The sequence below is a fragment of the Coprococcus sp. AF19-8AC genome, from assembly GCF_003603115.1.
Lineage (GTDB): Bacteria > Bacillota > Clostridia > Lachnospirales > Lachnospiraceae > Coprococcus > Coprococcus aceti.
The window spans coordinates 288,358-346,028 of record NZ_QTMI01000001.1; the positions used below are offsets into that span (position 1 = coordinate 288,358).

The following is a 57,671-nucleotide window of genomic DNA, read 5'->3' on the forward strand; positions in this document are numbered from 1 at the left end:
TCCGAGCTTGGATATATCAACATACCGGACAACACACTCATAGATATAAGCGAGATGAAGAACTACCCGGATGAGAAGGTTGTTCTCATCACCACGGGAAGTCAGGGAGAGAACATGGCTGCGCTGTCACGTATAGCTGCATCCATACACAATAAAGTAGCCATAAAGCCTGGTGATGTGGTCATTTTCAGCTCACATCCTATACCGGGAAATGAAAAGGCGGTATTCAAGGTTATAAATGAGCTCGAGGCGAAGGGTGCACACGTTATATTTGAGGATACACACGTATCCGGCCATGCCTGCCGTGAGGAGCTCAAGCTTATATATGCGCTCACAAGACCGAAATATGCAATACCTGTCCACGGTGAGTATAGACACCTCAAGAGACATGCAGAGCTTGCAGTTGAGATGGGAATCCCTAAGGAGAATGTCAAGATCATGACCACAGGCGATGTTCTTGAGATCGGTGAGGAGAAGTTCGACGTTGTCGGCAAGGTTCCTGCACAGGGAGTGTTTGTGGATGGACTTGGAGTTGGAGATGTTGGAAATATCGTCCTCAGAGACAGACAGCTTCTGTCACAGAATGGCCTCATAATCATAGTTGTGACCCTGGACAGATACAGCAACCAGCTTGTTGCAGGGCCGGATATAGTGTCAAGAGGCTTCGTGTACGTCAGGGAGTCTGAGACACTTATGGAAGACTGCAGGATCACATGTCAGGAGGCTCTCGACAGATGCCTGAGCCGCGGCGTGACAGACTGGGGTAAGATCAAATCCGTGATAAAGGATGACATGGGAGAGTTCCTCTGGAAGAGGACAAAGAGAAGCCCTATGATCCTTCCTATAATCACAGAGGTGTAGAAGGGTGAGAAAATGACAGATACATTGGAACTTAGCAGACAATTAAATGCGTGCATCAAGGATTCTGATGTCTACAAGAATTATCAGTATTGCAAGGATAAACTTAGACAGAAACCAGAAAAACTTCAGCAGCTCATGGAATTTCGTAAGAAAAATTATGAAATACAGAATAACGAAATGCTTGACAATCCATATGATGAAGTTAATAATCTATTCATGGAATATGACTCCATAGTCCATGATACTATAGTCAATGACTTTATCAGGGCGGAGCAGAAGCTGGTGAGAATGATGAAGCTTGTATATGAACAGATAGCGGACGATCTTGATTTCGATATCATAGATGAGGACGCCCGGTGATTCGCGCTGGCTGGGATGTATTTGTGAACAAGGAGAATAACGATTATGGCTTTAGATAGTGCTAGAAGTATGAAGAAGATTCTGAGGTTCCTTTTTGGACTATTCATCAATGTATGTATTTTATTTATATTGGTAAAGGCTTTCTCATACTCGTATGATTTTGCGTATCAGGTGTTTGCCACAAGGGCCGCGGATCCGGGCAGCAACCGTAAGGCAACTATACAGATAACTCAGGACGAGCCGCTTCTTGATGTGGCGGATTCCCTTAAGACGGCGGAGGTCATCAAGGACAAATACGCTTTTATACTGAAGGTCAGAATAGGCGGATATGCAGATGACATCCAGCCTGGTACATATCAGATAGCACCGAGCGATACAAATCAGGAGATAATAGAGATCATAACGGGAAATGGCAAGAGTTCCTCGGGGGATAGCAGCGGAGACAGCAGTGATGATTCCTCCGGTGAGGACAGTGCCGAGGAATAGACAGAGAGGATAATTATGGTATGTGATGAAAGACTTGCGTCATTTATCAATTCCTTCAATACAGACTACGATGAGGTTGTGACCTCAATCAGAAGAGAGGCAGAAGAGAACAGGGTACCTATCATAAGACGAGAGGCTGGAGAGTTCATCAAGATGTTGATTCTTATGAACAGGCCGAAGAAGATTCTTGAGATAGGTTCAGCCGTTGGCTTTTCTGCCATTTTTATGAGTAGATTTCTGGATGATGACGCACATATAACAACTATAGAGAATTATCAGCCGAGAATAGAAGAGGCGAAGAAGAATATAGTCAGAGCCGGGGCTTCAGACAAGATTACTCTGCTTGAGGGCGATGCACTGGAGATATTACCAGAGATGACAGAAAGCTATGACATGGTGTTCATGGATGCAGCTAAGGGTCAGTATGGCAATTTTTTCACGGAGGCTATACGGCTGCTTGCCCCAAAGGGGGTATTGCTCTGCGACAACGTGCTTCAGGACGGAGATGTCCTTGAGAGCAGATTTGCAGTTACCAGAAGAAACAGAACGATACATTCAAGGATGAGAGAATACCTGTACGAGCTCACCCACAATGAACATTTGGAGACGGCCATACTCAATATAGGGGATGGAATGAGCCTCAGTATCCGGAAATAAACGAAAAATGGTTGGAGGAAACGATATGAGAGATAAGAAACCAGAGCTTCTTGTCCCGGCGGGCGGACTGGACACGCTCAAGGTGGCCGTGGACTATGGAGCTGACGCAGTGTATATAGGCGGACAGGCATTTGGCCTCAGAGCGAAAGCAGACAACTTTTCCATAGAAGAGATGAAACAGGGCGTGGAATATGCCCATGCACATAATGCCAAGGTGTATGTGACAGCCAATATATTTGCACACAACTATGATCTGGATGGAATAAGAGCTTATTTTGGCGAGCTGAAAGATACAGGTGTGGACGCTGTTCTTGTATCCGATCCGGGCGTGTTTACCATAGCTCGGGAGACTATGCCGGATATGGAATTACACATAAGCACACAGGCCAACAACACGAACTACATGACATACAAGTTCTGGTATGACCACGGCATAAAGCGGGTTGTGTCTGCCAGAGAACTGTCCCTTGCGGAGATATCACAGATAAGAGCAAACATACCGGACGATATGGAGATAGAGTCATTTATCCATGGCGCTATGTGCATATCATATTCAGGAAGATGCCTTCTCAGCAACTACTTCACAGGCAGGGATGCGAATCATGGTGCGTGCACCCATCCGTGCAGATGGAAGTATTCCATCGTCGAGGAGACCAGACCGGGAGAGTATATGACTGTCAACGAGGACGACAGAGGAACATATATATTTAACTCCAAGGATCTGTGCATGATAGAGTACATCCCGGAGATGATGGAAGCCGGAATAGACAGTTTCAAGATAGAGGGGCGTATGAAGACTGCTCTGTATGTGGCGACCGTTGCCAGAACCTACAGAAAAGCCATAGATGATTATATGGAGTCAGAAGAGAAGTACAGAGCAGACATGGAATACTACAAGAGAGAGATAGCCAAATGCACATACAGGCAGTTCACAACGGGATTTTATTTCGGGAAGACAGACTCAGAATCACAGATATATGATAGCAACACATATGTAAAAAACTATACGTATATTGGAACTGTGAGAGAGGTTACCCCGGATGGCTGTGTATGCTTTGAGCAGAAGAATAAGTTTCTGGTGGGAGAGAAGCTTGAAGCCATGGGCTTTGATGGAACAAATATAGAGTGCGAGGTTCAGGCGATATACGACGAGGAAGGAAACAGTATGGACTCTGCGCCACATCCAAAGCAGAAATTGAGGGTGAAGCTTGATAAGGAGCTTGAGACCGGTATTATACTGAGAAGAAAAGAGTGATCATAAGGATGTCTGGATGTCAATCCAGGCATCCTCTTAATTTCCCGAGAGCCTTTTTCTCTATGCGCGATACATAAGATCTGGAGATTCCGAGCGTACAGGCGACCTCCTTTTGGGTGAGAGGTGACTGCCCGTCAAGACCGTAGCGCATATATATGATCTCTCTTTCTCTGGAGGAGAGGAGCGATGATATGCAGGAGGGGAGCAGGCACAGGTGGTCATCCTGTATCATTTTGTCCAGAACGTTGACGTTCTCCGAACCTATGATGTCAAGGATGACGATCTCGTTACCCTCTTTATCAGTGCCGATGGGATCGTAGATCGAGACCTCACGCGCCTTCTTCTTCTCGTGGCGGAGAGTCATGAGAAGCTCGTTTTCGATACATTTGGCGGCGTATCCTGACAGTTTGCAGCCTTTGTCGGGTCTGTAGCTGTCTATGGCTTTGATGAGACCTATCGTGCCTATGGACAGAAGATCCTCGGGATCCCTCACGGCGGAATTGTACTTTCTGGATATGTGGGCGACCAGACGGAGATTGTACTCTATCAGAATGCTGCGGGCAGCCTTGTCACCGGACAGGCACAGCGCAATATATTTTTTTTCTTCTTCGGGAGTTAGTGGGTTTTTAAACGCTTCCATATATTAACTGCTCCCGTAAATTGATTGTACCGGCTGCACATTTGTTGGACGGGCTATTTTACAATTAGTACAGTCAGCTTGCTTATATAATATGTTTATTGTGCAGAAATAGTGCTTATCCACCCTGTAAAATTGCCGAAATCTGATAAATGTGCAAAAAAATATATCAAAATATGTACAAAATGTTTAAAATGTGAAAATACTGTGATATAATACGCTTTAGGTATTTGGATAATTCTGCCTGTGCGCAGGATTGCGAGAGACGTGAGGAGGGTATTTAGAGAATGCGATTAAGCGTGGGACGTAAGAAGATCAGAATTGGAGATGTCCTTGTAGCAGCGGGGGCTATCACGGAGGAGCAGCTTCAGGAAGGACTTGCAAAGCAGAAGGAGACCGGCAGAAAGCTCGGTAACGCCCTGGTTGATCTGGGATTTATAAGTAACGACATGCTGATTACGGTACTTACAACCCAGTTGGGAATTGACTACATAGAGCTCAAGGGAGCTAAGATCGAGGAGAAGGTTATACACATGGTGCCTGAGAACATGGTCACCAAGTATCAGGCCATACCTATAGAGATAGATCCTGATAACCCGAACATCCTCAAGGTAGCCATGGCGGATCCTATGGATATCATGGCCATGGACGATATAGGACTTGTCACCAACCTTCAGGTTGAGCCGATGCTCGCCTCGGAGGAGGGTATAAAGAACGCTATAGATAAGTACTACGGAAGCGCTCAGGCTATGGAGGCTGCTGAGGCCTACAGACAGGAGCAGCAGAATGTGCTCGGCGGAGGCGACGAGGAAGAGGGCAACGAAGAAATCGATAATTCCCCTATCGTACTTCTGGTTAAGCAGATCATCGAAGGCGGAGTAAGACAGAGAGCGTCAGATATACATATAGAGGCTCTGGAGAACAGCGTCAGAGTCAGATACAGAATAGATGGTGCACTTAAGCAGGTTATGTCATACGACCTCAGCATACTGGCAGGTATCACAGCCCGTATCAAGATCATAGGCGGTATGGATATAGCAGAGAAGAGAAAACCACAGGATGGTCGTATCACCATCATGGTTGACAGAAGAGAGTTTGATGTCCGTGTTTCTATCCTTCCAACAGTTTTCGGAGAGAAGACGGTTATGAGACTTACATCCAAGGACGGTCTGACAAAACCGAAGAGTGCCCTTGGTTTCGATGCAGAGCAGGAGAAGGTTTTCGATAATATCCTCAGCAACCCACATGGTATCATCCTTGTAACGGGACCTACAGGATCAGGAAAATCAACTACACTGTACACATCACTCAGTGAGCTTAACACAGAGGATGTTAACATCATCACCGTTGAGGACCCTGTCGAGGCGAACATCAACGGTATCAATCAGGTGCAGGTTAATAACAAAGCGGACATGACTTTCGCGGCAGCCCTCAGATCTATCCTTCGTCAGGATCCGGATATCATCATGATAGGAGAGATCCGAGACGGTGAGACAGCAGGAATCGCCGTACAGGCCGCTATCACAGGACATTTGGTTGTATCGACACTGCATACTAACTCAGCGGCTTCGACCATCACCCGTCTTATCGATATGGGTATTGAGTCATACATCGCCGGTGATGCTGTTGTTGGAGTTATTGCACAGAGACTTGTGCGAAGACTTTGTACCACATGTAAGCAGCCGAGACTTGTGGAGGATGATGAGAGAGTTCAGCTCGGTGTTCCGGCTGACGAGGAGGATGTCATCATCTACGAGCCACAGGGATGCCCACTGTGTAACGACACAGGCTATTCAGGACGAATCGGTGTATACGAGATGATGCCTGTATCAAGAGAGCTTCAGGCTGTTATCGCTTCCGGAGCCACAGCGGATGTCATTGAGAAGCAGGCCCTCAAGGAAGGAATGCTCACACTGAAGATGGGAGCTGCCAAGCACGTTCTTGATGGCATCACATCCATAGCAGAGATGAACAAGATTGTTCACAGTACAGTGACCGTGGCCGAGGGAGTGGATATGGGAGAGCTGTAAGATATAAGAGATATATAATGAGATTATATATAAATTGTAATTATTAATGCAAAAGGGAAAGGAAGGGACAAGTTATGTTAGACATGAAGGAATTACTTGCCTTCTCTGTAGAAGCAAAGGCGTCAGATGTTCATATAGCTGTAGGTATACCACCTAAGCTCAGAATCAACGGTAAGCTCACCGAGGTTGAGGTTCCGGCACTGTCACCTGCTGATGCGGCAGAGGCAATTGGATCTACTATGAAGGATAGGCATAAGGCCATACTTCAGGACAGAGGAGAGGTCGATTTCTCATTCGACTCACCTGAGACCGGACGTTTCCGTGTCAATGTATTCATGGACAAAGGAAACATGGCAGCAGCGTACAGACGAGTTGAGACACAGATCCCAAGACCTGACCAGCTTGGTATTCCAAGGGAGGTTGTGGAGCTCTACAAGAGAAAGAGAGGACTGGTTCTCGTAACAGGACCTACAGGTTCTGGTAAGTCGACCACACTTGCTTCTATTATAAATAAGGCGAATGAGAACCTTACGGATCATATCATCACACTGGAGGATCCTATAGAGTACATTCACCATCACAACAAGGCAATAGTTAACCAGCGAGAGGTTGGTATGGATACACTCAGCTATGCGAATGCACTCCGTGCAGCACTCCGTGAGGATCCTGATATCATCCTCGTAGGAGAGATGCGAGATCTTGAGACTATCTCCACAGCCATAACCGCTGCCGAGACAGGACATTTGGTATTCTCCACACTGCACACAATCGGTGCGGCAAGTACCATCGATCGTATCATAGATATCTTCCCTACAAACCAGCAGCAGCAGGTAAGAGTTCAGCTCGCGATGGTTCTTGAGGGAGTTATCTCACAGTCACTTCTTCCTATAGCGAGCGGCAACGGACGAGTTGCAGCCTTCGAGGTAATGCTTGCATCACCTGCTATACGAAGTCTGATACGAGAAGCCAAGACTCATCAGATCCAGTCAACTATCCAGACAAGCAGAGCCTTAGGTATGATCACTATGGACGATGCATTGTATGATCTGTATGCTTCAGGAACCGTCACAAGAGAGGTTGCCATGACATACGCACAGGATCAGCAGTACCTGAGAAAGAAGATCAACGGACAGTAAGATATATGGAATAATCGATTACCATATGGAAAAATGTGGTATAATAACCAAGTTGCATTGTGCATATTGCCTAAAAAATAACGTGCAAATAATTAAATGTTGATTAAATCTGTGTGGTATAGTAAGATATTTTACATATAATTTATGTTGCATTATTGCGCTTTTAAAGTGTAGATACATGAAAACGTAAGAATATTAAGATTGGGTCGGAGGAGAGACAATGGCAGTATTTAATTACAAGGTTGTTGACAGAGATGGTAAGAATAAAAAAGGTACCATCGAGGCCCCTAACAGAGACGGTGCTGAGAAGAAGCTGAAGTCAGAAGGCTACTCGATTATGAGCCTGACAGAGCAGAGCAGCCCGCTTGGGGGTATAGGATTTAAGAAGAAGGTCAAGTCAAGAGACCTGGGTGTATTCTGTAAACAGTTCTCAGCGGTCATCAAGGCTGGTGTTACCATCATATCCGCACTGGAGCTGATGGGAGATCAGATCGAGAACAAGACACTGAGAAAGGCCATAGCAGATGCGCGTACATATGTAGAGAAAGGTGGAACTCTGGCGGATGCGCTCAGAGTTAACCCGGATGTATTCCCGCCTATCATGATCAACATGGTGGCAGCCGGTGAGATGTCTGGTAATCTTGAGATTTGCTTGGACAGACTGGTAGAGCATTTCGAGAAGGACAATGCATTGTCATCCAAGATCAAGGGTGCCATGACATATCCTATCGTAGTTCTCTGTGTTATGGTTATAGTTATCATAGTAGTGTTGGTAGCGGTTATACCAAACTTCTCAAGTATGTTTGAAGAGATGGGAACTCAGCTTCCACTCGCAACTCGTATGATGATGGCTGCGGCAGATTTTGTCATGTATAAGTGGTGGCTGCTCATAATCATAGTTGCGGCGATAGTATTCGGTGTTAAGTTCTTCAAGAAGACGCCGTTTGGTGAACAGCTCTTTGCGAACATAGGACTTAAGGCACCTATATTTGGCAACCTGAATGTGAAGACGGCGTGTGCAAGATTTGCCAGGACCATGAGCACACTGATGGCGTCAGGTATATCCATGATAGATGCGGTTGAGCAGGTTGCGAAGATGATGGACAACAAGATTATCAGAGATGGTCTTATGGATGCTAAGATTCAGGTATCCAAGGGTGTGCCACTCTCAAAGCCTCTTAAGGATATGACGATGCTTCCACCTATGCTCTCAGCCATGACAAAGATTGGAGAGGAGACAGGAGATATAGAGGAGATGCTCAGCAAGGTTGCTGACTACTATGACGAAGAAGTTGAGGCGGCAACAAATGCGCTTACAGCAGCTATGGAACCTATGATTATGGTTCTTCTTGCAGGTGTTGTTGGCATGATAGTTGCAGCGGTATATGGACCTATCATGAGTATGTACAACGCTATGGACAATGTATAATCAAAAGAGGGAAGTTAGATGAACAGAAACAAAGGCTTTTCACTGGTGGAGCTTATCATAGTCATAGCAATCATGGCTATTCTTGCCGGAGCACTTGCACCGGCGCTCATAAAGTACATAGCAAAGTCAAGAAGATCGACCGATGTGTCGAACGCCCAGACTATAGCGACGGCAGTCGCCAATGCCTTATCGGTAGAGAAGGCATATGATGATGCCACACCTGGTGATTACCCGGTGAATACCGATGGCACACAGCTTGGCACATCGAATGCGTTCACATCAGAAGTCACAAGTCAGCTTGGGACAAGTACATTCAAGCCAAAGTATGACAAGGACAAGCAGTTCACTATCACAGTCAATAGTGATAAGGCTACATTCACCGTAAAGGTGGACAGCTCAGAGCTGTATCCGGATGTGTGTGATGCTTACAAGTAACATACGTCTGGTAGCTATTTGATATATCATGTATGACCTGCATGATAACTAAAAAGGTTAAACCCGGTAGAACGAGGATGCCGGTTTGATATAGTGCAAAGCACATAACAACACACAATAAACAACTAAAAAGGAGAGTAATATTATGAAGAAAAACAACAAAGGTTTCTCATTAGTAGAGTTAATTATCGTTATTGCTATTATGGCAATCCTTGCTGGAGCTCTTGCACCAGCACTTATCAAGTACATCGCTAAGTCAAGAAGATCAACAGATGTATCAAACGCACAGACAATCGCAACAGCAGTTACAAACGCACTTTCAGTAGAGGCAGCTTACGATGCAGCAGATGCTGGTGATTATACATTATCAACAACAAAGCCTGTTGCAGTAACAGGAACTGGTGCTGCATTTACAAGCGAGGTTGTATCACAGCTTGGTTCAGCTGCATACAAGCCAAAGTATGATAAGAATCAGTCATTTATGTTTACACTTAGCTCAGACAAGTCTACTTTCACTGTAACAGTTAATGGTTCAGAGCTTTACCCAGATGTATGTGCTGAGTACAAGTAAGATCCTGACAAACTTGTGTAAACTTACGGATTGTTCATGAGAACAAGATAGGTGTTACATAAGTGTAGCACAAGACGGTGATTATACCTATTGCAACCTCGTACAGGCAGTGAGTGTGATCATCGTCAGGTGCTGACACATTTTCTACTATTTATATTTATAGTAGCTGGGGATTTTCCCCGGTTGCTATATCTTTACACGGAGCTGAATATGAAGGAATAATTGTTATACAGTCTGATCCTTTGTACTCACTCTTTCTTTGCAGTCAGCGGTTTTTTGTATATGTGACAAGTCACATAGCATGACTTATGGCGGCAACTGGCTTACCTAGGTAGAGCTGGTACTTATTTTTCGGTGAGTTTCTTCTATATAAAAGGGTCATTATGTGGATGAGATGAGCTATTAAAAGGGTGACAGAATGTTGACCTTTATCCGGAAAGCACTTATCCGGAACAATTATATGAATGGGGTGAACAGCGGTAAGCTGGTACTCAAAGCAATGTGGAATTTTCCATACAAAACTACTGATTAGCGAGGGAGGCTATAAAAATGGCGAGTAATAATAAAGTCTTAACAATCGACATTACAAATGAAAGTATTACTATCGTTGAAGTTACACCTTCAAACAAGAAGCAGTCAACGATACACAACGCTATCATCTTCGAGACACCGGAAGATGCCTATGAGGATGGCGTGATCAGAGACAAAGAGAGAATAGCAGAGGCAATCAAGTCTCAGCTCTCAGCAAATGGAATAACAAACAAGAACGCGATATTCGTTCTTACCTCTACAAAGATCGTTAACAGAGAGGTTCTTGTACCTTTCGTTAAGGAGAACAAAATCAAAGGAATTATTAATGCGAACTCATCAGAGTATTTCCCTGTTAATATAGAGGATTACGTAGTGTCTCATACAGTGCTTGAGACAGTTACTGATGAAGAGAATAACAAGCAGCTCAGAGTTCTTGCAGTCGCTGCACCAGAGAACATGGTAAGATCATACTATGATCTCGCAGCTATGGCTGGACTGAAAGTAGTAGCACTTGATTATATTGGTAATGCAATGCTTCAGTTGATCAAGACTCAGACAACAGAGGCAATGACAACTATGGTAATCCAGTTGGGCAGTGAATCAACAGTGCTCAACATCGTAAAAGGAGATACACTTCTCCTTCAGAGAACAGTTCCGTACGGTACCAATGTGGTAGTCAACGAAGTTATGGATGCGAAGGGCGTGGATGCAACTACAGCTATGACTCTTCTCCAGAACGAAAGACTTCTCACAGTTGATTTCGATGACAATGCTATAACAGGAGCATTCAGATATCTCATCAACAATATCGGCCGTGTGATGGACTTCTTCACATCAAAGAATCCTGATAAGCCTATTGATGATGTATTTCTCACAGGTGATGGAGCCCTTATCAAGGGAATCGACGGCTTGTTCAAGGTTCAGCTCAATGTATCAACCAGAGTAATGGATACATTGTATAACATCAAATTTGACCCAAAGATTGATCTCAAGATTTATAATCCTGTATATCTCATGGTTCCTATCGGAGCTGCCTTTGACCCTATGGGCTTCGAGCTTGGTGAGACTGGCAGCAAGGGTGGTGCAAGCAGTGTTGACACAACACCACTGGTTATAGCATTTATCATCATAGCAGTCATAGTTGCAGGTGGTGTTACAGCGTACTCATTTATAGCTAAGAATAAGGCTCAGTCAAAACTTGATCAGGTGAATAGAGATATTGATTCAATCAAGGATATAGAGCAGATTGTTCAGGACTATGAAGATGCAGAAAGTGTATACATGGATGCTCAGAATATGTACAGTTACACAGAGAACCTCAATGAGAATGTTGGAACACTTATTGCGGAGCTTGAGGACAAGATGCCAAAGGGAATCAGTCTTACAGCGTTTGATTCATCTTCAACAGAGGTTAGTTTCACAGGTAACACGAAGTCGTACGAGGATATAGCTGCATTTGCAATAAACCTCAAGGATATAGAGTGCATAGACAATTCATTCGTTCAGTCTGTCACTGAGAATGTGGATCAGCAGAGCGGGGATACAACATACGACTTTACAGTTACATGTATCTACAAGGATGTAAATGCAGATGATACCGAGACTTCAACAGATGAAGTATCAGTTAATTAAGGAGGAACTATCATGGATTCAATCACAAAGGGACAGAGAAATCTATTATTATTCTTATTGGGAATTGCTATCTTAGTGCTTCCTATAAGATTTCTTGCCATGGGCAATTTCGATGACAAGAAGAGTATTGAGAGTCAGTACAACGAGAGACAGACATATTACAACAGCCTGCTTGAGAAGGATGCGAACAGACAGCAGTACATAGCTGACACTGAGAAGTACAAGGCAGACTATGAGGCTGTTCTTGCAGAATTTCCATCAGAGCTGTATCAGGATAACACGATCATGTATTTACAGGGTGTAAAGGATAAGTATAAGTTCAACTTTCCTAGTGTAACAATGGGTGAGGAGACACTTTTCTATACACTTGGCGCAGGCGCTGTGGGCGACGTTACCGTTGCTGATAATTCAAGTGCTTCAACAGATGCAGCAGCATCTGACGTGACTATAGATGAGTCAGCAGCTACAGCATCAGGTTACAACTGCTATTCAGCATCATTCCCTGTCACATACGAGGGAGACTACAAGGATATCAAGGATGTCATCGACTACATCAAGAATGGTGATTACAGAATGACTCTTGACGATGTCACTATAGCATTCAACGAACAGACAGGAAAGTATGAGGGAGATATGACTATAACCTCATATGCAGTAAACGGTGATGACAGAACTACAGATCACGCAGATGTGAATGTACAGACAGGTACAAACAACATCTTTGGAAACCCAACAGTAAAGTCTACTACGACTACGACCACAACAACAGCCCAGTAGATGCATACACTTAAATGGAGTGAACAAATAAATGGTTAAATCAAACAATAAAGGATTTAGTTTAGTAGAGATTATAATCGCTGCTGCCATATTTGCCATTCTGATCTATCCGATAACCAATGCATTGATCACAGCCACGAAGACGGGTACTACATCGACGAAGAAGCAGTATGCAGTCGAGAAGGCTGAGGAGATCATGGAGATCTTTAAGACCGCTGATCTGTCAGGAAATGTGAATATTCCTGATGGCAATGGAACAAAGACATATTCCTTTACAAAGGGAACACCATCGGGAAAGTCTATTACATTGCCGAATTCTAAAACGGCGGAATATTCGGACACAACCTATACCTGCAACGATGTATCCATAGGAAAATCTTATGAGACCTACACCTGTCAGGTGGATGTGAATGATGCGGCATATCAGGTCCTTAAGAATGGATATGTGCTTGCAGGTCTTGATGGTGGTGCGACATTCAAAAGCGATGAAAGTGGCGCCATACAGACTAATGCTACGGAATCGGGAACTATCAGAAATCTGGACAGCAAACAGTCGGCTATCATTATAGGTGCCACCTATAATGTAGCCGCAACAGGCAGCAATCTTGATAATCTCGCATATCAGTATTTCCTGGATGCGAAGCTTGACGTGCTGAGAAAGTATGATGTGCAGTACAACCATTATCTTTCCGGTGGTGGAACATTCGATGAGGATCATTTCCAGAAGAATACCAAGATCAAGATATCAAAGCTGGGATCCACATATACAGTTGAGTGTTATGTGGAATACACAGATTATACAACGGTCTCAGTTATCAGATCACAGTATGAGAGCTCAGGCAAAAATGTATACAAGCCTACCACCTTATATGGTGATGGAATAGTATACAAGCAGGAGTTTACGAATGGTCTGCCACCTGTGTATCTTCTCTATGTTCCGGCGATATACAATGGTTCATACTGTACGACAGATACCATAACGGTGGATAATTCAGGAATATCTGAGAAGGCGGATGTGTATGTATTCGAGACGACAGCAGAGCTCAGCGATACATACAAGAAGATCATACGTGAGCAGTTCAATGTGGCGAACGTTGATGATCTTACATATACGAATGCAGGAAAGAACACCAAGATGTCAGATGTCAAGGTGAGACTTAAGCTGGCAGCGGGAGCAAAGTCGTCAGATCTTAATGTATATGCCAACTTTGACTTTGACAATGTTAATTCTGACTATCCTGTAGCTCGTTTGACAGAGGATCAGAGTGACAGTGTATATATGTACGATATAACAGTTACTTTGACAGATAGTAAAGGAAACAAGACGACGGTTACTGGAACAAGGGGGAAGTAACAGATGATTGAGAGATTAAAGCGAAAGCTTAGGCATAACGATGATCACGGTTCAAGTTTCGTCCTTGTAATAGTCGCAACCACATTTATGTGCATTCTTGCTTCAGCGATACTTATGGGAGCTATGATGACATACAAGCTCAAGTTTTATAAGCTGAATTCCCTGAATAACTTTTATGAGGTAGAAACTGCACTTGATGAGATGTATGCGGGGGTAGGCGCAGCGACCAATGAGCACCTTTATTCAGCGTATACAACTACGGCTGAATTGGTTGTTGTGTATGATACTAAGGCTCAGGCGTATACTACCCTTGACAATAAATCGGCAAATGAGCTTTTCAAAAAGCTTTTCATGACAGGCTTTGTTGCAGATACAAACTATAAGAGCCTTAAGAACGTGACAGATACACTTCAGTCTTTCATATCTAATGAGTATGATGCAGTGGACAATCCGGATGGTGTCAGACTTGATACATCGAACATGAAGCTTATATATACTGATGTTAATAACAAGACAACAACTCAGTATTATAAGAATAATGGAGGAATTAAGACGGAGAAGCAGTCGGGTTACGAAAATGACAAGGTTCAGTCTGTCACATTCAAGAATGTGTGTGTTAAGAGAAGTGTGAATCTGCAGGGATCAACAGCAGGAACCTATGAGCAGTCTATCACTACGGACATTGTTCTCACGGAGCCTGAGTACAATGTTTCATTTGATACAAGCAGTGTATCAAACAATACATTGTATGAGTATGCGATACTTGCAGATATGGGTGTTGAAGTTGGCGAGGACAATGATAATAAGACAACAGATGCGCAGGTAAAGGGTAATATCTACGCAGCAAGCGATTATTACAATAAGGATTATAACGATGTAGCCGAGACAAAGGTTACGAACAAATATGAGAGTAAGCCTAGTACAATGTGGGGAACAAAGGACAGCAGTGCTTATTCCGGAATATTTGTAAATGGAAAAAATACATCACTTACACTCAACTCTGATGTTGTTGTGTGTTCAGGTTCTCTTGCAGCATACAATGGAGCAGAGATAAACCTTTCAGGTCGTACACAGACTCTTTCAGAGCTTTGGGCAGACAATATTGTCATAGGTGGAAAGGATGGCGGTTCTCTTAAGGCTTCTGCTGATGCATATATCTTTGATGATACAGAGCTTAACGCAGAGAAGGCGAGCCTGAAGTTTACTCAGGGAAGTTATTTTGGATATAGCTACAATGCTCAGGATACAAGAAGCCTGAATTATCTTAGACAGAAGGGATACCTGGCAACCGGATATAAGCTGAGATCACACTTCAGTGACAGTGCGATCATAGTAAATGGTAAGAATTCAACACTTGATCTTCAGGAACTTAATTCACTGTATATAGCAGGTAAGTCATACATTGAGTTCTCTAAGATTGCAGCGTCCAGTGTTCCTGAGGATGACGAGAATATAACAGTTGATGAGAATGCAGATTATGCATTCACCACACTGGAGGATTATTCCACAGGACAGTCTCTTGATGTGAAGACAAACCAGCTTATGTTCCTTACCCAGTGGTCTGTAGTGAACAACACTGAGAAGGTTGACCCTGACACAGGAATCACTACAGTTACACTTCAGTTCCCAAAGACATTTGAGGCAGATGCGAACATACTTGATCTGTATGATGATTTCCTCAATGATCTTGCTACAGAGGGAGATAAGGGTGTAACAGCAATTAAGCAGACTGTTTCAGGACATGATTATTATTATCTGTATATTGAGGATGGAAAGGATTCATCCAATGTAAGCAATGCTGAGAAGTTTGCTGAGAAATATTACAAGCTTCTTCAGGATTACGGTGATGAGATAAGCAGTAAACTCTATAATGTACAGAAATATGAGCAGTTCCAGGTTAAGCTGGTTCTTCCGGCAGAGGGCAAGATAAATGCAAGCGGTGCTGTCACAGATCAGAATAACGATGATTCGCTGTTCCTGAGAGCATCCACAACTACCACAATGGATGTGGCTACAGCGCTTGATAATGTTTCAACAGGCAAGGTGTTTACTAACATCCTTGGTAACAAGGGTTCAGACAACAATAAAAAGGTATTTAATGACCTCAAGGCGGATGCTGCAGAGCTTTCAGGAAGTTCAGTTGCAAATGATGAAGAGACTACAAGTAATTTCCTCTCATATATGTATATAAATATGAAGGATCATCTGTCAGTTCTCAACAAGAAGGATGAGGCAACTAAGCCTGATGTAAATGCGTGGGAGATTGCAGGCTATAGCAAGTCAGCAAGTGGATATACAAGTACATATAATAAGGATAAAGATGAATATTCATATGATTACAGTATCACTCCTTTAAATCACTATGTTGATTTTGCTTATGTATTTAGCAGGAACCTTTCAATTGAGAATACAATTGGAAATGCAACAGATAATGAGGCTAAAACCATAGTTATCAATTCTGGTGATGTTAAGCTCCAGCCAAACAATGGTGATGGATCATTCCAGGGAATTATAATTGCCGGTGGTAATGTAAGATTTGATGAGAATGTTAAGAGCTTCAGAGGTATGATAATCACTGGATCAAAGCTTATAATTGACCATAATATGTCAATATCAGCAGACGCTGCATTTGTTGCAAATCTTCTTGAACAGTGTTCAGAGAGCACAGACGAAAAGCTCAATACGCTTACAACAAAGGTGCTGAAGAACTATACATCATCCAAGAGCGAAGGTAACACAGAGGTAACAGGAGCATCAATATCAGACATCTCATATGAAGATATTCTTGTATTCCAGAACTGGAAGAAGAATGTTGAATAGGGGGTGTAGCTGATGAAGAATTGTATAAAATCAAATAATGGATACACGCTTATAGAGATGATAATTGTTATTGCTATAATTGCAGTAATGTCAGGCGTGGGCTTTCTCACTATATCATCAATAAGAGCGTCTCAGGCAACTGCTTCACTGCAGAAGTTTGACAGTGAATTGTCGGCGCTTGAGATGAGAACTAGGACGCAAAAAAGTGGAGAGGCGGTAAGGATAGTCCAGAATGGTGCTAATTACGATATTTTCTATGGTATATGCGCTGATGGAAGGGCGGAGTCATTTACTGCTAATTCATCTGCACCTGACAAGGTGCTGGAGAGAGTTACGATATATTATGCTGACGATTACGATGCAGATTCAGTGACTACTCCTCTTTCAGAGCAGGTTATTATTATCAGGAAATCTGACAGTCAGGTGCTGACTGGATATGGAGAGTATCGTTTCTGCAAGTATAACAGCAACAATACTGTTGGAAGGGTCAACCTGAACCAGTATACAGGCGGTCATACATATGGAAAGAATTAGGGGGTGTGAAGAATGATATGTAGAAATAAAGACAAGGGCTTCACATTCATAGAGCTTATACTGTATATGGCAATCTTGGGAATATTCATGGTTGCTGTCATGTCCCTTATATCTACAACTGTTGCGTCACATAAGAAGCAGTCGTCCAGACAGAAGCTTCAGTCTCAGGCGACTGAGACATATGATGCGATAGCAGACATACTGATGGGGGCAAGTGATATCAAGATTGAAGGAACTGCTTACGTACAGACTGGAACATCATTCACTCAGGTTACAGGAAGCTTTATTGTTCCTGAGGATACGTATGTGAAATCCGCAGGATCGGGAAGCACACTCCGTAAGCAGGGAGGCGTTGCTGATGTAATCCAGGATATAGTGTCAGATAGCGGTGTGATAAAGAAAAAAAGCAATAGCTATGATATAGCGGATGTTAAGCCTTTTGGCGGCGCTGGTGCTTCAGAGGATGTGCACACATTTATAGATGCTGATTATCTGTGGGTTCAGTATTCATCTGAGCTAGATAAGACTGCATTCTGTACGATTACCTACAGCAAGACAGACAAGAAATTGTATGTTTTCAGACAGGAGATGAGTGATGAAACGCTTAATCAGGCAAAGCAGGATCTCAAGAGCAGCGATTCAGCAAAGGTAAATCAGGCACAGGCGGTGCTTTCATCGTGTACAAAGTATGTGGATGCAAGCTCCAAGAAAGGTACAGTGCTTGCTAACAACGTGAAAAGCTTTCAGCTTCAGGTCAATCCTGCAGACAATAGTGTTGCAGTGATTATTGGATTTGAAGACACAAAAACAAAAGAGACATATAAAGTAACAAGTGTAGTTGGACTCAGAAATTCATTCGTGCTCAAGAAGCATGAGTGGGATTAATAGAGGAGGAAAATACAGTGTTTAAGAATAAAAAAATAGTCTTATCATCTATAGCTATTATATTCGCACTTGTAGTCAGCTCTATATTTGTGAATTATACACTGGCTAACTCCGATTCTCAGGCTTCCCTGAGTGATGCGAACGGCAGCGGAAGCAAATCTACAAGTCTGACAGGATTGTCCAATATCGATCTGGCAGTCAAGAACTCCAACGATGCTGGCAAGAAACAGACAGGAGAGGACAAATTCAGAATCGTCCAGATAGTACCTGATTCATATAGTGGTAATGCAGATATGGATGAGAAGCTGAAGGAAACCGTCACTGATAGCAAGTTTTCAGGTGATGCGAAGAAGCTGACAGGATACGATTCAACAACATATCTCTGGAGATATGTGTATGCAGGTGAGTATTTTAGACTTGCAGTGTTCAATGGATATAAGACGATAAGCGATAACATGGCTGCCGGTGCGGTGACTCTTACAACTTGTACAGTCAGCGAGCTGAACAGCATGGATACAACAGCCCAGGGAATCCTCAATCAGGCGGATTTCATATATATTTGGGCGAATGGTGCCAGCGATTATGCCAGCAAAGCAAATGATATAAGCGAGGATCTGTATAACTGGCTGGATGCGTATGCTACAGCAAACTCACATCCTATAGCATTGTGTACAGGAACTTTGTGTACATCAGAGCCAGAGCTTATAACAGGAAATAATGATGATTACAGAATGGGTGCACTTGCATACAAGCTGATCACTAAGGGTGCTGTGGCAAGATATGATAATGTCCTTGTTACAGAGCCGGATTTCTTTAAGACACTTTATCAGGAGGCAGATGATAACAAGACGACTCCTGATATAAACAAGACAACAAAGACGATCTCTGACTTTATTCTTCAGGCAGAGAGAAAAGCCAGCGAGGGTGGTAGCGATTACCTTAACTATGGAACATACTATAAGTGGTATGAGGGTGTATCAATACTTGATTTCCTTGATGGTAACATACCGGATAATATCAAGGATTCTACATATGATAAGGCTGGTTCAAGATCAGGTCTTACAGGAGACAGAAAGTCGTGGAACTTTGATAATGCCAAGATACTTGTGATTTCAGAGGACGGAGCCGGCAGTGCAATGTTCAGTGAAATCACAGAGAAGAATAGCAGTGCTACACGTGGAGACATGGCTTCTGCTGATTACACATTCAATGCGAAGACAAATACATGGGAATCTGTACAGAAGGCTCCAAACAGCGATCTGACAGGACATATGTATGCGAATGGTACTTCAAGCAGTGGTACAGGTCTTTCAAGATATGTGCCAAGTGGTGCTGATGTTTACCTTATTGACAGTGCCGATCTTGTAGAGGCGATGACCAATGGCGGTAAGGCATTTAAGAATGTCAACTTTGCAACATCATACTATAAGGATGTCAAGACAAAGTCAGTTTCCGGTACAGTGAGATGTACTGATGATGCAGGTGATGCAGTGGATCCAGCAGCAGATATGTATGCATATCTTGTAGTAGAAAATGGAACACAGCTTAATCTGGCAGGAACATCAGTAGATATTCTTATGAAGGCTCCTCTTGAGATGAAAGAGGTTCCGAAACTTGACGAGAATGGTCAGGAGATAAAGGATGCTGATGGCAACACAGTTATGGAGACTGTATACACATACAGCTTTGACAGACTCAGCCCTGAATATAGCTACAAGGTTGTAGTTGGAGGAGATGTCAGTGATGACCAGTTCTCTTATGATGATCTTGTGGTTGGAGTAGCTGATAATTCCGGTCTTGTTGACGGAAGTGATACTGATTATCAGTATGATTTCAATATTAAGACAGTTGACGAGGACAATGTATCAGGATATACATACAGAATAGACGCAGCAGGAACAACAGATGAGAATGTAATAGTTACATATAAGGATTTCCAGGAGAATATTGGTAATGCAGATCTCAATTATGAGTATAAGAGTGATCTTGTATATACTAATCTGGATTTCTCAGATGCGGCAAAGGTAGTTTCGTATGTTACTGGTCTGCATGACAAATATCTCGAAACCCAGGCAGTATTCATGAATGGTACTTATGATAAGCTTGATCTCTCAGAGTATGACTTTGTATTTATTGACAAGGGTACATATAACAAGGAGATAGGCACAGCGGTATTCAAGGATCTGTGCAGTGCAGTCGAGAGTGGACAGTATTTTATAGTTTCTTCTAAGGCCGGTGACGGAAAGGGCTCAGGAGATGGCAGTGGCGATGATTCAGATCCAACCATTCCGGTAGTTGATTCACCATCGGCAAAGGCAGTGGCTGATGTTATCAATGCCAGTGTGTATCGCGATGGCTCTGATAACAAGTTCAAGGTACTTGAGATTCAGCCGGATTATCCGATTGATCTTGAGGTGGCAGCACTTCAGGATACTGTAAGTACAGCTTATACAACAAGAAGTGATGGAACAACTAAAATAACAGGAAACTATTATACAGTTCCATCTGATGTAGTAAGTGGTAAGTCCAAGCAGGAGCTGGCAGCCAGAACAGAGTATTATGATTTTGATCTTACCAAGGCGAAGATAGCGTACGCTATCGATGGTATATCCATTGGAGATATTCAGCTCACTCAGGTTTCGACCGAGCAGCTCATTGGTATGAAGGAAGATATAGCAGCGACATACGATCTGGTATATATCGGTGGCGATATAAGTGCTATGGATAGAAATCCAGCGGAGATGTACAAAGGACAGAATGATATCGGTAATGCTACGTCGGGTTACACATATCAGATATTCCCAACATTCATCATGTATTACCACACAGGTACACTCAGTCAGTTGATGAATGCATCTACATATAGCCCAGATACAGCACCTATATCAGGATCAACAAATATGCTTGCATCACCAAAGGTTGGTGACAAGTATTACACAACAACATATCTTGCAGAGAATGGTAACGACCTGACAAATACAAAGTATCAGGAGCTTCTCACATACATGGCATCAGGCAGACCGATGATCATAAGTGATGAGCTTACCAGCGTATATGAGAATATGCAGGGTACAAATGCAAATGGTGATAAGCTTTCACAGGCTGAGCTCCTTCAGGGATATTGGTATAAAGATGGAAAGCTTGAGAGAAAGAATTATTATCTCGATCCATCATCAAGAATGTATCAGTTGGTAGATACTCTCTATGCAAGACATACAGGAGCAAATGGATCAAATATTCTGTGGGGATTCGATAAGGATGCAACACAGTATATAAGTGATAAGGATGGAATATACGGTAACAGTTTATGGACAAAGCGTGTTCAGTCACTTGCTGGAGGTAAGTTCAAGGAAACTGATTATATGGACTCAGACGTACAGGATCAGTCATGGTATAAGCGTCCGGGAACAGATACTGTATATTATAATTACAAGGTAGTCTATGATGATGCAACTTCAGCATCTCTTAACAGACTGGTGACAGGAAGTGCACATAGAACAAGACTTACTATCACTACAAAACCAGTTACATATCAGCAGGGAATACAGCAGACTTATATCAAGTCCAACAGATTACAGTTTACATTCCAGGTTGATGGTGACAAGTCAGTATATAACTACAAGTTGTTTGTAGATGTTGATAAGAATACAAAGTTCGAGAAGGGCGGCGGTGATTATTGTCTTGGGGATAAGATCACAAACGGTCAGGAGAAATCACTGACAGTAGCGCTTGACTCTGAGTTCTTTGGATCAGCAGCATGGTATCTTGAGATAACAGATGAGGAGGGCAATATAGTTGCTTCTTCTACAGGTCTCAGCAAGATAGTAAACAATAACGTATCAAAGAGTGAGATAAATGTTCTTCAGGTTCAGACAATGGCAGAGGGACAGACGGCAACCTCATGGGGAGCAACTGATACACTTTACTTTGATATTGAGTCACAGACAGCTCACAAGATTGCAAAGTACAATGTATTTGCAAACATGGCAGAGCTTGATAACGCTTCAACTACTCAGTATGCAGTTCTTGGAAGACATGAAAACAGATTCGGCGTATATGAGTTTGATACAAACACAGATGCGGATGATTATTATTCGAATCTTGCAGATGAGCTTTCAGAGGATTATGACATAAATCTTGATCTTGTGGTTGCTTCAAGTGATAGAGCTTCATTCAAGACAGGAGATGGAGTAGATGCTCAGTATGATTGCCTTGATACTATGGTAGAAGAGGCTGAGAAGCTTGCCAAGGGTGAGAAGGTTGATGGACATAGTCAGGAAGAGTACGAGAGCCTTGCCGCTGTTGCACTTACAGAATATTCAGCAGCGTCAGCAAAGGTTGCAACGCCAAAGAAGATTCTTGATAACTATCTCAAGAATGCAATAGACTATATTGATGGTAAATATACAGGAACTACAAATTACAGTACATTTATCAATAATTTCAGGACAAGCAATGCAGAGACAAAGAAAGTCCTTCAGTATATGCAGGATACAGGCGATTATTATCTGATATTCTGGCCAAAGTACAACACAATGAATCACTGTGAGGGTGACTTCAAAGCAGGAAAGATGTCAGATGATTTCGGAGCTGATTTTGCTAAGTATTATTCAGATTATGTGACAGCAAAGAACGCAGAACTTGAGGCAAAGGATAAGTACAATACTTACCTCAGACGTTCATATGGTAAGAGCTTTATGAAGAACATGTACTCAATACTTGTTCTTGGACCATCGGATTCATTTGGTGGATTTAAGGTTGACTTCAAGAAGGAAACATGTCAGTACATACTTGACTATGTATCAGCAGGAGGAGATTTATTCTTCTTCCATGATTCAATGTCACCATATGCAAATGCAGGTGCAGTTAACCTTACAAAGTCACTTTTATCAGTAGTAGGAATGAACAGATTCCATGTTGATATAACAGACAATGTTGTTAAGTATGACAATCCACTTAAGCTTGGTAAGTATAACGTTAAGAGTGTTTCTTACAGCAAGGCTTCTGTTAATACAAGTACACTGGAAGTTACATACACAGCAGATGGAACAGTTGATGATGTGACATATACATCACCGGATAGCAGCTTGTATTACCTGACACCATATGCAAATAATCCTACTGCAGGCGAAGGATTACTGAACAGTATGAATTCTAACATTATGGATGTATTTGTTGAGAAGAACGCATACTGGCAGCCATATCTTGGAAAAGATAAGAAGGTATATGTAAGTGCACTTGCAATGACAGCACTTTACTACAATGGTAATATGGCTGGTGCAACAACTACACTTCCATATGTATATGCACAGGAGTCATATAAGGCAGCAACAGCCTGGTCACAGGCTTCAAACCAGGATCAGTCAGCTTGTGCTGAGACAGTTAAGGCTACACAGCTTAACTCAGGTCTTGTAACATTGTATCCATACAACATAAGTTCATCACTGAACATATCGGGTACACATCAGCAGGCATTTGCACTTGATCTTGAGAGTGACAACATAACAGTATGGTATACTCTTGCAGGTTCAAATAACTCATCGAACAGTAAGATGCGTTCATCAAAGTATGCAGCGGATCCTGGAGATGCAATGGAGGCTTACTTCATCTACACTACAGCTTATGGCAGTGGTGCGATCACATATTGTGGTGCCGGACATTCATCAGTTACAGGTAGACGTACAAGAAACAATGATGAGAGAAAGCTGTTCATCAACGTTATTGTAAACAGTGCATCAGCAGTACCAGAGATGCCAACTATCAAGTGTTACGATCCAAAGCAGACATGGGCTGCAGAGGATGAGCTTCCAAAGGATGCAGAGGCACTTGCTTCATCAGGAAAGACTGTATATGTAAGTGAGGTTGACTCAAAGACAGATGATCCTGAGTTTGATTATAAGATTGGAATTCCGGAGAAGACAAAGGTAACAAAGGTTAACATTTACTATGATCTGGATTACGATGATTCCGATTACTCAATCAGACCAAGCTATACAGAGAATACTGATAAGATGATTAAGTCATACGATAAGATTGGTACAGCCAAGTTAACATCAATTGCAGGCGATATAAAGGATATTGTGAGAAATGGCAATGGTACAGCCCTTACACCTGATGATTCGTGTTATGCACCATATGGTGGAAATTACACATACATCGTTGTGGAGGTATATTACCAGGGCAAGACAGTTCCTGTATATACAATGATCAAGGTTAAGGCCGCAGATCCATTGTTCGACCTGACAGACAATACTATAGACGTTCCGGCACTTGGAGATTTCATTGCCGAGAAGAAGAATGTATTTGCATAATGCGTATATAGTATAAATAATAGCAATAAATATAGAAACCGGGGTGGTTATATACTCCGGTTTCTTTTTGTGTTATACTGACTCTGTTCAAAATAAGAGACTGAAGGATGGAGATACATATGGAGATAAATGGAAAGACAAGATTATTAGGTTTGCTTGGTGATCCGGTTCAGCACACCATGTCACCGCTTATACACAACACACTCAGCGATATATTGGAAATCAATGAAGTGTATGTGCCGTTCCACACCCATAAGGAGGGGCTGGCGGATGCTGTAAAGGGAGCGTTTGAACTGAATATATTGGGAATGAACGCCACTGTACCTCACAAGAATGAGATAATGGCTTCACTTGTGGATATAGATGAGGGGGCAGCGGCAATAGGTGCGATCAACACTCTTGTCAGGACTGCAAACGGTTATAAGGGATATAACACAGATATGATGGGGCTGTCCAGAGAACTGGAGTCCTACGGAGTGGAACTTGACGGTAAAAAGGTTATCATACTTGGCGCAGGCGGTGCAGCGAGAGCTGTGGCATATATGTGCATGAATAAGGGTGCGGATAAGGTATATATCCTTAACAGAACGATCGAGAAGGCACAGACGATAGCAGAGGACATGAATGGTCATTTTTGCAGAGAGACAATGACTGCCATGAGACTTGGTGATTATGGACAGTTACTGCAGGAAAATGTAGATAATAAGTTCGTGGTATTCCAGTCCACATCGATAGGTCTGGCACCGAAAAATGAGGCGGTAGTCATCGATGATCCACATTTTTACGACAGAGTCAGTGTGGGAATCGATCTCATATATAATCCGTTTGAGACAAAGTTTATGAAGCTTTGCAGACAGGCTGGAGCATTGGCGTACAATGGTTTGCGTATGCTCCTTTATCAGGGAATAATTGCATATGAGCTCTGGAATGATATATCTATATCAGAGGATGTTGCTGATATTGTGTACGACAGGTTGCTGCAGTCAATCAGAGAAAATGTGATCCTCATAGGATTTATGGGATGTGGTAAGACAACTGTCGGGGAAGCTCTTGCGAGAAAGCTGAACTTTGATCTGCTGGATGTGGATTCTTATATAGAGGACAAGGCTGGTTGCAGCATAAAGCAGATATTTGCCGACAAGGGGGAAGAGTATTTCAGACAGCTTGAGACAGATACTCTTAAGGAATTGAACAGCCGGCTGTCACATACGGTTATATCCACTGGAGGTGGACTTCCTATGAGACAGGCGAATGTGGATGAACTCAGGCGAATGGGAAGAATAATATATCTGGATGTTAAGCCTGAGGAGGTAGTCAGACGACTGGCGGGAGATACGACCAGACCTCTTCTGCAGGGAGAAAATGTAGATCAGAGAGTGAGGGAACTTATGGGACAGCGAGGACCGGTGTATGAAGCTGCCGCTGATATCATAGTTCCGGTTACAGGAATTGAAATAGATGAGATAGTACAGGAAATAAGTTCTTATATAGAAGGTGGGAGATGATGGTTATGGACACAGCAATTGCTTATGAAAAGGTCAGAAGGATAATAGATGAGATGAATCTTGATGCGATATTGATCACTGACAGGTACAACATGAGATATATAGCATCGTACCGCGGCGAGGGCATTATAGTTCTGGCAGGATCAGGTAAGACAGTCATAACGGATTCAAGATATACAGAGCAGGTTCAGCGCGAGTGTGAAGGATATGAATGTGCGGATATTGCTGGAAAAGGATATGTTGCGTGTATTTCATCTATTTTTGATGGACAGAGAAAAAATTCTGGGAATCTGAGAGTTGGATTTGAGAATCTTAGCATCAGCTATAGAGAGTATTCGGAATATTCGACAGGAATATCCGGTGTGGAATGGATAAGTCTTGATGGTAAGCTGGATTCCTTAAGAGAGATAAAGACAGATGAGGAGATCGAGAATATCCATACAGCGGAGTCGATAGGAGACAAGGCATTTTCACATATACTGGAATATCTCAGACCTGGCATTACAGAGAAGGATGTTGCGCTTGAACTGGAGTATCATATGAAGAAAAATGGTGCGGAAGGCTTGAGTTTTGACACCATAGCTGCATCTGGAATGAATTCATCCATGCCGCATGCTATTCCTACGGATAAGACTCTGAATAAGGGGGACTTCCTCACTATGGATTTTGGCTGTATATATGAGGGATATTGTTCAGATATGACCAGAACCGTAGCAATAGGAAAGGCATCTGATTCAATGAAATATGTGTATGATACGGTACTCAAGGCTCAGACGGAGTCTATGAACATGATAAAACCAGGAGTCAGATGTAACGATGTTGATGCTGTTGCTAGACGTATAATAGCCGATGCCGGATATGGAGATTGCTTTGGACATGGACTTGGACATTCGGTGGGATTGTTTATACACGAGAATCCGAGATTTTCACCTAAGTGTGATGACATATTGAAACCTGGCATGGTCATAACAGTTGAACCGGGAATCTATATTCCTGGACAGTTTGGTGTCAGGATAGAGGATCTGGTTGTTGTGACGGAGGATGGTTACAGGAATCTTACCGGATCAGATAAGAAGCTGATAGAGATTTAGTAGTGGCAGGCTATCACGATATAGAACTCAGGTATCATACCGCAGGTCTTATACCGGGAGCCATCATGAGTGCCGTGGGAGTATGTGCGTTTGTATTGCTGTGTATATACGACAGTAGAAAGCGCAGAAACGTAGACTTACCTGATAAAGGTTGATGGTATGGTAAAAAATAGTTGAAAATTTATTTCATATATTATAAAATGTGACAAGAAGTTTATATCTTTAAGGAGGATAAGATAGTTATGGCAGAGATGATCTCAGCAGGCGATTTTAGAAACGGCGTTACAATCGAATTCGAAGGAAATATTTATCAGATTATAGAGTTCCAGCACGTTAAGCCAGGAAAGGGTGCAGCTTTCGTTAGAACAAAGCTTAAGAACATCAAGAGTGGCGGTGTTGTAGAGAAGTCATTCCGTCCAACAGAGAAGTGTGAGAAGGCTCACATCGAGAGAAAGGACATGCAGTATCTGTACAATGACGGAGATCTTTATTACTTCATGGATCCAGAGACATATGATCAGATTCCTATCAGCTCAGCAGCTATAGGTGATTCACTTAAGTTCGTTAAGGAGAACGAGATGTGTAAGATCTGTTCACACAATGGCAACGTATTTGCTGTAGAGCCACCTCTCTTCGTTGAGCTTGTTATCACAGAGTGCGAGCCAGGTGTTAAGGGTGATACAGCTACAGGTGCAACAAAGCCATGTACAGTTGAGACAGGCGCACAGGTATCAGTACCTCTCTTCGTTAACGAGGGTGACACGATCAAGATCGATACACGTACTGGCGAGTATCTTTCAAGAGTATAATAATTGTTACCAGCATTAGGATATAACTACCTACGATAACATATAAGAAGAATAAGAGTCCCGGTGATTCAGGATATTTGAATCGCCGGGACTTTTTTGCGCTGTAAGCAACCAAAGGTTCTAACCTATCCACCCTCTGAATATACTTTTTATGTAGCTGTACAGACAGTGTTATATAGAAGAAGGACGATACATATGTGTGGAGAAGATATATTGCATCTGCTTCCCGTCAGGATCAGGTGCATGGTTGAGAAGCTGAGGCTTGATTATGGGAGACTGTGGGAGATACGTCTGAGGGTGAATAGTCCCTTTATACTTAGATACGAGGACTCGGAGATATATGTTGATTCCTGCGGATCAAGAACCTGTAATATGAAGGATGCGTACATAGTGACTGCCAGGGATGTGAACGACACTCTGGAATGTATCTGCAATCATTCCCTGTATGCCTATGAGGATGAGATACGTCAGGGCTTTATCACCGTGTGCGGTGGACACAGGGTAGGAGTTGCGGGCAAGATCATACTCGATGGAACAAGGATCAAATGCATCAGACACATATCATTTCTAAATATCAGGGTGGCACATGAGATCAAGGGATGCAGCGGTGATGTCCTGCCATACATATACGGTGATGGCAAGCTGATGAACACGCTCATAGTGTCCGCTCCGTGTCACGGCAAGACCACACTGCTCAGGGACATCATAAGAGTAGTGTCAGACGGAGGAATGACAGTTGGTGTGGTTGATGAGAGATCGGAGATAGCGGCGTGCTACAAGGGTGTTCCGCAGAATGATGTCGGAATGAGGACTGATGTTCTTGACTGCTGTCCAAAAGCTTCAGGAATGATGATGCTGGTTCGAACCATGGCGCCTGATCTCATAGCGGTCGATGAGATAGGAGGGCAGCAGGATGTCGATGCCATTTTCGGCGTGATAAACTGCGGCTGCCGTCTGCTTGCAACTGCACATGGCTATTCCATGGATGATGTGAGAGACAGGGCAGGGATAAGGCGTCTTGTGGAGAACAGGGTTTTTGAGAGGTATGTTGTGCTTGGAGGCGATAAGGCAGGACAGATCTCTGATATATTTGACGGCCAGGGCAACCGGCTGTGCTGGTACGATTAGATGGGAGGCAGGACATGGTTAAGGCGATAGGGGGATGTCTGATCGTATATGCCTCATTTATGGTGGGACATGCCATAGGGCAGTTGCATGGGCGCATGGTGAAGGAGATGGAGGAAATGCTGCTCTTCATACAACTGTTCAAGGGGCAGATCATGTATGCCGGATCGGAGCTCCCGGAGATACTTGCCGACAGTGCAAAGCGTCTTAAGGGAAATGTTGGTAAATGGGTGAACGGTCTGGCGGAGATGTCTGAGAAGAACAGGGATAGGCCATTTGCAGAATTGTGGACAGACTCACTGGCGATGCTGAGGCGGGACAGTGCCCTGAGCTTGGAGGTGCTGGCGGATGTGGACAGGCTTGGAAAGATAATGGGAGATATGGACGTTGAGGCACAGCTCTCAAGGATAAATCTTGTGGAAGATATAATTACGGACAGATACCAGCGGGAACGCGCCAGAAGTTCCGGGATAAAGAGGCTTGCCAATTCACTTGGGCTGCTTGGAGGCGTATTCATAGTTATATTGCTCATGTAGGTTAAGAGGGAGAGACGATGACGATCCAGATACTTCTAAAAATAGGTGCAGTGGGAATTCTGGTGGCACTGCTCAACCAGATACTAAAACATTCAGGCAAGGAGGAGCACGCCTATCTGCTCAATCTGGCGGGACTCATCATTGTGCTTTCCTGGGTTATCCCGTACATAAGTGACCTGTTCAACGAGATCATGGATATTGTAAATATAGGACAATAAATGAGAGTAGATGTGGGGGTAAATGATGAATCTCATGGCGGTTTCTCTGGCTGCGGTGATCGTGGTTCTGATAGCGGTGAAGATAAAAGAACTGGATTCTGGGTACGGGATCGTGTTGTCCATAGCCGGGTGTGTGATGCTCATGTATTTTGTTGTGAGCAGGTTCAGACTTATAGCTTCGTACATAGACAGGCTGACTGCGTACGTGTCGGTGAATATTTCATATATAGACGTGATCCTGAAAATGATAGGTATAGCGTATATATGCCGATTTTCATCAGATATCTGCAAAGATGCCGGCTGCAATGCCATGGCATCCCAGGTGGAGATGGCGGGAAAGATAACTCTTATTCTGCTTAGTATGCCCATACTCATGGGAGTTATAGATCTGGTGGTGACCATAGTTGAGGGGTAATTTGATAGTGGTGGTGCTGATGCTCTTTATGGGGGTGTCAGTGCCTGATGCGGCAAATGTGTGTAATGAGAGTAAAGTTAAATCATATGATACAGATATCAAATATTGTCCAGAATTTTATGCTGAGAATGAAAAGGAAAATACCACGGAAAGTGACTCTGATATTAACTCAGATATATTGGAGGACGACTCCGTCATCGGAAGCCTCAATGAGATCACAAAAGACAAATCCGACGTGACCTTCTACGACATATACGAGTCCCTAAAGAGTGGTGACGTGGATTCCACCATAGACATGGCACTAAAAGTGTTTTCCGACAGTGTCATATACGAGGTCAGGACAAGCAGGGGGCTGGCGCTGCAGATCATAGCGGTGATCGTGCTCGGAAGTACATTTGCCCAGCTTACGGGAAATATGGGCGAGTATGTATCCGCCCATGGTTTCATGGTTACATACATGGTGTTGTTATCGCTGCTGCTGGGGGATTTCGTCCTAGTGCAGTCCATCGTGCAGGACACCATAGGAGATGTCACGGAGTTTATGAAAGCGTTCTATCCCATGTATGCCTCGTCTGTGTTATATGTGAGCGGCCCGGAGAGTGCCGGATATTCACAGTCGGTCATAATCCTGGTGATATACATTTGCCAGAATGTGATAATAAGGTTCATACTCCCCCTCATCAAATGCGGCGGGCTCATAGCACTCATAAATAATCTTGGAAGCGAGGATTATTTCTCCCGGATGGCGGGGCTTATGAAGAGCCTGGCGGTGTGGGGAATGCGGACAATGTTTGCAGTGGTAACCGGGATAAATGTGGTCAAGAGCATGATAGCACCGTCCATGGACAGGCTTTCAAGAAATGGCATACTCAGGACATTGGGAAAAGGTGCAGGGATGTCCACGGTGAGCGCTGTCATCAGTGTGATGGTGAGCACAGGAGAGTTTATCAGGAATTGTATGGGGATGGCGTGCACTATCATGATAGTCATACTGGCCGCAGTGCCAATGATCAAGATAATCGTCATCATGTTCATATTAAGGTTCATCGCCGCGGTGGTGCAGCCGGTAGGAGACAAAAGATATGCCGAGGCAGCAGGCATCATGGCGGAGACAGTGGAGCTTATGCTGAGGGCGTGCGGAATAAGCGTGATGATGTTCATCATAAGCATAGCCCTGATGTCGGTGAGCATATCATAGAACGGATGGAGGATGCCCATGCTTGCTGAGTGGCTGAAAAATATAGTTGTGTGCAGTATACTTTTTTCTGTCGTGCTGTATATTGCCCCGGATCCGAAGATGCGCAGATATGTCCAGGCGGCTGTGGGATTTGTCATGATGATGGTCGTGATAAATCCTGTCATAGGCTGGCTTGGGTATGCGGACAGGATAGAGTTCAATACATACAGTGAATCGCTTGGAATGGACGTGGCCGAGGGCGATGATGAGATGTATGTCAGGGCCATGGAGGAGGTAGTGGAGCGGTTTATATCTGACAATTGTAATGCCGATGCGGTGGTGCGTATAGTCACCGGGGAGGAGCTTGGGATAGACAGCATGGAGATATACATACAGTCTGATAAAGTAGACACAGACGGACTGAGATCCGCAGTGTCAGAGGAATATGGTGTTGATGAGAACAGGATTACCATCAGGAGGGGCAATACAGATCATATGCAGGAGGGACTGTAGTGGAGGATTCTAAGAAAAAGGGAATATCGGGGATCATGAATATATTGAAGAGCAGCAACAACAGATTATACAAGTTGCTGCTCATTTTGCTGTCAGGGATTTGTCTGATGATAGTTGTGTGGCCGGCAAATAACAGCAAGACTGATAAAAATGACCTAAAGAGCGGATGGGCCGGACAGTCCGATGAGACAGACGCGGATGAGACCGGCGGAAATGACCGGAATACGTCAGGGGATACCACGGATTATGTGGAGTATATGGAGGAGAGACTCACATCAGTGCTTGAGCAGGTGGACGGAATATCAGATGTGAGAGTGATGATAACGGTCAAGGACAGCGGTGAGAACATAGCACTCAAGGACTCCGGAAGCAGTTCCAGTGAGAACGGCGACAGCAGCCAGAGAAGCGTGTCGGAGGAGACGGTCATGGTGAGTGAGGGCAGTGGGAGCTCGCCGTATGTGGTCAGGTACAGGGAGCCGGAGACTGAGGGTGTGGTTATCATTTGCAAGGGGGCGGAAAATGGCGATACAACGCTGAAGATAACGAATGCAGTGCAGGCATTATTTGACGTGCCGACGCATAAGATTGTGATATTAGAAGCAAATTAATGTGGAGGGACTATGAAGAAATTCAGTGGAAAGAACAGACTGGCGGTCATCGCACTTGCAGTTATGATAGGGGTGGCCGGTTACATGAGCTTTGCGGATGCAGGAAAGGACAAGAAGAAGGAAAAAACTGACAAAAAACAGGTGGAGGTGATCAACTATGAGGATCTCTCGTCCATGGCGGAAAATGAGAACTCACAGGCGGTGAAGGATGAGAATGGCCAGACCGAGGATGTGGAGCTAAATGGCCAGGAGGATGAGATCGGTGACGCTGTACTCACCAGTGCACAGGTGACAAGCAATATGGCCGCGGCAAAGTTGAACCGTGAGCAGAGCAGATCAAGGAGCAAGGAAGCTCTGATGGATGTGATAGGTGATGAGGCACTCAGCGATTCGGCAAAGAAGGAGGCGACAGATACATATGTAAAGCTGAACGATACCATAGAGAAGGAGACAGATGTCGAGACAGTTCTGGCGGCAAAGGGGTATAGCGATGCCATAGTGACGATAAGTGATGAGGCTGTTGACGTGTCGCTGAATGTGGAATCGCTGTCGGATACCGAGAGAGCACAGATAGAGGACATAGTTATCCGAAAAACAGGGTATGATATAAGCAGTGTTGCAATATCTGTCATGGGTGGCAAATAGACAGCGGAAGGATAAGCCGTGAATCGCATATACTTGCAAAATAGCTGCCTTCAGATTATAATAAGATTCAAATAACCCATACGAAACGGGAGGTATGACCATGAGTGATAAGTTGAATGATGATATCGTGATTGAAGGCAGCGCGGTTCAGGATAATTCTTACAATATAGAAGAGAGCAATTCTCTGGGCAAAGTCCAGATAGCGGATGACGTAGTGGCTATCATAGCAGGGCTTGCAGCCGGAGAGGTTGAAGGTGTATACAGACTTACAGGCAACCTTCCAAATGAGCTTGCCTCAAAGTTCGGAAAGAAGAACCCTGCAAAGGGCGTTAAGGTAGAGCTTCTTCCCGGCAAGGTAAAGGTTGATATTGCGATAGAGGTTCTGTACGAGTACAGCATACCATCAGTATCAGGCCAGGTTCAGGATAAGGTCAAGCAGGCTATAGAGACTATGACAGGACTGAGTGTTGAGGAAGTCAACATAAGGATAGCCGGTGTACGTGTTGGAGACGGCAGATAGGATACAGATAAAGCTTTATATAGTGGAGAGGAAGATATGACTAGAAGAGAGATAAGAGACAGGATATTCAAGATAGTATTTACACTGGAGTTCAATGACGCTGAGGGCATGCAGGATCAGCTTGATTTTGCATTTGACCCTGAGATGCCGGGAGATGAGGAGGACGATCCGCTTCTGTACGGAATAGTCAGCGATGAGGACAGAGATTATATAACCACCAAGGTTAAGAATATCATCTCTAAGAAAGCAGAGATAGATGAGATCATTTCACAGATATCAGAAGGCTGGAAGCTTCCTCGTATAGGCAAGGAGGAGCTGGCTATATTAAGGCTTGGTGTCTATGAAGTGAAGTACGATGAGAGCATACCGGAGAAGGTCGCCATCAATGAGGCGGTTGAGCTGGCAAAGAAGTATTGTGATGCATCGGCGAGCAAGTTCGTGAATGCACTTCTTGCAAAGCTTGTATCCGGTGATAAGGACAAGAAGGAGAGTGGCGCAGATGCCACAGCAGAATAACATATATACAGTCAAGGAACTCAATGAGAGGATACAGGAGTTGGTCAGCGGCGAGCCGTGGCTTGGCAGTCTGGGGGTTGAGGGAGAGATCACAGGACTCGGAACAGACAAGAGAGGTCATATGTATTTCAGTCTCAAGGATCCCAGCGGAGTTCTGGCGGCTGTTATGTTTGCGGGAAAACAGGTATATGGACTCAAGTTTGCTCCGAAGAACGGAGACAAGGTTCATGCATTTGGTCATATTGATGTCTTCGTGAGAGACGGAAAGTATCAGCTCTATGTAGACAGGCTGGTGCGTGTGGGTGACGGCGAGGTGAATGCCAAGCTGGAGAGACTCATAGCCAGACTGGACGGCATGGGGCTGTTTTCGCAGGAATACAAGAAGCCTATTCCCGCCTATCCGAGGCGTATTGGTATAGTGACGGCGGGGGCAAAGGCTGCGATAAGCGATATCCGTGCAGTGGCAAAACGGAGGGATCCGTATGCCCAGCTCTATTGTTATCCTGCGACCGTGCAGGGACAGTATGCGGCGGCGGATATATCCAGAGGAATCGAGATACTTGATTCCATGGGGCTCGACCTCATAATCGTTGGAAGAGGCGGAGGCTCCAAGGAGGATCTGTGGGCGTTCAATGAGGAGCAGGTGGCATGGGCCATATTCAATGCGGAGACGCCTATCATATCGGCTACGGGGCATGAGATAGACACCACAGTTGCGGACATGGTTGCGGACAGGAGAGAATCCAATCCGTCCACGGCTGTCATGCATGCGCTTCCGGTGGTGGCAGAGACAGTTGCCGGATTTGACAGGAGACTTGAACAGCTCACCATGCTGATATCCGGCAGGATAGACAGACTTGCGAGGAGTCTGGATGGTTATGACAGGCAGCTCAGACTTTTGAGTCCATCCGGAAGAATGGACAGTCAGAGGCAGCAGCTTGACAGAATAGAGAAGCAGATAAATGGGCTGATGGCGGATAAGATAGAGGATAGATCGGTGCACTGTGACAGGCTTCATGACAGGATGAAGAGCGCGATGGGCAGAAAGTACGACATGACAAGGAATGCCCTGGCGGTCATGACGGAGAGGATACATGGCCTTTCGCCTACAGCTAAGCTCATAAATGGATTTGGATATATTTCATCGGATGGTGAGCCTGTCAGATCTGTGTCAGGGATCACACCTGGGGATGATATAGAGATAACTCTTCATGATGGAAGAATACAGGCGGTCGTGGCTGACGTGACCGGGCAGGAGGAATAGATATGGCAGAAGATACACAGAATATGGATACAGCGGACACTCTTCAGGATGTGTCCATAGAGGAGGCTCTTGCCAGACTTGATGAGATAGCGGCTGCGCTTGAGAATACTGATACGGGGCTCAAGGAGTCCATGGAGCTTTATTCTGAGGGCGTCCAGCTCATAAACAGATGCAGGAATTACCTGTGCGATGTTGAGAAAGAGATGATAACACTTTCGGGTCAGGAGGAAGCATGATAGATAAACTTATAGCGGAGAAGGCGGCAAGGATCAACGATATAGTTGAGAGCTATCTGCCACCTGCAGACGGATTTAACAGGACAGTGTGTGAGGCCATGGCGTACTCGGTAGAGGCGGGTGGAAAGAGGCTTCGTCCCATGCTCATGGAGGAGACATACAGGCTGTTCGGCGGCAAGTCAGAGGTTATAAAGCCGTTCATGGCTGCGATAGAGATGATACATACATATTCACTCATACATGACGATCTTCCGGCTCTGGACAATGACGATTACAGGCGCGGAAGAAAGACATCCCATGTGGTATTTGGCGAGGCGATGGCCATTCTTGCGGGGGATGCGCTGCTCAATTATGCATATGAGACCGCATGTAAGGCATTTGGCATGGGTGAGGATATACATGCTGTGGCGTCTGCGATGTGTGTGCTTGCGCAGAAGCCGGGGATAAACGGCATGATAGGCGGTCAGGTTGTCGATGTGGAGATGACCGGCAAGGAGCTCTCAAAGGAGCAGCTTGAATATGTGTATGAGAACAAGACCGGAGCCCTCATAGAGGCATCCATGATGATAGGCGCGATACTTGCGGGGGCAGACGAGGCTAAGGTTGCGGCGGTACACAAGATAGCATCGGACGTCGGCATGGCATTCCAGATCCAGGACGATATTCTGGATGTCTGTGGAGACAGTGCGCTTCTTGGAAAGCCGACGCTGAGTGATGAGGAGAATGGCAAGGTTACATATGTCACGATACATGGAATTGATGAATCCAGACGTTATGTGACTGAGCTGTCGGAGAGAGCAGTAAGAGAATTGGAAGAGATAGGCGGGGACAATGAGTTTCTGAAGGAATTGGTCATCTGGCTGATAAACAGGGATAAATAGGACTCCTCTCGTGGTGTGCATATGAATATACTGGATAGAATAAATAAACCAAACGATATAAAGGATATAGACAGGGAAGATCTGCCGGAGCTGGCGGATGAGATCAGAGAATTTCTGGTGTCGCATGTGAGCGAGACCGGTGGACATTTGGCTCCGAATCTTGGATGCGTGGAACTTACCATGGCACTTCACAGGGTTTTGGATTTCCCTGAGGATAAGCTTATATGGGATGTGGGACATCAGTCCTATGTCCACAAGATACTGACGGGCAGGAAGAATGAGATGGGCACTCTCAGACAGTTTGGAGGAATGAGCGGTTTCCCGAAGACCAGTGAGAGCCCGTGCGATGCGTTCAATACAGGACACAGCTCAACATCCATTTCCGCTGCGCTTGGAATGGCGTGTGCCAGAAGTATCAAGGGTACAAATGAGAAGATTGCCGCAGTGATCGGAGATGGCTCCTTCACAGGTGGCATGGTATATGAGGCCATGAATAATATGGCGGATATCAAGACCGGCTGCCTTGTTGTGCTGAACGATAACAATATGTCCATCGATCAGAATGTTGGCGGCATGTCCACATATCTCAGCAAGATACGTGTTGGGCAGCAGTACAATGATTTTAAGGGCAATGTGGAGAAGATCCTCATGAAGATCCCTGTGGCTGGAGAACATCTTGCCAGAGGACTGAAGAAGTCAAAGGATTCCATCAAGCAGATATTTGTGCCGGGGATGTTCTTCGAGGAGCTGGGAGTCACATATATAGGACCTATAGACGGACACGATATAGATGTGATGGAGGCCACTTTCCGAAAGGCGCTTAAGCTTAACAGACCGATCCTTGTGCATGTGAAGACAGTGAAGGGCAAGGGGTATACCCATGCCGAGAGACACCCTAGCTATTTCCACGGCGTTGATCCGTTTGATATACAGACTGGAAAGGTTATTAAGGACCGGAAGGCCATGACAAACACAGGAGTGTTTGCCAGAAAGCTGGTGGAGCTTGGCAAGGCTGATCCAAGGATAACGGCCATAACGGCTGCCATGGGCAAGGGAACAGGAGTGTCGGCATTTGCTGCGGAGTTCCCGGACAGAGCTTTTGACGTTGGCATCGCGGAGGAACATGCGGTGACGTTTGCCGCGGGACTTGCTGCGTCGGGACTGGTGCCAGTGGTTGCGATATACTCGTCATTTTTGCAGAGGGCATATGATCAGATCTTACACGATGTGTGCCTGCAGAAGCTGCATGTCATATTTGCCATTGACAGGTCAGGGCTTGTCGGTGCAGATGGCGATACACATCAGGGCATATTTGACACTGCGTTTCTGTCACATATTCCGAACATGACCATCATTGCGCCGAAGAACAGATATGAGCTCACCAGAGCGATGGAGTGGGCTGTTGCTTACGATGGTCCGGTTGCGCTCAAGTATTCCAGAGGAGAGGCTTATTATGGACTTAAGGAATACAATGCGGATATTGAGTATGGCAGGAGCGAGATGATCCACAGGGGACAGAAGCTTGCCATAGTGGCTGTTGGCAACATGGTTCAGGAGGCCGAGAAGGTATATGACAGACTGCTGGCAGAGGGAACAAATGTCACATTTGTCAATGCAAGATTTCTGAAGCCGATAGATACTGATATGATAGATGAACTCAGCAGGGATCATGAACATATAGTGGTTATTGAAGAAGAGATAAAGCATGGCGGATACGGATCTCTGGTCGAGGAGTATGTCATGGACAGACACCTTGATGTGGATGTGACAGTGTGTGCCATTGAGGATACATTTGTACAGCATGGAAGCGTGGATGAGCTCAGGAGGATGCTGAAGCTTGACGCGGATTCGCTGTATGACAGGATAAAACATATAATATCGACAGATTGTACAGAATAAGAGGAAGACAGATGAAGAAGAGACTTGATGTTCTCCTTGTAGAACAGGGACTGGCAGATTCACGAGAGAAGGCGAAAGCCATCATCATGTCAGGAATAGTGTATGTTGACAATAACAAAGAGGATAAGGCCGGCACGACATTTGACGAGACTGCTAAGATAGAGGTCAGGGGCAACACCCTCAAATACGTGAGCCGTGGAGGCCTGAAGCTTGAGAAGGCTATGGATCATTTCGGTGTGGAGCTTGCGGGTAAGGTGTGCATGGATGTAGGTGCTTCCACCGGCGGTTTTACCGACTGTATGCTGCAGAATGGTGCGGTGAAGGTGTATTCCGTTGACGTGGGTCATGGACAGCTTGCATGGAAGCTCAGAAATGACGAGAGAGTTGTCTGTATGGAGAAAACAAATATACGATATGTCACACCTGAGGATATTGACGATAAGATTGAATTTGCTTCGATAGATGTGTCATTTATATCTCTTACAAAGGTGCTTCCAGCGGTAAAGGAGCTGCTTACGGATAGTGGAGAGATCGTGTGCCTTATCAAGCCGCAGTTCGAGGCGGGAAGAGAGAAGGTCGGCAAGAAGGGCGTTGTCAGAGAGCTTTCAACCCATATTGAGGTTGTGGAGATGATAGTCGGTTATGCCAGAAGCATAGGATTCCGCACACTGCACCTCAGCTATTCACCTATAAAAGGACCTGAGGGCAACATAGAATATCTGCTCCACATATCAAAGGACGAGTCGAAGACGGATGAGGAATTCGACATAAAGGCTCTGGTGGAGGAGTCCCACAACGAACTGAACAAGTCATAGAGGATACGATATGAAGAATTTTTATATAGTATATAACCCGGATAAGGATGAGGATAATCGTATAACGTCGGAGCTCACAGCGTATATTGAATCGCAAAATGGTGCGTGTAAAGCCATGGACTGCTACAGCTTCAGTGCATGTGACAAGCAGCAGGTTACGGATGAGCTTGAGAGCTTTGACTGTATACTTGTTCTTGGAGGGGATGGAACACTCCTCAATGTGGCATCCAGTGCCAGCCATGTGGAGATTCCTCTGTTCGGGATAAATCTTGGAACGGTGGGATTCCTCACTGAGGGGGAGATCACCAACTGGCAGACCATCATAGACAGACTGCTTGCGGATGATTATTCCATGCAGGACAGAATGATGATCAGGGGAACAGTCAGAACAGGAGATGGCAAGGAGTGCAGGAAGAGGGCACTCAATGATATAGTTATCAGCAGGGCAGGATTTTCAAGACTTATAGGTCTTGATGTCTATGTAAATGGAAGCTTTCTGAATGCCTATGATGGAGATGGAATCATCATATCGACCCCCACTGGCTCCACGGGCTACAATCTCTCAGCCGGAGGTCCGATCGTGGATCCTATGGCAAGACTGATGATCATCACTCCGGTATGTCCACATTCGCTGACTTCGAAGAGTATTGTGCTTCCTAGTGATGCAAAGGTTTCAATAGAGATCGCCAAGAAGAGGAAGACGCAGGACACCGAGGCGATAGTTTCATTTGACGGTGGAAATGATTTCGAGCTGGCAGCAGGCGATATCCTTGATATATGCGTGTCAAAGAGAACCACGCAGCTCGTAAAGGCGAGTGATGTGAATTTCTACGAGATACTTAGAAACAAGCTTGGGGGAAAGTGATATGAAACAGAAGCGACAGGCGAAGATTTTGTCGATAATCGAACAATATGATATAGAGACTCAGGATGAACTGCTGGAGAAGCTGGCAGAGGCGGGCTTTTCCACGACCCAGGCCACCATATCGAGAGATATAAGAGAGATCAACCTCACCAAGGTTGCCGTGGCGGGTGGCAGGCAGAAGTACACTCTGGGAAAGTCGGCAACACATGAGTCCATAGAGTCGTACAGAAAGGTTCTCGGGGCTGGCATATTATCCATGGTGCCGGCGGAGAATCTGATAGTGATCAAGACAGTGTCGGGCATGGCGATGGCAGTTGCCGCAGCACTTGACAATGTGGAGATAAATGGACTCCTCGGAAGTATAGCCGGGGACGACACCATATTCCTGGCGGTCAGAAGCCGGGAGATGACCGATTCGGTCATGAAGACGATAGATAAGATGCAGAGATGACAGCTCTCTGTAATATGTTATGTGTAATAAAGTCTGTGCGTCAACAGGAGGATACAAATGTTACTTAATGTACATATCAAGAATATTGCACTCATAGACGATGCAAATGTTAATTTTACCGATAATCTCAACATACTTACCGGTGAGACCGGTGCGGGTAAGTCCATAATCATGGGAGCCCTGAAGATTGGTATGGGAGATAAGCTTCCGAAGGATATAGTCAGGGAGCCTGACAAGGAGGGCTTCTGTCAACTGCTTTTCCTGGTGGATGATCCCCAGGTGATTGAGCAGATCAGAGATCTGGGAGTGGAGCCATCGGAGGATGGCGAGATACTCATCACGCGGAGAATAAATAATTCCAGAACCATAAACACTATAAATGATATGGCGGTGACCGCCGCAAAGCTCAGGGAGGTATCTGCGCTTCTCATAGATATGCACACGCAGCACCAGCAGCAGACGCTCCTTAAGAAAGCGGAGCATATGAAGCTTCTGGATAAATATGGCAGAGCATCCATAGATCCCCTGAAGCAGAAGGTTGCAGAGTGTCACAGAGAGTACGTCACACTCAGGCGTGAGATGGACGAGCTCTCGATGGATGAGGCGGAGCGGAGCAGAAAGGTAGAATTCCTCAAGTACCAGATTGCGGAGATCGAGTCAGCAAATATAAAGACTGGTGAGGACGAAGATGTTGAGCATCAGTACAACAGGATGGTCAATTCACGCGATATAGTTGCGGCAGCTTCGGATGTATACAGCGTTACAGGTTATGAATCTTCTTCATCTGCGGGAAATGAGATCGGCAGAGCGCTGGCATCGATGAAGGGTATAAAGGATCTCGACGGAGAGATAGACGGTCTGTATAGTCAGTTGGAAAATATTGACGCGCTGCTGAATGATTTTAACGTTGAATTAAATGATTACATGCAGAGCATGGACTTTGACGATTCTGAGTTTAGAAGTGTTGAGTCCAGGCTTGACGTCATCAATGATATAAAGGGAAAATATGGAAGCACCTTGGAAGAGGTGTTCAAATATCTGGAGGACAGCAGGAAGGAATATGAAAGGCTGTCTGAATATGACGAATATATAGCAGGACTTTCAGACAAAATAAAAAAGACGGAGAAAGCCATGCTCAAGGCAGCAGATGCGCTTACTGCTGAGAGACAGAAGCAGGCTGAGAATCTGTGCAGAGACATCAGAGATGCACTTGCTGATCTGAGTTTCATGGAGGTTCGGTTCGACATGGTATTTGACAGGCTTCCGGAGTGTACGGCAAATGGAATCGATGACTGCTATTTTGTCATTTCGACAAATGTCGGCGAGAAGATGAGACCGTTATATGACGTGGCTTCAGGCGGTGAGCTCTCAAGGATCATGCTGGCGATCAAATCCTGCATGGCGTCCGAGGACAATATCGGCACTCTTGTATTCGATGAGATCGATGTGGGAATAAGCGGCCGTGCAGCTCAGAAGGTTGCTGAAAAAATGGCAGTTATTTCCAGAAGCCATCAGGTTATAAGCATAACCCATCTTCCGCAGATCGCAGCGATGGCAGACAGTCATTATCTCATAGAAAAGTCTGCCGACGAGGGCAAGACAGTGACAAGGATCGTCCGATTAAGCGACGAGGAATCAACAGAGGAGATCGCAAGACTTCTCGGCGGCGTGACCATAACTGAGGCAGTCATGAGCAATGCCCGCGAGATGAAACAAATGGCAGAAAAGACAAAAAAATACTGATATAAAGTTATTCCTAACACAACATACTAAGAGTAACAGCCAAGGCTGTTACTCTTTTTTTATAAGCTATTAGTTGTTTTTACGTATATGTAGGAGGAATAGATTATGAGGCGATATAAGAAAGTGATCATATGGGTGGCTGTGGCGGATCTGTTGCTCCTTGCAGCACTATTTATCTTATGTGTGTTGGTGGACAGACGAGTGGATGTTGGAAGGTCAGAGAAGACAAGCTCAACACTTGATGGGGTAGTGTCAAGGGCGACCACGAAGGATGCGGAGTTTGGAAGTGATATATTTGACCGGCCTGTAGTTCCGTCCGGCGAGGCGATGGGAATCTATATGAAGACGGATGGAGTCTTGGTGGTGGATGTGTGCAGCTTTAAAAATGAAAATGGCGAGTCCTGTTGCCCTGCTGATGGAAAGGTCTGTACAGGGGATTATATTGTGAGTGTAGACGGTATGGAGATATCTAAGAGGTCGGAGCTGCTTGATATTGTTGCTGAAAGCCAGGGTGATAGCTTGTCCGTGAGATATATAAGGGATGGGGAGGAGAAGGTCTGTAGCATCACGCCGGAAAAAAACGAGAATGGCGCTTATCTGCTGGGTGCGTGGGTGAAGGATGATGTGTCGGGAATAGGCACGGTTACATTTGTCGACGGAACAAATTTCATGGCCCTTGGACACAGTGTGTCGGATATAGATACGGGAGTTATGATGCGGTGCAGCACCGGCGGTGTGTACACAACGGATATTACAAATATAAGCAAGTCGTACTCCTCGGAACCGGGCAGACTTCAGGGAAGCATTGCCTATAGAAGATCTTTGGTCGGCATTATTGACGGCAACAGTGCAAGTGGAATATATGGTCATCTGGACACAAGCTATTGCCAGGCAAAATACGGCGATGCGGAGCGTATGTATATAGCCAGAGGTCATGAAGTCCGCAAGGGGCAGGCTTATATAAATTCCAGAATGAGCGGCGAGCTTGAGAAGTATGAGATAGACATAGAGTATGTGGACAGGAATTCATCCGACAAGAATATAGAATTCCACGTGACCGATGATGCTCTCATAGACCTGACGGGCGGAGTGGTACAGGGAATGTCCGGTTCCCCGATCATCCAGGATGGCAAGATAATCGGCGCAGTCACCCACGTATTCGTAGACGATCCAACCAGGGGGTATGGGATTTTTATTGAAAATATGCTGGAGGAGTGAAATTAATCCTGTTTAGTGATAAAATTAAGAACAGAAGTGCCGGACTTTAGCATAAGGCAGACCGGCACACACAAACATCCCAGGAGGGCAAGAAAATCAAGGTTTCAAAAATTTCACTATGTCATACACTAAAGAATTATAAAAAAGAGAATTTGCTTCCTGATCTTTTGACAGGAATTATCATAGCGGCGGTGTCCATACCGATATCGATGGGGTATGCACAGATAGCCGGGCTGCCGGCGGTATATGGATTGTATGGTTCGGTGTTCCCGATCATAATATTTGGATTGCTGTCCACGTCGAGGCAGTTCGTGTTCGGTGTGGATGCCGCGCCTGCGGCGCTGGTCGGAGCTGCACTGGTGACGCTTGGGGTTGCGCCGGGAACGGAGCAGGCGATGCAGGTTGTTCCAGTGATAACATTTTTCACGGCGCTGTGGCTGCTGGTATTCTTCCTGTTCAAGGCGGGCAAGCTTGTAAATTACATATCGACTCCTGTCATGGGCGGATTCATATCAGGAATATGCACCACCATCATACTTATGCAGGTGCCGAAGCTCTATGGAGCCGGAGCGGGAACAGGAGAGCTGTTCGAGCTTGTGGAGCACATAGCAGAGACGATAGGAGATGTAAATGTGCCGTCAATAATCATGGGACTTACGGCTCTTACGGTACTGCTTGTTTCAAGAAGATTCATACCAAAGTTTCCGATGGCGATATGCGTCATGGCAGCGGGAGCGTTGCTGTCCTGCGTGATAGATATGGATGAATACGGAATAGTATGTCTGTCGGAGGTGAGCAGAGGACTTCCACAGATCGTTGTACCACAGATGGATGTGAGGATGCTTCCAAATATCATGACGGTCAGTCTGTCGGTAGCAGTGGTAATCATGGCGGAGACGCTCTTGGCTGAGAACAATTTCGCCCAGAAGAACAGATATAAGATAGACGATAATCAGGAGCTTCTGGCATTTGGAATGGCAAATCTTGCAGCGGCATTCACAGGATGCTGTCCAATAAACGGTTCCGTGTCCAGAACCACAATGAGTGAGCAGTATGGAGGCAGAACACAGCTCACTGGAATATTTGCAGGAGTAGTGATGATCGTGATCCTCGTGTGTGGAACGGGATTTATAGGTTATCTGCCTGTTCCGGTGCTCACGGCAATCGTCATCTCCGCACTCTACAGTGCTCTGGAATTTGATCTGGCGGCAAAGCTGTGGAAAGTGAGTAAGGTGGAATTCTACATATTCTGCGGAGCTTTCCTAGGTGTGCTGGTACTTGGAACGATAAATGGAGTTCTTATAGGAATCATACTCTCATTTGCCGCAGTCATAAGGAAGGCTGCGGACCCTCCGAGAAGCTTCCTTGGACTGGTACCTGGACATGAGGAATTCCTTGCGCTCGAGAGGTTCAAGCATGCATACCCGATACAGAATATAGTTATTTACAGATTCAGCAGTAATCTGTTCTTTGCAAATATAGCCATATTCCAGAAGGATATCATGGATGCGGTACAGGATGACACAAAGGCTGTAATAGTGGATGCGTCCGCCATGGGAAGCGTGGATGTGACGGCTGCCAATACCCTCAGGATCATGTATGATACGCTGAAAGAGAAGGGTGTGAAGCTATACATCACGGAGCATATAGGCCAGCTCAACGTCCAGCTCAGAAAGCTTGGACTTGGCGACATGATAGAGGCAGGATGCGTGAGACAGACCATGGAGAGAGCACTGTCAGACTGCGGCCTTGAGAGTCCATATCCATTGGTTGGTGTACATAACAGCTATCATGACATCAGGAGAAAGAGAGCGGAGCACATGGCTCAGGAGCTTGTGTGGGCATTTGGCGATGATGCGGAAGATGTCATAGAGAAGCACATCCGTGAATCCATAGGCAGTATGAAGAACGGAACCGGGGTTGAACAGCTCATGACCGGTTTCTGGAAGCAGATGGATATACAGGATGAGGAAGAATGGCTTGAGCATATGGAGGCCCACATAGAGGAGATCGTGAGGGCCACAGGCGAGGATGAGGACTCTGTTGCAGAGCGTATCGAGCGCAGGCGGAGCCAGCTTCTTCACAGGCTTGAGAGCGAGCATCCTGAATTTGTCGACAGATATAAGGCGAGAAGAAAACGAATGGATGAGCACCTGAAGGAGCACAATCCGGTGGCCTATGATGCGATCATAAGACTCAGAGAAAAAGAACATACAAAAGAGAAGTGATCATGCGCGGCATATCGACCCGAAAAGGGAAGATATGCCGCATTTTTTCATTAAATGTGCGTATGTGGTCTGCTGGTGTCAGTCGCAGTAGAAAAAATGTTTTCCGGAAGCTGATGCTGTCGTAACTTGCGAAGTTCTATATATTCCCAAGAAAACTACATTTATATATAATGTTCGTAGTGGAATAACAGGAATAAAAAAGTAAATATTGTTATTCCGTCACTATACTTGGGAAGGAGTATAACATGAGTCATGTTAAAGTTATGATGGTAAAACATGACAAAAGAGAAATTGAACAGCTAAAGCACGTATTTGAGGATATGCCTGATTATGAGTACATTGGATGTTGTGAGAAGGGTGACGAAGCTGTTAAGAAAATTGCAGAAGATAAGCCAGACATAGTGATCGCGGACGAGGTTATACCCGGTACGGATATCACGGATATGGTCGAGGGCGTATCTGGAAATAAGAACCTGAGAAATGTCAAATTTGTGCTCTGTTCATCGAAGCAGCATAGAAATTATCTGGACTTTGTATTTTCGACGATAGGTGACAAGGCAGTGGTGAGACTGCTTGAACAGCCATACGATGAGAAAAAGGTCAGAGGTGTGCTTGATGATGCATGTAAAGGACGCGGAAGCAATACAACCCAGCTTCTGAAGATGGATGAAAATGAGCAGAAGACGGATGAGCTGGAGGCGGTGGTGACCAGGATAATCCACGAGATAGGAGTCCCGGCGCACATCAAAGGCTACCAGTATCTCCGAAGCGCGATAGTCATAGCTGTGGGGGATATGGATATTTTGAATTCTATAACAAAGCAGCTTTATCCGACAATCGCCCAGATGTACGGCACAACTGCATCAAGGGTGGAGAGAGCCATAAGACATGCCATAGAGGTGGCCTGGAGCAGAGGAAAGATAGAGACTATCAACGAACTGTTTGGTTACACCATAAGTGCGGGCAAAGGAAAGCCTACGAACTCAGAATTTGTCGCTCTCATTGCCGACAAGATAAGACTGGAAGCGAAGATGAGAAATGCAGGGTAATTTGTAGTAAAATGTTGTCATAATATGTGATATTAAAAATGATATTAAAAGCACTTGACAAATTACATCATATTTAATATTATTATAGAGTAGTTGGGATAAGCGCTTAATCCTGTAAATTTATACATAACAAGGGAGATACTATGGGAAACAAAGGGATCGAAATTGTAATTGCTGATGGCGACAGCACACAGATAGCAAAACAGATCGCCACATATGCATCAAAGGACGAGATGAGAGTAGTTGATATGGTCAGCACCGGGGATGAAGCGGTGGAATCAATAAAGCTCTACAAGCCGGATATAGTGATACTGGACATTTGCCTTTCGGGAATGGATGGCCTGGGAGTGATGGAGCATATGAGTGAACTGCCTGAATATCAGAATACGATATTTGTGGTACTCACATCGGTGTCATCACAGAGACTTATAAGATGTGCATTTGAGATGGGTGCGACATATTATATCCTGAAGCCGTACAATCCGGTGCAGCTTGTGACAAGGCTCAGACAGATGTATATGAAGAAGAAGGAGCTTGAGTCAGGGCTGAACGACAAGCTTACATGTCTCACAGAGAAGAGTATGGCACACAAGATAGAGAATACTATAGAGAGCGATGTGACGGATATCATCAGGGATATAGGTATTCCTGCAAATATAAAGGGCTACCAGTACATCCGTGAGGGCATCATCATGGCGGTCAACGATGTGAACATGCTGAACTACATAACAAAGCTTCTCTATCCGACGATAGCGAAGAAATATAAGACCACATCCTCCAGCGTAGAGAGAGCCATAAGACATGCCATAGAGGTGGCGTGGAACAGAGGTCAGATAGACACCATCAACGATTTGTTTGGATATACAGTGAATGCGGGAAAAGGCAAACCGACAAATTCCGAGTTTATCGCACTCATAGCGGACAAGCTCAGAATAGAGTATAAGAAAAGGGCATAACAGGCTCACAGAGTAGGCAACATACCTTGAAGAACTGACAGTTATCATGTATAATAACTTAGGTACAAGAAGCAGGATACGGCAAGTACCCTGCTTTTCTTTATGTACCGGGATAATTTGCAAAATTACTAACGAATAAATAATACAAGGTGGACAAAATATGATAGAAACTGTAGTATCAGCTAACATGCTGATCGGGGAAGTCATGAGGGTGAAGAAGAACCATCTGGCTCCGGATTTCCCAACCGGAAATGAAAAGAGGCTGTGTATTGTGTCCGGTATACATGGGGATGAGGTCGCCGGTCAGTACATATGCTATGAACTTATCAGAAGGATCAAGAAGGATTTTGACAAGCTTACTGGAATCGTGGATGTATATCCATTTATCAATCCGATGGGACTTGAGGCGCAGTACAGGGATGTGCCGGTATTTGACATTGATATGAACACTCTGTTCCCGGGTTCCAAGGACGGAACTGTGGGAGAGTACACAGCGGCAAAGGTCATGAAGGACATAGAGGGGGCGGACATTTGTGTTGATGTCCATTCCAGCAGTGTGTACATCAAGGAGATCCCACAGGTCAGGGTTAATTCTGACGTGGCATCGGATCTTGCTCCGTATGTTGCGTGCATGAATGTGGATGTTGTATGGATACATCCGTCGTCTACGGTCATGGAGGGAAGTCTTGCACATGCCCTCAACGAGATCGGAGTCAAGAGTATGGTAGTGGAGTCCGGAGTTGCCCTCAAGATAGATTACGATTACTCGAACCAGATAGTGGACGGACTGTTCTCTCTTATGAAGAAGATGGGAATATGGCAAGGCGAAGTCGAGACTGCACATAAGCCTAAATTTGCAAAAGACAAGGATGTTGTATTTGTAAATGCTGAGAGCAGCGGAATCTTCCTTCCTGTGGCAAAGCACTCAGAATATATACAGCAGGGAGAGATCATAGGAAGAATTGTAAATGTGCTCACGGGCTCGGTGGAGGAGACCATCAGGTCGCCGAGAAGCGGCATTGTGTTCTCACTGAGAGAATATCCGGTTATAGAAGAGGGGTCACTTGTGGCCAGAATTTTCGGAGGTGGCCATGAATAAAGAGATCATATATTCCATGAATACAGCCTACAGAGGAGAGTACGAGATACAGGGATTTTCCTATGGCAGCGGAGACAAGGCTGCATGCATAGTTGGTGCTATGAGAGGAAATGAATTTCAGCAGCTCTACATAAGCTCACTTCTGGCAAAGAAGCTTGGGGAGCTGGAGGCGAGGGGCGCCATAGTGTCGGGCAAGAAGATACTTCTGATACCATCAATCAATTACAGCTCGTTCAATGTGGGCAAGAAATACTGGATAACAGACAATTCAGATATAAACAGATCATTCCCAGGCAATCCTGAAGGTCAGGCGACAAGCCGTATTGCAGCGGCGGTGATGGAGAAGGTCACCGGCTACGCATACGGAATACAGTTTGCGAGCTTCTATATGGATGGTGAGTTTATCCCGCACGTCAGGATGATAGAGACAGGCAAGCAGAGCAACAGCCTTGCCAGCCAGTTCGGTATGCCGTATGTATTGACAGCGGAGCCTAGATCATATGATAAGGCAACGCTCAACTACAACTGGCAGATGCGCGGCACGGAGGCTTTCTCGGTATATTCGGGAGTTACCGACACCATCAATGGTGAGAGTGCCAATCAGGCGGTGTCCTCAGTGCTCAGATTCCTGACACGTATGGGCGTTATAAGATACAACTGCCATGCGGGATACATTTCCACCATCATGGACGAGGAGGATCTGCTCAGCATAAGGTCCGAGCATGCCGCCGGCTTCTTCAAGAAGCTTGTCCAGCCGGGAGACGAGGTTGTACGAGGCGACATAATTGCAAATATCATCAATCCGATGACGGGCGAGAATACGACGGACATATACGCACCGACGGACGGAATCATATTCTACTGTCAGAATTCACCTATGATATACCAGAATTCGGTGATATTTAAGATGATACGAAGACTGCATAACTAGCATGGAAAGTTATGACATATTTGGTGAAAATGCAGGGTTAAGATACAATTTTATGCTTAAATAAGCTGAAAATCGGCAAAAAGATAAAAACTACTACAAAAAAAACAAGATAAATGCTATTATTAAAGAATTAAAATAACAAAAACGCTTTTACTATGGAGGTATGACATGAGTAAGGTCAAGAGAGTGTATGTTGAGAAAAAGCCTGACTATGCGGTCAAGGCGAAGGAACTTCACGAAGAGATTAAGAACTATCTGGGTATCAAGGCTGAGTATGTGAGAGTGCTTGTCAGATATGATATTGAGAACATATCAGATGAGACATATGCAAAGGCTCTTGAGACAGTATTTGCTGAGCCGCCTGTAGATGTGATCTATGAGGGTGAGCCTGAGCTTGCTGCCACAGATAAGGTGTTCTCAGTAGAGGCACTTCCAGGTCAGTTCGATCAGAGAGCCGATTCAGCAGAGCAGTGTGTAAAGCTTCTTGCAGAGGATGAGGAGCCTGTTATCAAGACTGCCACAACATATGTACTTTCGGGCGACGTGACAGACGAGCAGATGAAGGCTGTCATGGACTACTGTGTAAACCCTGTTGATTCAAGAATATGCGGTATGGAGATTCCTGAGACTCTGGTTACAGAGTTCCCTGAGCCAGCCGATGTTCATATATTTGACGGATTCAAGGACATGGCAGAGGCAGATCTTAAGGAGCTCTATGACTCACTTGGACTTGCCATGACATTCAAGGATTTCCTTCACATCCAGAACTATTTCAAGAGTGAGGAGAAGAGAGATCCATCCATGACCGAGATCAGAGTTCTCGATACATACTGGTCAGACCACTGCCGTCATACAACATTCTCAACAGAGCTCACAGATGTAGAGTTCGACGATGGAGATTACAAGGATCTTCTTGAGAAGACATTTGACGCATACAGAGCAGAGATGAAGGAGATGTACAAGGACAGAGATGACAAGTTTGTATGTCTCATGGATATAGCCCTTATGGGTATGAAACAGCTCAAGGCAGCAGGCAAGCTCGATGATATGGAAGTGTCAGACGAGATCAATGCTTGTTCTATAGTTGTTCCTGTAGTTGTGGACGGAGTAGAGGAAGAGTGGCTCGTATTCTTCAAGAACGAGACACACAACCATCCTACAGAGATCGAGCCATTCGGTGGTGCTGCTACATGTCTTGGCGGTGCTATCAGAGATCCGCTCTCAGGAAGAGGTTACGTATACCAGGCTATGAGAGTTACCGGTGCGGCTGATCCTACAAAGTCTCTCAAGGACACAATGGAGGGCAAGCTTCCACAGCGTAAGATCGTGACAACAGCAGCCCATGGTTACAGCTCATATGGTAACCAGATCGGTCTTGCAACAGGCCTTGTAAATGAGATATATCATCCAGATTATGTTGCAAAGAGAATGGAGATCGGAGCAGTTATGGGTGCAGCTCCAAGACGTGCTGTAAAGCGTCTCACATCTGATCCGGGAGATGTAATCATCCTGCTCGGCGGACGTACAGGCCGTGATGGCTGTGGTGGAGCAACAGGTTCATCCAAGGCTCACACATCACACTCACTCGAGACATGTGGTGCTGAGGTTCAGAAGGGTAACCCACCTACAGAGAGAAAGATCCAGAGACTCTTCAGAAGAGAAGAGGTTTCATCTATTATAAAGAAGTGTAACGATTTTGGTGCCGGCGGTGTGTCAGTTGCCATCGGAGAGCTGGCAGACGGACTTGTGGTAGATCTTGACAAGGTGCCAAAGAAGTACGCAGGTCTTGACGGTACAGAGCTTGCAATATCAGAGTCCCAGGAGCGTATGGCTATAGTTGTCGATCCTAAGGATGTTGACACTATGCTCGGATACGCTGAGGAGGAGAACCTCGAGGCTGTAGTAGTTGCAAAGGTTACAGAGGAGCCTAGACTTATCCTTAAGTGGAGAGGCAAGGACATCGTGAATATCTCACGTGCATTCCTCAACACAAATGGTGCTCATCAGGAGACACAGGTCAAGGTTGAAGTTCCAAGCAAGGCAGACAATTACTTTGATTCAGTTAAGGAGCCTGAGGATGTCAAGAAGGCATGGCTCGATACACTGTCAGATCTGAATGTGTGCTCACAGAAAGGACTTGTGGAGATGTTCGACAGCTCTATCGGAGCAGGAACAGTCACAATGCCTTACGGTGGTAAGTATCAGCTCACACCTACACAGACAATGATCGCAAAGCTGCCTGTACTCAAGGGTAAGACAGACACTATTACCATGATGAGCTACGGATTTGACCCATATCTGTCAAGCTGGAGCCCATATCATGGTTCAGTATATGCGGTTGTTACATCAGCAGCCAAGATAGCTGCAGCAGGTGGAGATGTAAGCAAGATCAGACTTACATTCCAGGAATATTTCAAGAGACTTGGAACAGACCCATACAGATGGGGACAGCCACTGGCAGCACTCCTCGGAGCATATGATGTTCAGATAGGACTTGGACTTCCGTCTATCGGTGGAAAGGACAGTATGTCAGGTACATTCAATGATATAGATGTACCTCCAACACTTGTATCATTTGCAGTCGATGTGGCAAGCTACATGGACGTTGTTACACCTGAGCTCAAGAAGGCAGGCAATGTTCTTGTGGAGATGGATATAGAGAAGGACGAGAACGACATACCTGTATATGAGAATGTTCTGTACATGTATGACCTCCTGAACAAGAAGATCAAGGAGGGCAAGATCCAGTCTGCATATGCAGTTGGATTTGGCGGTATAATAGAGGCTGTCAGCAAGATGGCATTTGGAAATAAGCTCGGTGTTGAGCTTGAGGATACAGTCAGCAAGAAGGATCTCGTTGCCAAGAACTATGGCGCTATCATTCTTGAGGTTAAGGCAGCAGATCTTGATCAGCTCGGAATTCCTGTCAAGAAGATAGGTAAGGTTATAAAGGAGCCTGTATTTACATACAAGGATGTCACGATCACTATGGACGAGGCTCTTGCAGCATGGACAAAGACTCTTGAGAAGGTATTCCCAACAGAGTCAAATGTTCCACAGACAGAGATCAAGACTGGACTCTTCGACGCCAAGACAGTTTACACATCAAGGAACAAGGTTGCAAAGCCAAAGGTATTCATACCTGTATTCCCTGGTACAAACTGTGAGTACGACTCAGCAAAGGCATTTGAGAGAGCTGGTGCAGACGTACAGACGATAGTATTCAGAAATATGACAGCACAGGGAATCAGAGATTCTGTTGACGCATTTGTGGGGGCAATCAGTGATTCACAGATCATCATGTTCCCAGGCGGATTCTCAGCCGGTGATGAGCCAGACGGATCAGGTAAGTTCATCGCAACTGCGTTTCGTAATGCAAAGATCTCCGAGGAGGTCATGAAGCTCCTGAACGAGAGAGACGGACTTGCACTTGGTATCTGTAACGGATTCCAGGCACTCATCAAGCTCGGTCTTGTGCCTTACGGCGAGATCAGACCACAGACGGATGATTCACCTACACTGACAATGAACAGTATCGGACGTCATCAGTCCAAGATGGTATACACCAAGGTTGTAACAAACAAGAGTCCATGGCTGAAGAAGGCAGAGCTCGGCGGAGTATACACAATTCCTATTTCACACGGTGAGGGACGTTTCGTTGCAAGCAAGGAATGGTGCGAGAAGCTCTTTGCAAATGGACAGGTTGCAACACAGTATGTCGACATGAACGGCAACCCAACCATGGACGAGTACTACAACGTCAACGGTTCATACTATGCGATCGAGGGTATCACAAGCCCAGACGGACGTGTCCTTGGTAAGATGGGTCACTCAGAGCGTATCGGACAGGCTGTAGCTGTAAACGTATACGGCGACCAGAACCAGAAGATATTTGAGAGTGGTGTGGAGTACTTTAAGTAAGATGAAATCATGTCACACGGATTATATCCGGTGATATACCAATAAAAATAGCACAGATGTGCAGGAGTCATAAACAGTTTTAGATGACTGAGAATACGGGGACAGGTGAGAGTAGATTCCATACCTGTCCCCGTTTGTCTTTATATTTATGCGTACTGACTGCCGGGGATGATGTGGCAGAGCTTTGACGACCGGGAGGAGATTCTGCGTGAGAGAAAAAAAGAAAAACAGAATAGAGATTCTGGGAATTGCACTGCTGGTGCTTCTGATAAGCGGTGTATGTATGATCCCTTGTTTTAAGACAGGCCTGCCATACGGTGATGACCAGCAGGTTCATATGCTCAGGGTGGAGAGTATCCTCAAAGCGCTAAAGTCAGGGCAGGGATACCCTGTATATATATATCAGACTATGTTGGAAGGGTATGGCTACGGTATGGGAATATTTTACCCTGATTTGTTCTTGCTGCCAGCCGTTCTCTTCAGACTTCTGGGGGCATCACCGGAGATTGCAATGAAGATATATATATATGTACTGATGATATGTACGGGACTTACTGCGTATTATACAGGGCGGAGCATTGGCAGAAGCCGTTGCGCGGGTGCTGTCACTATGGTGCTTTACACAATGGGACATTATCATCTTGAGGATGTATATACCAGATTTGCACTTGGCGAAATTGCTGCCATGGTATTTATTCCACTGGCGTTTCTTGCTCTTTACGACCTGACTGAGATGGGACACAGTAGAAAAGGCCTTTTATGTGTATCATATTCGTGTCTTATGCTTTCACACACGATAAGCTTTGTATTATGTGTAGTAATGGGAATAATCTGGGTGTGTGCGAGATGGAAAAGAATTGCGGCTTGCAGAAGACTTATTGGGGCTGTGTGTATGGAAGCTCTTGCGTGTGCAGTACTTACATGTTATTATTGGCTTCCTGTACTTGAACAATTTGCAGATGGAAGGTTCTATGTAAGCAATGAACCGGCATTTTACACACATGAGGAGACTCAGACACTGCTCGCGATAGTGAGTGGAAAGTATTCGGTTGCATTCATTGAGATTGGAATACTGGCACTTATGGTATTTGTCAGTATATATAAAAAAGTATATAATAAAAAGGCTTTGATGTGCCTTGTGACAGCGGCGGTGCTTCTTATATGCGAGACAAAGATTTTTCCATGGAAACTTATCGACAGAACTCCATTTGTCAGTATACAGTTTCCGTGGAGGCTGAATATGTTCACAGAATTCTTTGTGGCACTTGGTCTTGCACTTCAGTCAGTGGATATAATAAAGCTGTTGCCATCATACAGAAGAAATGCATGTTTATGTGCGGCTGGAAGCATACTTATCGGTATTTTTAGCCTGAATATGGTATGGAATATAGAACTTGGTGGCTATGTGAACTATCCGGAAGGTTATGCGGATAATGCAGGAAGTACAGACAGTATAGGGTTCTGGGAGTGGCTTCCAGAAGAAGGGGATCTTGCAACATCTGTCGGAGCAGAAAGCAGCGGGATGGTAAAGTGCGAAGATACTTACATACGGGGGCGCTATGGATCAGACGGAAGCTATGAGTTTGATGCGGGTAAAACTGCGGGGGAGTGCATAGTTCCAAAGTATTATTATAAGGGATATGAAGCAATAATGGCTGATGGACGGAAACTGACGGTAAGCAAATGTCTAAATGATGGATTGGTAGAAATATCAGTTTCGCCAGAGGCAGGTAAAGTCGTTGTAAAATATAAGGGGACAAAGATTCAGCATTGGTCATGGAGAATAAGTATATCAGCGGTCTTGCTTATGTTATTGATACTTATAATGCAACATGCTGTCGAAAAAGGAAAAATACAAAGTTATATGGAGTGATGGAGTAATTATGGAAAAAAAGAAAATCAGGTCAAGAAAAATTGTTAAGTATGGAATGGCATTTCTGATTCCTATCATATGTATAGTGATACATATGATGATGACGGACTGTTATCCATTTGGAAAGAATACTATACTGCTTGGAGATTCTAATACCCAGTATTATGCGTTTTTTGTGGAATTATCAGGCAGGATAAGACAGGGAAAATCAATTTTTTTCAGTTGGGACATGGGACTAGGATATGATTTCTATACTAATTTCTTTTATTATCTGGCAAGTCCTGTCAATCTAATAGCAGTTTTGTTCGGCGGTTCACATATGGAGCTGGGAATGATCGTCAGTATGTGTATTCAGGTTGGACTTTGCGGAGTTACTATGACCTATTTCTTATCGCATACCAGCAGAAATAAAATGCAGCACGGATGGCTGAATGACATACTCTGTGTTGTGATGGGAATGGCTTATTCCATGTGCGATTATATGCTTGCATATCAGTATAATCTCATTTGGCTTATATGCCTTCTTCTCGTGCCTGTTATGATGCTTGGCGTTGAGAGACTTATTGAGGGCGGTGATGTGAGACTTTATTTTGTGATGCTTTTCATGTCATTTGTATTCAACTTCTATTTTTCGTGGTTTGTGGCTATGATAGCTGTGATATGGTTTATCGATGTGAAAAAGGATAGCTGGAAAATGTTTTGGAAGCGTGGAGTGAAGTTTGCACTCACATCTATAACGGCTGCACTCAGTGCATGTGTTGTACTTGTGCCGTGTTTCCTTGCGATAGTTGGAAGAGAAGGTGCAAGTTCACTCACAGAAGATATACCATTTAGCAAGTTTGGTAATTTTGCAAATTTGTTCCAGAGCTTTTTCTGGGGACATGATATAGATATAGCTGGAAGAACTCTGTATGCAAGGAATATGTATATGGGACTGTCTCTGCTTTTCCTTGCGGTTGTATATGTGTTTAACAGGAATATACAGCTTCGGGCAAGAGTTAAGAGACTGGTGGAGATAGCGCTGCTTGTTGCCTGTCTGAATCTGACAGGGGCACTGTATGTTCTTCATGGGTTCACATATCCACATCTATATTCTTACAGATATGCTTTTATTCTTGTCATACTTCTTATTGTTTCAGCTTTTGAGTGTGCTGTGAACTGGACGAAGCCGGGGGTTCGGGAGGTGATACTGACCGCAGTTGTATTTTTGGCTTTCTTTGGGGGCGTTTTTCTGGAAAATAATGAGGTGCAGAATGTAGTCTGCTATATGGTTACGATCCTGCTTATTATATATTTGTTTATGGTATTTGTATTACAGGCCAGAAACAGCATAAAGATAAATTCTCTGATTGTGAATTTTATAGTAATACTTTTTGCGGAGCTGATATCCAATGCCGTATATGTGAATACGGATGCATATACTACGGGCAAGGAGCATCTAGGCGGAACTGACGGATGGAGAGCCATATATAATGAAAAGGACAACAGTGATCTTAATAGAAAGACATCCTGGATTTTGTCACAAAATAATACAGTCTATTCAGACACTAATATATTCTCTTCAATCATAAATACAAAAGTGACATGGCTTTTTGATGCGCTTGGAATGGTATATCAGGATCACGGCGCTACATATGCATACAGAAATACTACACCGGTAACTGCGCTTATGTTCAATGTAAGAAATGTATTATCGGATGCAGATGCATATTATGGTGGGTATACAAAGGAGCAAAGATATAATCTGAAGAACGATGTGTATGATATAGACGATGAGATTGCATGGTATACAACAGACTATGCTGTGGGAGCGGGCTTTTCTACAGATGGCAGCATAAAAGATTGGAATGTGTCAGATGTAGT

The 57,671-nt window shown here is 44.7% G+C and carries 48 protein-coding genes (2 of these 48 only partly in view); 47 read left to right on the forward strand and 1 reads right to left on the reverse strand.

Annotation, left to right across the window (positions count from 1 at the left end; all coding sequences use genetic code 11):
- The 5 genes in view from DWX57_RS01365 to DWX57_RS01385 are tightly spaced (at most 45 nt apart) and all read left to right on the forward strand, a layout consistent with a single transcriptional unit that may run on beyond the window.
- Window positions 1–861 carry the 3' portion of a ribonuclease J gene (locus tag DWX57_RS01365; RefSeq protein WP_022217240.1) on the forward strand. It extends 804 nt beyond the left edge of the window, so the window shows 861 of its 1,665 coding nt (coding positions 805–1,665); the start codon falls outside the window, past its left edge; it ends in the stop codon at window positions 859–861.
- Between the two features lie 12 nt (window positions 862–873).
- Window positions 874–1,221 carry a YlbF family regulator gene (locus DWX57_RS01370; protein ID WP_015533125.1) on the forward strand — a complete coding sequence of 116 codons (348 nt, stop codon included), beginning with the start codon at window positions 874–876 and terminating at the stop codon, window positions 1,219–1,221.
- Window positions 1,222–1,266: 45 nt separating this feature from the next.
- Window positions 1,267–1,707, forward strand: a complete 441-nt coding sequence (locus DWX57_RS01375) for an endolytic transglycosylase MltG (protein WP_022217242.1) — start codon at window positions 1,267–1,269, stop codon at window positions 1,705–1,707.
- A 15-nt stretch (window positions 1,708–1,722) separates the two neighbouring features.
- Window positions 1,723–2,364 (forward strand): O-methyltransferase, encoded by a 642-nt coding sequence (locus tag DWX57_RS01380; protein ID WP_117874710.1) that lies wholly within the window; start codon window positions 1,723–1,725, stop codon window positions 2,362–2,364.
- 25 nt (window positions 2,365–2,389) lie between these two features.
- Window positions 2,390–3,619, forward strand: coding sequence for a peptidase U32 family protein (locus DWX57_RS01385; RefSeq protein ID WP_120122908.1), 1,230 nt, complete (start codon window positions 2,390–2,392; stop codon window positions 3,617–3,619).
- A 19-nt stretch (window positions 3,620–3,638) separates the two neighbouring features.
- Here the strand turns inward: DWX57_RS01385 and sigK are convergent, their stop codons facing one another.
- Complete coding sequence (gene sigK / locus DWX57_RS01390; protein WP_118649241.1) at window positions 3,639–4,259, reverse strand: RNA polymerase sporulation sigma factor SigK; 621 nt, start codon at window positions 4,257–4,259, stop codon at window positions 3,639–3,641.
- A gap of 284 nt (window positions 4,260–4,543) precedes the next feature.
- Between sigK and DWX57_RS01395 the strand changes: the two genes are divergently transcribed.
- From DWX57_RS01395 to DWX57_RS01600, 42 genes are all read left to right on the forward strand, one after another.
- Window positions 4,544–6,286, forward strand: a complete 1,743-nt coding sequence (locus DWX57_RS01395) for a GspE/PulE family protein (RefSeq protein WP_117874714.1) — start codon at window positions 4,544–4,546, stop codon at window positions 6,284–6,286.
- A 74-nt stretch (window positions 6,287–6,360) separates the two neighbouring features.
- Window positions 6,361–7,422: a type IV pilus twitching motility protein PilT gene (locus DWX57_RS01400; protein ID WP_117548741.1), complete on the forward strand. Its 1,062-nt coding sequence runs from the start codon at window positions 6,361–6,363 to the stop codon at window positions 7,420–7,422.
- Between the two features lie 220 nt (window positions 7,423–7,642).
- Window positions 7,643–8,851 carry a type II secretion system F family protein gene (locus DWX57_RS01405; protein WP_117874716.1) on the forward strand — a complete coding sequence of 403 codons (1,209 nt, stop codon included), beginning with the start codon at window positions 7,643–7,645 and terminating at the stop codon, window positions 8,849–8,851.
- An 18-nt stretch (window positions 8,852–8,869) separates the two neighbouring features.
- Window positions 8,870–9,286 carry a type II secretion system protein gene (locus DWX57_RS01410; protein ID WP_055144040.1) on the forward strand — a complete coding sequence of 139 codons (417 nt, stop codon included), beginning with the start codon at window positions 8,870–8,872 and terminating at the stop codon, window positions 9,284–9,286.
- Between the two features lie 145 nt (window positions 9,287–9,431).
- A complete protein-coding gene (locus tag DWX57_RS01415) occupies window positions 9,432–9,857 on the forward strand; it encodes a type II secretion system protein (RefSeq protein WP_118649240.1) in 426 nt (141 codons plus the stop codon).
- Between the two features lie 549 nt (window positions 9,858–10,406).
- Entirely contained in the window at window positions 10,407–12,020 is a 1,614-nt protein-coding gene (pilM, locus tag DWX57_RS01420; protein ID WP_022216709.1) for a type IV pilus assembly protein PilM, read from the forward strand.
- 12 nt (window positions 12,021–12,032) lie between these two features.
- A complete protein-coding gene (locus DWX57_RS01425) occupies window positions 12,033–12,797 on the forward strand; it encodes a hypothetical protein (protein WP_117874719.1) in 765 nt (254 codons plus the stop codon).
- Window positions 12,798–12,828: 31 nt separating this feature from the next.
- On the forward strand, window positions 12,829–14,151 hold the full coding sequence (locus DWX57_RS01430) for a prepilin-type N-terminal cleavage/methylation domain-containing protein (RefSeq protein ID WP_055223930.1): 1,323 nt from the start codon (window positions 12,829–12,831) through the stop codon (window positions 14,149–14,151).
- Window positions 14,152–14,154: 3 nt separating this feature from the next.
- Window positions 14,155–16,971, forward strand: coding sequence for a hypothetical protein (locus tag DWX57_RS01435; protein ID WP_120122909.1), 2,817 nt, complete (start codon window positions 14,155–14,157; stop codon window positions 16,969–16,971).
- 12 nt (window positions 16,972–16,983) lie between these two features.
- Window positions 16,984–17,505 carry a prepilin-type N-terminal cleavage/methylation domain-containing protein gene (locus tag DWX57_RS01440; RefSeq protein WP_117548745.1) on the forward strand — a complete coding sequence of 174 codons (522 nt, stop codon included), beginning with the start codon at window positions 16,984–16,986 and terminating at the stop codon, window positions 17,503–17,505.
- Between the two features lie 12 nt (window positions 17,506–17,517).
- Window positions 17,518–18,390 (forward strand): prepilin-type N-terminal cleavage/methylation domain-containing protein, encoded by an 873-nt coding sequence (locus DWX57_RS01445; protein WP_118649239.1) that lies wholly within the window; start codon window positions 17,518–17,520, stop codon window positions 18,388–18,390.
- Between the two features lie 17 nt (window positions 18,391–18,407).
- Window positions 18,408–24,701: a DUF5057 domain-containing protein gene (locus tag DWX57_RS01450; RefSeq protein WP_120122910.1), complete on the forward strand. Its 6,294-nt coding sequence runs from the start codon at window positions 18,408–18,410 to the stop codon at window positions 24,699–24,701.
- A 119-nt stretch (window positions 24,702–24,820) separates the two neighbouring features.
- Window positions 24,821–26,206 carry a shikimate kinase gene (locus tag DWX57_RS01455; protein ID WP_119999219.1) on the forward strand — a complete coding sequence of 462 codons (1,386 nt, stop codon included), beginning with the start codon at window positions 24,821–24,823 and terminating at the stop codon, window positions 26,204–26,206.
- On the forward strand, window positions 26,206–27,297 hold the full coding sequence (locus DWX57_RS01460; RefSeq protein WP_120122911.1) for a M24 family metallopeptidase: 1,092 nt from the start codon (window positions 26,206–26,208) through the stop codon (window positions 27,295–27,297). The genes DWX57_RS01455 and DWX57_RS01460 overlap by 1 nt, the downstream gene beginning before the upstream one ends.
- Before the next feature lie 251 nt (window positions 27,298–27,548).
- Window positions 27,549–28,106 carry an elongation factor P gene (efp, locus tag DWX57_RS01465; RefSeq protein WP_055144922.1) on the forward strand — a complete coding sequence of 186 codons (558 nt, stop codon included), beginning with the start codon at window positions 27,549–27,551 and terminating at the stop codon, window positions 28,104–28,106.
- A 195-nt stretch (window positions 28,107–28,301) separates the two neighbouring features.
- A complete protein-coding gene (spoIIIAA, locus tag DWX57_RS01470; RefSeq protein WP_117548748.1) occupies window positions 28,302–29,234 on the forward strand; it encodes a stage III sporulation protein AA in 933 nt (310 codons plus the stop codon).
- 14 nt (window positions 29,235–29,248) lie between these two features.
- Window positions 29,249–29,767: a stage III sporulation protein AB gene (locus DWX57_RS01475; RefSeq protein ID WP_055272703.1), complete on the forward strand. Its 519-nt coding sequence runs from the start codon at window positions 29,249–29,251 to the stop codon at window positions 29,765–29,767.
- A 17-nt stretch (window positions 29,768–29,784) separates the two neighbouring features.
- Window positions 29,785–29,985: a stage III sporulation protein AC gene (gene spoIIIAC / locus DWX57_RS01480; RefSeq protein WP_015533564.1), complete on the forward strand. Its 201-nt coding sequence runs from the start codon at window positions 29,785–29,787 to the stop codon at window positions 29,983–29,985.
- Between the two features lie 25 nt (window positions 29,986–30,010).
- Window positions 30,011–30,400: a stage III sporulation protein AD gene (spoIIIAD, locus tag DWX57_RS01485; protein WP_022216698.1), complete on the forward strand. Its 390-nt coding sequence runs from the start codon at window positions 30,011–30,013 to the stop codon at window positions 30,398–30,400.
- The gene (locus DWX57_RS01490; protein ID WP_133300863.1) at window positions 30,390–31,598 is read left to right on the forward strand and encodes a stage III sporulation protein AE; all 1,209 of its coding nucleotides are present in this window, start codon (window positions 30,390–30,392) and stop codon (window positions 31,596–31,598) included. The genes spoIIIAD and DWX57_RS01490 overlap by 11 nt, the downstream gene beginning before the upstream one ends.
- Window positions 31,599–31,616: 18 nt before the next feature.
- Window positions 31,617–32,090: a stage III sporulation protein AF gene (locus DWX57_RS01495; RefSeq protein ID WP_165852743.1), complete on the forward strand. Its 474-nt coding sequence runs from the start codon at window positions 31,617–31,619 to the stop codon at window positions 32,088–32,090.
- Window positions 32,090–32,698: a hypothetical protein gene (locus DWX57_RS01500; protein ID WP_120122914.1), complete on the forward strand. Its 609-nt coding sequence runs from the start codon at window positions 32,090–32,092 to the stop codon at window positions 32,696–32,698. The genes DWX57_RS01495 and DWX57_RS01500 overlap by 1 nt, the downstream gene beginning before the upstream one ends.
- Window positions 32,699–32,710: 12 nt before the next feature.
- Window positions 32,711–33,343 (forward strand): SpoIIIAH-like family protein, encoded by a 633-nt coding sequence (locus DWX57_RS01505; protein ID WP_015533561.1) that lies wholly within the window; start codon window positions 32,711–32,713, stop codon window positions 33,341–33,343.
- Window positions 33,344–33,443: 100 nt separating this feature from the next.
- Window positions 33,444–33,863 carry an Asp23/Gls24 family envelope stress response protein gene (locus DWX57_RS01510; RefSeq protein ID WP_015533560.1) on the forward strand — a complete coding sequence of 140 codons (420 nt, stop codon included), beginning with the start codon at window positions 33,444–33,446 and terminating at the stop codon, window positions 33,861–33,863.
- A 36-nt stretch (window positions 33,864–33,899) separates the two neighbouring features.
- Window positions 33,900–34,379 carry a transcription antitermination factor NusB gene (gene nusB, locus DWX57_RS01515; RefSeq protein WP_117548753.1) on the forward strand — a complete coding sequence of 160 codons (480 nt, stop codon included), beginning with the start codon at window positions 33,900–33,902 and terminating at the stop codon, window positions 34,377–34,379.
- Window positions 34,363–35,643, forward strand: coding sequence for an exodeoxyribonuclease VII large subunit (xseA, locus tag DWX57_RS01520; RefSeq protein ID WP_158564570.1), 1,281 nt, complete (start codon window positions 34,363–34,365; stop codon window positions 35,641–35,643). The genes nusB and xseA overlap by 17 nt, the downstream gene beginning before the upstream one ends.
- A 2-nt stretch (window positions 35,644–35,645) precedes the next feature.
- On the forward strand, window positions 35,646–35,879 hold the full coding sequence (gene xseB / locus DWX57_RS01525; RefSeq protein WP_015533558.1) for an exodeoxyribonuclease VII small subunit: 234 nt from the start codon (window positions 35,646–35,648) through the stop codon (window positions 35,877–35,879).
- Complete coding sequence (locus tag DWX57_RS01530) at window positions 35,876–36,760, forward strand: polyprenyl synthetase family protein (RefSeq protein ID WP_015533557.1); 885 nt, start codon at window positions 35,876–35,878, stop codon at window positions 36,758–36,760. Before xseB ends, DWX57_RS01530 begins: the two co-directional genes overlap by 4 nt.
- A 21-nt stretch (window positions 36,761–36,781) precedes the next feature.
- Window positions 36,782–38,659, forward strand: a complete 1,878-nt coding sequence (gene dxs / locus DWX57_RS01535) for a 1-deoxy-D-xylulose-5-phosphate synthase (protein ID WP_117548756.1) — start codon at window positions 36,782–36,784, stop codon at window positions 38,657–38,659.
- Window positions 38,660–38,670: 11 nt separating this feature from the next.
- Window positions 38,671–39,474, forward strand: coding sequence for a TlyA family RNA methyltransferase (locus DWX57_RS01540; RefSeq protein ID WP_022216691.1), 804 nt, complete (start codon window positions 38,671–38,673; stop codon window positions 39,472–39,474).
- A 10-nt stretch (window positions 39,475–39,484) separates the two neighbouring features.
- Window positions 39,485–40,339: an NAD(+)/NADH kinase gene (locus DWX57_RS01545; RefSeq protein WP_117548757.1), complete on the forward strand. Its 855-nt coding sequence runs from the start codon at window positions 39,485–39,487 to the stop codon at window positions 40,337–40,339.
- 1 nt (window position 40,340) lies between these two features.
- Window positions 40,341–40,790, forward strand: coding sequence for an arginine repressor (locus DWX57_RS01550; protein ID WP_117548758.1), 450 nt, complete (start codon window positions 40,341–40,343; stop codon window positions 40,788–40,790).
- A gap of 57 nt (window positions 40,791–40,847) precedes the next feature.
- Window positions 40,848–42,533 (forward strand): DNA repair protein RecN, encoded by a 1,686-nt coding sequence (gene recN, locus DWX57_RS01555; RefSeq protein ID WP_120122915.1) that lies wholly within the window; start codon window positions 40,848–40,850, stop codon window positions 42,531–42,533.
- 105 nt (window positions 42,534–42,638) lie between these two features.
- A complete protein-coding gene (locus DWX57_RS01560) occupies window positions 42,639–43,751 on the forward strand; it encodes a SpoIVB peptidase S55 domain-containing protein (RefSeq protein WP_117874739.1) in 1,113 nt (370 codons plus the stop codon).
- A 152-nt stretch (window positions 43,752–43,903) separates the two neighbouring features.
- Window positions 43,904–45,979 carry a SulP family inorganic anion transporter gene (locus DWX57_RS01565; RefSeq protein WP_279230019.1) on the forward strand — a complete coding sequence of 692 codons (2,076 nt, stop codon included), beginning with the start codon at window positions 43,904–43,906 and terminating at the stop codon, window positions 45,977–45,979.
- Window positions 45,980–46,224: 245 nt separating this feature from the next.
- A complete protein-coding gene (gene spo0A / locus DWX57_RS01570) occupies window positions 46,225–47,028 on the forward strand; it encodes a sporulation transcription factor Spo0A (RefSeq protein ID WP_015533551.1) in 804 nt (267 codons plus the stop codon).
- A gap of 143 nt (window positions 47,029–47,171) precedes the next feature.
- Window positions 47,172–47,984: a sporulation transcription factor Spo0A gene (gene spo0A, locus DWX57_RS01575; protein WP_015533550.1), complete on the forward strand. Its 813-nt coding sequence runs from the start codon at window positions 47,172–47,174 to the stop codon at window positions 47,982–47,984.
- A gap of 160 nt (window positions 47,985–48,144) precedes the next feature.
- Complete coding sequence (locus tag DWX57_RS01580; RefSeq protein ID WP_022216686.1) at window positions 48,145–49,083, forward strand: M14 family metallopeptidase; 939 nt, start codon at window positions 48,145–48,147, stop codon at window positions 49,081–49,083.
- Window positions 49,076–50,014 (forward strand): M14 family metallopeptidase, encoded by a 939-nt coding sequence (locus DWX57_RS01585; protein ID WP_015533548.1) that lies wholly within the window; start codon window positions 49,076–49,078, stop codon window positions 50,012–50,014. Before DWX57_RS01580 ends, DWX57_RS01585 begins: the two co-directional genes overlap by 8 nt.
- A 168-nt stretch (window positions 50,015–50,182) precedes the next feature.
- Window positions 50,183–53,935, forward strand: coding sequence for a phosphoribosylformylglycinamidine synthase (locus DWX57_RS01590; RefSeq protein ID WP_120122917.1), 3,753 nt, complete (start codon window positions 50,183–50,185; stop codon window positions 53,933–53,935).
- 208 nt (window positions 53,936–54,143) lie between these two features.
- A complete protein-coding gene (locus tag DWX57_RS01595) occupies window positions 54,144–55,808 on the forward strand; it encodes a DUF6541 family protein (RefSeq protein WP_120122918.1) in 1,665 nt (554 codons plus the stop codon).
- Between the two features lie 10 nt (window positions 55,809–55,818).
- Window positions 55,819–57,671, forward strand: partial view of a YfhO family protein gene (locus DWX57_RS01600; protein WP_158564569.1) — the 5' portion only. Its footprint extends 838 nt past the window's final position; the window shows 1,853 of its 2,691 coding nt (coding positions 1–1,853); the start codon lies at window positions 55,819–55,821; its stop codon lies off the right edge, out of view.

What these genes read in the sequence shown, in the direction of transcription:
- DWX57_RS01370 (WP_015533125.1), top strand. Translation starts at nt 874, where the DNA reads ATGACAGATACATTGGAACTTAGCAGACAATTAAATGCGTGCATCAAG.
- DWX57_RS01375 (WP_022217242.1), top strand. Translation starts at nt 1,267, where the DNA reads ATGGCTTTAGATAGTGCTAGAAGTATGAAGAAGATTCTGAGGTTCCTT.
- DWX57_RS01380 (WP_117874710.1), top strand. Translation starts at nt 1,723, where the DNA reads ATGGTATGTGATGAAAGACTTGCGTCATTTATCAATTCCTTCAATACA.
- DWX57_RS01385 (WP_120122908.1), top strand. Translation starts at nt 2,390, where the DNA reads ATGAGAGATAAGAAACCAGAGCTTCTTGTCCCGGCGGGCGGACTGGAC.
- sigK (WP_118649241.1), bottom strand. Translation starts at nt 4,259, where the DNA reads ATGGAAGCGTTTAAAAACCCACTAACTCCCGAAGAAGAAAAAAAATAT.
- DWX57_RS01395 (WP_117874714.1), top strand. Translation starts at nt 4,544, where the DNA reads ATGCGATTAAGCGTGGGACGTAAGAAGATCAGAATTGGAGATGTCCTT.
- DWX57_RS01400 (WP_117548741.1), top strand. Translation starts at nt 6,361, where the DNA reads ATGTTAGACATGAAGGAATTACTTGCCTTCTCTGTAGAAGCAAAGGCG.
- DWX57_RS01405 (WP_117874716.1), top strand. Translation starts at nt 7,643, where the DNA reads ATGGCAGTATTTAATTACAAGGTTGTTGACAGAGATGGTAAGAATAAA.
- DWX57_RS01410 (WP_055144040.1), top strand. Translation starts at nt 8,870, where the DNA reads ATGAACAGAAACAAAGGCTTTTCACTGGTGGAGCTTATCATAGTCATA.
- DWX57_RS01415 (WP_118649240.1), top strand. Translation starts at nt 9,432, where the DNA reads ATGAAGAAAAACAACAAAGGTTTCTCATTAGTAGAGTTAATTATCGTT.
- pilM (WP_022216709.1), top strand. Translation starts at nt 10,407, where the DNA reads ATGGCGAGTAATAATAAAGTCTTAACAATCGACATTACAAATGAAAGT.
- DWX57_RS01425 (WP_117874719.1), top strand. Translation starts at nt 12,033, where the DNA reads ATGGATTCAATCACAAAGGGACAGAGAAATCTATTATTATTCTTATTG.
- DWX57_RS01430 (WP_055223930.1), top strand. Translation starts at nt 12,829, where the DNA reads ATGGTTAAATCAAACAATAAAGGATTTAGTTTAGTAGAGATTATAATC.
- DWX57_RS01435 (WP_120122909.1), top strand. Translation starts at nt 14,155, where the DNA reads ATGATTGAGAGATTAAAGCGAAAGCTTAGGCATAACGATGATCACGGT.
- DWX57_RS01440 (WP_117548745.1), top strand. Translation starts at nt 16,984, where the DNA reads ATGAAGAATTGTATAAAATCAAATAATGGATACACGCTTATAGAGATG.
- DWX57_RS01445 (WP_118649239.1), top strand. Translation starts at nt 17,518, where the DNA reads ATGATATGTAGAAATAAAGACAAGGGCTTCACATTCATAGAGCTTATA.
- DWX57_RS01455 (WP_119999219.1), top strand. Translation starts at nt 24,821, where the DNA reads ATGGAGATAAATGGAAAGACAAGATTATTAGGTTTGCTTGGTGATCCG.
- DWX57_RS01460 (WP_120122911.1), top strand. Translation starts at nt 26,206, where the DNA reads ATGGTTATGGACACAGCAATTGCTTATGAAAAGGTCAGAAGGATAATA.
- efp (WP_055144922.1), top strand. Translation starts at nt 27,549, where the DNA reads ATGATCTCAGCAGGCGATTTTAGAAACGGCGTTACAATCGAATTCGAA.
- spoIIIAA (WP_117548748.1), top strand. Translation starts at nt 28,302, where the DNA reads ATGTGTGGAGAAGATATATTGCATCTGCTTCCCGTCAGGATCAGGTGC.
- DWX57_RS01475 (WP_055272703.1), top strand. Translation starts at nt 29,249, where the DNA reads ATGGTTAAGGCGATAGGGGGATGTCTGATCGTATATGCCTCATTTATG.
- spoIIIAC (WP_015533564.1), top strand. Translation starts at nt 29,785, where the DNA reads ATGACGATCCAGATACTTCTAAAAATAGGTGCAGTGGGAATTCTGGTG.
- spoIIIAD (WP_022216698.1), top strand. Translation starts at nt 30,011, where the DNA reads ATGAATCTCATGGCGGTTTCTCTGGCTGCGGTGATCGTGGTTCTGATA.
- DWX57_RS01495 (WP_165852743.1), top strand. Translation starts at nt 31,617, where the DNA reads ATGCTTGCTGAGTGGCTGAAAAATATAGTTGTGTGCAGTATACTTTTT.
- DWX57_RS01505 (WP_015533561.1), top strand. Translation starts at nt 32,711, where the DNA reads ATGAAGAAATTCAGTGGAAAGAACAGACTGGCGGTCATCGCACTTGCA.
- DWX57_RS01510 (WP_015533560.1), top strand. Translation starts at nt 33,444, where the DNA reads ATGAGTGATAAGTTGAATGATGATATCGTGATTGAAGGCAGCGCGGTT.
- nusB (WP_117548753.1), top strand. Translation starts at nt 33,900, where the DNA reads ATGACTAGAAGAGAGATAAGAGACAGGATATTCAAGATAGTATTTACA.
- xseA (WP_158564570.1), top strand. Translation starts at nt 34,363, where the DNA reads ATGCCACAGCAGAATAACATATATACAGTCAAGGAACTCAATGAGAGG.
- xseB (WP_015533558.1), top strand. Translation starts at nt 35,646, where the DNA reads ATGGCAGAAGATACACAGAATATGGATACAGCGGACACTCTTCAGGAT.
- DWX57_RS01530 (WP_015533557.1), top strand. Translation starts at nt 35,876, where the DNA reads ATGATAGATAAACTTATAGCGGAGAAGGCGGCAAGGATCAACGATATA.
- dxs (WP_117548756.1), top strand. Translation starts at nt 36,782, where the DNA reads ATGAATATACTGGATAGAATAAATAAACCAAACGATATAAAGGATATA.
- DWX57_RS01540 (WP_022216691.1), top strand. Translation starts at nt 38,671, where the DNA reads ATGAAGAAGAGACTTGATGTTCTCCTTGTAGAACAGGGACTGGCAGAT.
- DWX57_RS01545 (WP_117548757.1), top strand. Translation starts at nt 39,485, where the DNA reads ATGAAGAATTTTTATATAGTATATAACCCGGATAAGGATGAGGATAAT.
- DWX57_RS01550 (WP_117548758.1), top strand. Translation starts at nt 40,341, where the DNA reads ATGAAACAGAAGCGACAGGCGAAGATTTTGTCGATAATCGAACAATAT.
- recN (WP_120122915.1), top strand. Translation starts at nt 40,848, where the DNA reads ATGTTACTTAATGTACATATCAAGAATATTGCACTCATAGACGATGCA.
- DWX57_RS01560 (WP_117874739.1), top strand. Translation starts at nt 42,639, where the DNA reads ATGAGGCGATATAAGAAAGTGATCATATGGGTGGCTGTGGCGGATCTG.
- spo0A (WP_015533551.1), top strand. Translation starts at nt 46,225, where the DNA reads ATGAGTCATGTTAAAGTTATGATGGTAAAACATGACAAAAGAGAAATT.
- spo0A (WP_015533550.1), top strand. Translation starts at nt 47,172, where the DNA reads ATGGGAAACAAAGGGATCGAAATTGTAATTGCTGATGGCGACAGCACA.
- DWX57_RS01580 (WP_022216686.1), top strand. Translation starts at nt 48,145, where the DNA reads ATGATAGAAACTGTAGTATCAGCTAACATGCTGATCGGGGAAGTCATG.
- DWX57_RS01585 (WP_015533548.1), top strand. Translation starts at nt 49,076, where the DNA reads ATGAATAAAGAGATCATATATTCCATGAATACAGCCTACAGAGGAGAG.
- DWX57_RS01590 (WP_120122917.1), top strand. Translation starts at nt 50,183, where the DNA reads ATGAGTAAGGTCAAGAGAGTGTATGTTGAGAAAAAGCCTGACTATGCG.